This is a genomic window from Mycobacterium sp. NGS33 (assembly GCF_059812885.1).
This window is the reverse complement of sequence record NZ_JCALDN010000007.1, coordinates 56,971-113,804: the sequence shown is the minus strand read 5'-3', so window position 1 is coordinate 113,804 and position 56,834 is coordinate 56,971. Positions and strand designations below refer to the sequence as shown.

54 protein-coding genes and 2 pseudogenes (2 of these 56 only partly in view) are annotated in these 56,834 nt (G+C 67.3%); 17 read left to right on the top strand and 39 right to left on the bottom strand.

The genetic code is table 11. The features are described from left to right. The 3 genes in view from AC5Y5B_RS14755 to AC5Y5B_RS14745 are tightly spaced (at most 13 nt apart) and all read right to left on the bottom strand, a layout consistent with a single transcriptional unit that may run on beyond the window. A protein-coding gene (locus tag AC5Y5B_RS14755; protein ID WP_005086592.1) for a flavin-containing monooxygenase crosses the window boundary here: on the bottom strand, positions 1–1,473 show its 5' portion. It extends 21 nt beyond the left edge of the window; the window shows 1,473 of its 1,494 coding nt (coding positions 1–1,473); the start codon lies at positions 1,471–1,473; its stop codon lies beyond the left edge, outside the window. Continuing rightward, complete coding sequence (locus AC5Y5B_RS14750; RefSeq protein WP_005086594.1) at positions 1,470–2,393, bottom strand: hypothetical protein; 924 nt, start codon at positions 2,391–2,393, stop codon at positions 1,470–1,472. Before AC5Y5B_RS14750 ends, AC5Y5B_RS14755 begins: the two co-directional genes overlap by 4 nt. 13 nt (positions 2,394–2,406) lie before the next feature. Next, positions 2,407–3,261: an SDR family NAD(P)-dependent oxidoreductase gene (locus AC5Y5B_RS14745; protein ID WP_005086595.1), complete on the bottom strand. Its 855-nt coding sequence runs from the start codon at positions 3,259–3,261 to the stop codon at positions 2,407–2,409. Positions 3,262–3,389: 128 nt separating this feature from the next. Here AC5Y5B_RS14745 and AC5Y5B_RS14740 point away from each other — a divergent pair, with 128 nt between their 5' ends. Continuing rightward, positions 3,390–4,022 (top strand): TetR/AcrR family transcriptional regulator, encoded by a 633-nt coding sequence (locus tag AC5Y5B_RS14740; RefSeq protein ID WP_005086596.1) that lies wholly within the window; start codon positions 3,390–3,392, stop codon positions 4,020–4,022. Positions 4,023–4,204: 182 nt separating this feature from the next. Here the strand turns inward: AC5Y5B_RS14740 and AC5Y5B_RS14735 are convergent, their stop codons facing one another. Further along, positions 4,205–5,074, bottom strand: coding sequence for a metal-dependent hydrolase (locus tag AC5Y5B_RS14735; protein ID WP_011560583.1), 870 nt, complete (start codon positions 5,072–5,074; stop codon positions 4,205–4,207). A gap of 69 nt (positions 5,075–5,143) precedes the next feature. Here AC5Y5B_RS14735 and AC5Y5B_RS14730 point away from each other — a divergent pair, with 69 nt between their 5' ends. The 6 genes from AC5Y5B_RS14730 to AC5Y5B_RS14705 all read left to right on the top strand — a co-directional run bounded on the left by AC5Y5B_RS14730 (position 5,144) and on the right by AC5Y5B_RS14705 (position 13,407). Beyond that, positions 5,144–5,818: a TetR/AcrR family transcriptional regulator gene (locus tag AC5Y5B_RS14730; RefSeq protein WP_011560584.1), complete on the top strand. Its 675-nt coding sequence runs from the start codon at positions 5,144–5,146 to the stop codon at positions 5,816–5,818. Between the two features lie 346 nt (positions 5,819–6,164). Further along, on the top strand, positions 6,165–7,766 hold the full coding sequence (locus AC5Y5B_RS14725; protein WP_112632381.1) for an acyl-CoA carboxylase subunit beta: 1,602 nt from the start codon (positions 6,165–6,167) through the stop codon (positions 7,764–7,766). 5 nt (positions 7,767–7,771) lie between these two features. Further along, positions 7,772–9,805, top strand: coding sequence for an ATP-binding protein (locus AC5Y5B_RS14720; RefSeq protein WP_205869061.1), 2,034 nt, complete (start codon positions 7,772–7,774; stop codon positions 9,803–9,805). A gap of 54 nt (positions 9,806–9,859) precedes the next feature. Next, positions 9,860–11,014, top strand: a complete 1,155-nt coding sequence (locus AC5Y5B_RS14715; protein ID WP_043410090.1) for an acyl-CoA dehydrogenase family protein — start codon at positions 9,860–9,862, stop codon at positions 11,012–11,014. Positions 11,015–11,040: 26 nt separating this feature from the next. After that, positions 11,041–12,594, top strand: a complete 1,554-nt coding sequence (locus tag AC5Y5B_RS14710) for an acyl-CoA synthetase (RefSeq protein WP_112632379.1) — start codon at positions 11,041–11,043, stop codon at positions 12,592–12,594. A 219-nt stretch (positions 12,595–12,813) separates the two neighbouring features. After that, positions 12,814–13,407, top strand: coding sequence for a TetR/AcrR family transcriptional regulator (locus AC5Y5B_RS14705; RefSeq protein ID WP_011560588.1), 594 nt, complete (start codon positions 12,814–12,816; stop codon positions 13,405–13,407). On the opposite strand, the gene AC5Y5B_RS14700 is transcribed toward AC5Y5B_RS14705, so the two are convergent. The 11 genes from AC5Y5B_RS14700 to AC5Y5B_RS14650 form a co-directional block, all read right to left on the bottom strand. Further along, a complete protein-coding gene (locus AC5Y5B_RS14700; RefSeq protein WP_430918385.1) occupies positions 13,404–15,125 on the bottom strand; it encodes an acyclic terpene utilization AtuA family protein in 1,722 nt (573 codons plus the stop codon). The genes AC5Y5B_RS14705 and AC5Y5B_RS14700 overlap by 4 nt on opposite strands. Further along, the gene (locus AC5Y5B_RS14695) at positions 15,122–15,934 is read right to left on the bottom strand and encodes a TIGR03084 family metal-binding protein (RefSeq protein WP_067330705.1); all 813 of its coding nucleotides are present in this window, start codon (positions 15,932–15,934) and stop codon (positions 15,122–15,124) included. Before AC5Y5B_RS14695 ends, AC5Y5B_RS14700 begins: the two co-directional genes overlap by 4 nt. 1 nt (position 15,935) lies before the next feature. After that, the gene (locus AC5Y5B_RS14690) at positions 15,936–16,703 is read right to left on the bottom strand and encodes an enoyl-CoA hydratase/isomerase family protein (RefSeq protein WP_112632378.1); all 768 of its coding nucleotides are present in this window, start codon (positions 16,701–16,703) and stop codon (positions 15,936–15,938) included. A 43-nt stretch (positions 16,704–16,746) separates the two neighbouring features. After that, positions 16,747–17,217, bottom strand: a complete 471-nt coding sequence (locus AC5Y5B_RS14685) for a hotdog family protein (RefSeq protein ID WP_011560592.1) — start codon at positions 17,215–17,217, stop codon at positions 16,747–16,749. After that, positions 17,214–17,705, bottom strand: a complete 492-nt coding sequence (locus AC5Y5B_RS14680) for an FAS1-like dehydratase domain-containing protein (RefSeq protein ID WP_017205330.1) — start codon at positions 17,703–17,705, stop codon at positions 17,214–17,216. The genes AC5Y5B_RS14685 and AC5Y5B_RS14680 overlap by 4 nt, the downstream gene beginning before the upstream one ends. A 32-nt stretch (positions 17,706–17,737) precedes the next feature. Then, positions 17,738–18,163: a dihydroxy-acid dehydratase gene (locus AC5Y5B_RS14675; RefSeq protein ID WP_011560594.1), complete on the bottom strand. Its 426-nt coding sequence runs from the start codon at positions 18,161–18,163 to the stop codon at positions 17,738–17,740. After that, a complete protein-coding gene (locus AC5Y5B_RS14670; protein ID WP_011560595.1) occupies positions 18,160–18,618 on the bottom strand; it encodes an FAS1-like dehydratase domain-containing protein in 459 nt (152 codons plus the stop codon). Before AC5Y5B_RS14670 ends, AC5Y5B_RS14675 begins: the two co-directional genes overlap by 4 nt. Further along, positions 18,611–19,654 (bottom strand): LLM class flavin-dependent oxidoreductase, encoded by a 1,044-nt coding sequence (locus AC5Y5B_RS14665; RefSeq protein ID WP_043410103.1) that lies wholly within the window; start codon positions 19,652–19,654, stop codon positions 18,611–18,613. Before AC5Y5B_RS14665 ends, AC5Y5B_RS14670 begins: the two co-directional genes overlap by 8 nt. Then, the gene (locus AC5Y5B_RS14660; protein WP_112632377.1) at positions 19,651–20,088 is read right to left on the bottom strand and encodes a Zn-ribbon domain-containing OB-fold protein; all 438 of its coding nucleotides are present in this window, start codon (positions 20,086–20,088) and stop codon (positions 19,651–19,653) included. Before AC5Y5B_RS14660 ends, AC5Y5B_RS14665 begins: the two co-directional genes overlap by 4 nt. Then, positions 20,085–21,251, bottom strand: a complete 1,167-nt coding sequence (locus AC5Y5B_RS14655; protein ID WP_112632376.1) for a thiolase family protein — start codon at positions 21,249–21,251, stop codon at positions 20,085–20,087. Before AC5Y5B_RS14655 ends, AC5Y5B_RS14660 begins: the two co-directional genes overlap by 4 nt. Positions 21,252–21,532: 281 nt before the next feature. Beyond that, positions 21,533–22,537, bottom strand: coding sequence for a helix-turn-helix domain-containing protein (locus tag AC5Y5B_RS14650; RefSeq protein ID WP_112632375.1), 1,005 nt, complete (start codon positions 22,535–22,537; stop codon positions 21,533–21,535). Positions 22,538–22,652: 115 nt separating this feature from the next. On the opposite strand from AC5Y5B_RS14650, the gene AC5Y5B_RS14645 reads away from it, so the two are divergent. Genes AC5Y5B_RS14645 through AC5Y5B_RS14635 form a run of 3 tightly spaced genes read left to right on the top strand, consistent with a single transcriptional unit; the run spans position 22,653 to position 25,588 of the window. After that, complete coding sequence (locus AC5Y5B_RS14645) at positions 22,653–22,973, top strand: 2Fe-2S iron-sulfur cluster-binding protein (protein ID WP_005086615.1); 321 nt, start codon at positions 22,653–22,655, stop codon at positions 22,971–22,973. Between the two features lie 30 nt (positions 22,974–23,003). Continuing rightward, entirely contained in the window at positions 23,004–24,392 is a 1,389-nt protein-coding gene (locus tag AC5Y5B_RS14640; RefSeq protein ID WP_025239363.1) for a cytochrome P450, read from the top strand. Further along, a complete protein-coding gene (locus tag AC5Y5B_RS14635; protein WP_029644203.1) occupies positions 24,389–25,588 on the top strand; it encodes an NAD(P)/FAD-dependent oxidoreductase in 1,200 nt (399 codons plus the stop codon). Before AC5Y5B_RS14640 ends, AC5Y5B_RS14635 begins: the two co-directional genes overlap by 4 nt. 16 nt (positions 25,589–25,604) lie before the next feature. Here AC5Y5B_RS14635 and AC5Y5B_RS14630 read toward each other — a convergent pair whose 3' ends face one another. From AC5Y5B_RS14630 to AC5Y5B_RS14615, 4 genes are all read right to left on the bottom strand, one after another. After that, positions 25,605–26,186 carry a TetR/AcrR family transcriptional regulator gene (locus AC5Y5B_RS14630; RefSeq protein WP_500005721.1) on the bottom strand — a complete coding sequence of 194 codons (582 nt, stop codon included), beginning with the start codon at positions 26,184–26,186 and terminating at the stop codon, positions 25,605–25,607. A 90-nt stretch (positions 26,187–26,276) separates the two neighbouring features. Further along, on the bottom strand, positions 26,277–27,188 hold the full coding sequence (locus AC5Y5B_RS14625; protein ID WP_043410119.1) for an alpha/beta fold hydrolase: 912 nt from the start codon (positions 27,186–27,188) through the stop codon (positions 26,277–26,279). Next, on the bottom strand, positions 27,188–27,625 hold the full coding sequence (locus tag AC5Y5B_RS14620; RefSeq protein ID WP_043410120.1) for a PaaI family thioesterase: 438 nt from the start codon (positions 27,623–27,625) through the stop codon (positions 27,188–27,190). Before AC5Y5B_RS14620 ends, AC5Y5B_RS14625 begins: the two co-directional genes overlap by 1 nt. 45 nt (positions 27,626–27,670) lie before the next feature. Further along, the gene (locus AC5Y5B_RS14615) at positions 27,671–28,324 is read right to left on the bottom strand and encodes a TetR/AcrR family transcriptional regulator (protein ID WP_500005681.1); all 654 of its coding nucleotides are present in this window, start codon (positions 28,322–28,324) and stop codon (positions 27,671–27,673) included. Between the two features lie 78 nt (positions 28,325–28,402). Between AC5Y5B_RS14615 and AC5Y5B_RS14610 the strand changes: the two genes are divergently transcribed. The 5 genes and pseudogenes from AC5Y5B_RS14610 to AC5Y5B_RS14590 form a co-directional block, all read left to right on the top strand. After that, positions 28,403–29,896, top strand: coding sequence for an acetyl-CoA acetyltransferase (locus AC5Y5B_RS14610; protein WP_500005680.1), 1,494 nt, complete (start codon positions 28,403–28,405; stop codon positions 29,894–29,896). Next, positions 29,893–30,993: a zinc-dependent alcohol dehydrogenase gene (locus tag AC5Y5B_RS14605; protein WP_500005679.1), complete on the top strand. Its 1,101-nt coding sequence runs from the start codon at positions 29,893–29,895 to the stop codon at positions 30,991–30,993. The genes AC5Y5B_RS14610 and AC5Y5B_RS14605 overlap by 4 nt, the downstream gene beginning before the upstream one ends. 32 nt (positions 30,994–31,025) lie before the next feature. Continuing rightward, on the top strand, positions 31,026–31,604 hold the full coding sequence (locus AC5Y5B_RS14600; protein WP_500005678.1) for a carboxymuconolactone decarboxylase family protein: 579 nt from the start codon (positions 31,026–31,028) through the stop codon (positions 31,602–31,604). Positions 31,605–31,842: 238 nt separating this feature from the next. Further along, entirely contained in the window at positions 31,843–31,995 is a 153-nt protein-coding gene (locus tag AC5Y5B_RS14595; protein ID WP_165821768.1) for a hypothetical protein, read from the top strand. Positions 31,996–32,137: 142 nt separating this feature from the next. Beyond that, positions 32,138–32,824: pseudogene (locus tag AC5Y5B_RS14590) on the top strand (phosphoribosyltransferase); the annotation flags it as partial. A gap of 26 nt (positions 32,825–32,850) precedes the next feature. On the opposite strand, the gene AC5Y5B_RS14585 reads toward AC5Y5B_RS14590, so the two are convergent. The 20 genes and pseudogenes from AC5Y5B_RS14585 to AC5Y5B_RS14490 form a co-directional block, all read right to left on the bottom strand. Next, positions 32,851–33,195: an SUR7/PalI family protein gene (locus AC5Y5B_RS14585; protein ID WP_112632367.1), complete on the bottom strand. Its 345-nt coding sequence runs from the start codon at positions 33,193–33,195 to the stop codon at positions 32,851–32,853. 91 nt (positions 33,196–33,286) lie between these two features. After that, entirely contained in the window at positions 33,287–34,090 is an 804-nt protein-coding gene (wag31, locus tag AC5Y5B_RS14580) for a DivIVA-like cell division protein Wag31 (protein ID WP_112632366.1), read from the bottom strand. A gap of 286 nt (positions 34,091–34,376) precedes the next feature. After that, the gene (locus AC5Y5B_RS14575; protein WP_007770770.1) at positions 34,377–34,667 is read right to left on the bottom strand and encodes a YggT family protein; all 291 of its coding nucleotides are present in this window, start codon (positions 34,665–34,667) and stop codon (positions 34,377–34,379) included. A 167-nt stretch (positions 34,668–34,834) separates the two neighbouring features. Next, the gene (locus AC5Y5B_RS14570; RefSeq protein ID WP_066873504.1) at positions 34,835–35,482 is read right to left on the bottom strand and encodes a cell division protein SepF; all 648 of its coding nucleotides are present in this window, start codon (positions 35,480–35,482) and stop codon (positions 34,835–34,837) included. Between the two features lie 66 nt (positions 35,483–35,548). Continuing rightward, positions 35,549–36,322 carry a YggS family pyridoxal phosphate-dependent enzyme gene (locus AC5Y5B_RS14565; RefSeq protein ID WP_112632365.1) on the bottom strand — a complete coding sequence of 258 codons (774 nt, stop codon included), beginning with the start codon at positions 36,320–36,322 and terminating at the stop codon, positions 35,549–35,551. 5 nt (positions 36,323–36,327) lie between these two features. Then, positions 36,328–37,035, bottom strand: a complete 708-nt coding sequence (gene pgeF / locus AC5Y5B_RS14560; protein WP_112632364.1) for a peptidoglycan editing factor PgeF — start codon at positions 37,033–37,035, stop codon at positions 36,328–36,330. A 79-nt stretch (positions 37,036–37,114) separates the two neighbouring features. Beyond that, positions 37,115–38,272, bottom strand: coding sequence for a cell division protein FtsZ (gene ftsZ, locus AC5Y5B_RS14555; RefSeq protein WP_007770764.1), 1,158 nt, complete (start codon positions 38,270–38,272; stop codon positions 37,115–37,117). A 273-nt stretch (positions 38,273–38,545) separates the two neighbouring features. Next, positions 38,546–39,511, bottom strand: coding sequence for a cell division protein FtsQ/DivIB (locus AC5Y5B_RS14550; RefSeq protein WP_112632362.1), 966 nt, complete (start codon positions 39,509–39,511; stop codon positions 38,546–38,548). Then, a complete protein-coding gene (murC, locus tag AC5Y5B_RS14545; protein ID WP_500005675.1) occupies positions 39,508–40,974 on the bottom strand; it encodes a UDP-N-acetylmuramate--L-alanine ligase in 1,467 nt (488 codons plus the stop codon). Before murC ends, AC5Y5B_RS14550 begins: the two co-directional genes overlap by 4 nt. After that, complete coding sequence (gene murG / locus AC5Y5B_RS14540; protein ID WP_500005674.1) at positions 40,971–42,197, bottom strand: undecaprenyldiphospho-muramoylpentapeptide beta-N-acetylglucosaminyltransferase; 1,227 nt, start codon at positions 42,195–42,197, stop codon at positions 40,971–40,973. The genes murC and murG overlap by 4 nt, the downstream gene beginning before the upstream one ends. Continuing rightward, entirely contained in the window at positions 42,194–43,885 is a 1,692-nt protein-coding gene (ftsW, locus tag AC5Y5B_RS14535) for a putative lipid II flippase FtsW (RefSeq protein WP_289176414.1), read from the bottom strand. Before ftsW ends, murG begins: the two co-directional genes overlap by 4 nt. Before the next feature lie 7 nt (positions 43,886–43,892). Then, positions 43,893–45,362: a UDP-N-acetylmuramoyl-L-alanine--D-glutamate ligase gene (murD, locus tag AC5Y5B_RS14530; RefSeq protein WP_500005673.1), complete on the bottom strand. Its 1,470-nt coding sequence runs from the start codon at positions 45,360–45,362 to the stop codon at positions 43,893–43,895. Continuing rightward, positions 45,362–46,441 carry a phospho-N-acetylmuramoyl-pentapeptide-transferase gene (gene mraY / locus AC5Y5B_RS14525; RefSeq protein WP_112635750.1) on the bottom strand — a complete coding sequence of 360 codons (1,080 nt, stop codon included), beginning with the start codon at positions 46,439–46,441 and terminating at the stop codon, positions 45,362–45,364. Before mraY ends, murD begins: the two co-directional genes overlap by 1 nt. Positions 46,442–46,566: 125 nt before the next feature. After that, positions 46,567–48,105: pseudogene (locus tag AC5Y5B_RS14520) on the bottom strand (UDP-N-acetylmuramoyl-tripeptide--D-alanyl-D-alanine ligase); the annotation flags it as partial. Then, positions 48,102–49,682, bottom strand: coding sequence for a UDP-N-acetylmuramoyl-L-alanyl-D-glutamate--2,6-diaminopimelate ligase (locus AC5Y5B_RS14515; protein ID WP_112635823.1), 1,581 nt, complete (start codon positions 49,680–49,682; stop codon positions 48,102–48,104). The pseudogene AC5Y5B_RS14520 and the gene AC5Y5B_RS14515, both read right to left, overlap by 4 nt. A gap of 82 nt (positions 49,683–49,764) precedes the next feature. Then, positions 49,765–51,837, bottom strand: a complete 2,073-nt coding sequence (locus tag AC5Y5B_RS14510) for a peptidoglycan D,D-transpeptidase FtsI family protein (RefSeq protein WP_289176416.1) — start codon at positions 51,835–51,837, stop codon at positions 49,765–49,767. Then, positions 51,834–53,120, bottom strand: coding sequence for a cell division protein FtsL (gene ftsL, locus AC5Y5B_RS14505; RefSeq protein WP_289176417.1), 1,287 nt, complete (start codon positions 53,118–53,120; stop codon positions 51,834–51,836). The genes AC5Y5B_RS14510 and ftsL overlap by 4 nt, the downstream gene beginning before the upstream one ends. Beyond that, positions 53,117–54,382, bottom strand: a complete 1,266-nt coding sequence (gene rsmH, locus AC5Y5B_RS14500; RefSeq protein ID WP_112634726.1) for a 16S rRNA (cytosine(1402)-N(4))-methyltransferase RsmH — start codon at positions 54,380–54,382, stop codon at positions 53,117–53,119. Before rsmH ends, ftsL begins: the two co-directional genes overlap by 4 nt. Then, positions 54,357–54,788, bottom strand: a complete 432-nt coding sequence (gene mraZ, locus AC5Y5B_RS14495; RefSeq protein WP_112634727.1) for a division/cell wall cluster transcriptional repressor MraZ — start codon at positions 54,786–54,788, stop codon at positions 54,357–54,359. The genes rsmH and mraZ overlap by 26 nt, the downstream gene beginning before the upstream one ends. 404 nt (positions 54,789–55,192) lie before the next feature. Then, on the bottom strand, positions 55,193–55,594 hold the full coding sequence (locus tag AC5Y5B_RS14490; RefSeq protein WP_112634728.1) for an SCO2097 family morphological protein: 402 nt from the start codon (positions 55,592–55,594) through the stop codon (positions 55,193–55,195). A gap of 338 nt (positions 55,595–55,932) precedes the next feature. Between AC5Y5B_RS14490 and AC5Y5B_RS14485 the strand changes: the two genes are divergently transcribed. Further along, the gene (locus AC5Y5B_RS14485) at positions 55,933–56,541 is read left to right on the top strand and encodes a GNAT family N-acetyltransferase (RefSeq protein ID WP_112634729.1); all 609 of its coding nucleotides are present in this window, start codon (positions 55,933–55,935) and stop codon (positions 56,539–56,541) included. A 161-nt stretch (positions 56,542–56,702) separates the two neighbouring features. Continuing rightward, a protein-coding gene (gene lppM, locus AC5Y5B_RS14480; protein WP_112634730.1) for a lipoprotein LppM crosses the window boundary here: on the top strand, positions 56,703–56,834 show its start. The gene runs 519 nt beyond the window's last position; the window shows 132 of its 651 coding nt (coding positions 1–132); its start codon is at positions 56,703–56,705; its stop codon lies off the right edge, out of view.

The following is a 56,834-nucleotide window of genomic DNA, read 5'->3' as shown; positions in this document are numbered from 1 at the left end:
GACGTGTGTATCGTCGCGCCGGGTTATCACGTAATCATGAGGATCCAAGCGGGATAGTTCTCTCATAAACTGGGTCGCGAAACCTGGGTACATCGTGCCGTTGTAGCCGTCCTCGGTCAAATACCAACTGCTGCACCCCGAATTCCAAGTCGTTCGTCGAAGGCGGCGCTGAATTTCGGAGTGATAGCGGTCCTGACGATCCTCCCTCACATCCAAAGTGCCGATGTCATTTTGCTGAAGGAGCTTGATCGCCTTGACTATATAGTCAATTGCAGCCTCCATATATACGAGCGCCGAGTTGTGGCCTGGCCCCGAATTCGGTCCGAAAGTGAAGAATAAGTTCGGATACCCGGCCACGCTCACGCTCTTGAAGGCAAATGTCCCCTGAGACCATTCATCGCCGAGCTTCCGACCGCCGAGGCCGCTAATCGGGAACGGGGTGCCACGTTTGGCCACATCGAAGCCAGTGGCAAATACGATACAGTCCACTTCGTGCTCGACACCGTCGGCGGTCCGAACACCGTTGGGTGACAATGTGGCGATCGGCCAGCTGATCAGCTTGCAGTTATCCGCCTGTAGCGCAGGGTAATAATCACTGGTCATGAGCATGCGCTTGCATCCAGGCCTGAAATGGGGCGTCAACTGACGTCTCAACCAGGAGTCTTTCACCTGCCGACGGAGATGAGCCTTGGCCGCCAGCTGTATCGCGGACGTCGCGGCGGTGTTCCAGACCATACCCACTGCCATCACTTCGTGGGCCCAAAACCACGCGTCGCGGAGCGCTTGTTCGCTCACCGGCAGGTGTGTGAAGGTCGAACGCGCCCAGGCCGGATGCCTGAAGTTCACCCTGGGCAACACCCAGCCGGGCGTTCTCTGGAAGACTTTGACCGAGGCAGCCGACTTTACGAGCTCGGGAATGATCTGAACCGCGCTCGCGCCTGTCCCGATGACTGCAACCCTCTTACCGCCGAGATCGTAGCCATGGTCCCATCGAGCGCTGTGGATCTTTTTTCCACCGTACGAGTCAATACCCCGAATATCGGGAAAGCTGGCGTTGGCAAGTGGTCCACTGGCCATCACAACTGACCGGGTGTGATACCGCTTTCCATCTGCCGTGTCGGCCATCCAGATGCCGGCACTCTCATCGAATTCCAAGGCAGTCACGTCGGTATCAAACTGGATGAACCGGGCAAGATCGTACTTGGCGACCATATCGTCGATATATTCGAGGATCTCAGCGCTCCCCGAGTAGGTACGAGTCCAGCCCGGATTCGGCTCGAACGAGTAGGAGTAGAGAAGCGAGGGAATATCGCAGGCCGCACCGGGATAAGTATTGTCTCGCCAGGTGCCTCCGACGCGATCTGACCGTTCCAGGATGACCAAGTCATCCGTGCCCTCTTGAAGCAGTCTGATCGCCGCACCGATGCCTGCGAACCCGGCGCCGACGATCAACGTCGTCGTGGTGCCTGTCATTTGGCAACCGGTTCGTAGGTCAGTTCGTCCGTCCAGGATGGCGGCCGACCGAAAATCTGAACAGGGAAAACATCGATCGCATTGCCAAGGCGCTGAGACACGAAGTGCAGAGGCTGGGACCGCTTGATGGACGACGACATGTGCGCCTTCAAGATGTGATAGCCGGGCACCCTCCGCGTATGCTCACTGCGATCGCCGACATTGGCATACCGCGTCACTGCGTTGTATAACTTCTCCTCGGACAGACCCATAGCGTTGAGATTCATCAACATGCGCGTCAGGAGCGGGATATACAGCAAAGCGCCGGTGAGAATTCGCGGGTCGACAAGAGCACCCGCAGTTTGAATGGCGTGGATTCGCATCGGGCTGGCGCCCAGGTCATTCAAGACCTGGAAGCCAACCGCGAGATGCCTTGATTCGTCGCTGTTGACCTTGTTGAACACCTCCCCGCACACAGGGTCGTCAACCTCATCGAGGAGAAACTTCAGCAGCGCTCCATCGAGCGCAGTCTCCAGTGCCGGAATCGCGGCCCCGATGACGGTCAGGGGCAGGGCTTCCGCATAACGGTCCAGCCATTCGATGACCAGCCGAATATTCTTGTTCGGGACCGGTTTCTCGCCTTCCTCGAGCATGCCCCAGCGACGCATCAAGGCAAGTTCGGCATTGGCGTGACGCTGCTCCTCGGCGTGAAAGTAACGGTAAATGTCTCCGAGCGCTTCGAATGGCGCCTTTGGAGCCATCGCGGCGAAGGCACGTGCTCCAACATGCTCAATCCACACCACGTCGGACATGAATTGCTTGAGTTTGGGACGCTGTTCATCGGTGATCAGTTCCGCGCCAGGGGCGTTCCAATCGATATCGGCAAGAGCCCATTGCTTGTTTTTGATTGTCTCGAGCATGTCACTGTATGCGAAAGCCATTTTCCCTGCTCCTCTACTCGGCTGAATCGTTCCATGAGGCCATGCGCTCCACGAGGCCCAGCGTGCGAGTAAAGGGGCCGGGTAGGGCTCTCTTGAGTTGCCACAAGACTTTGGCATCGAGTTGGGGTACTACATAAATTTGTCCGCGATCGTGCGCGTTCAACGTCGTTCGAGCAACGTGCTGTGGCGAAATGCCGGTCCATTTCATCAGGTTGGCCGCGAGTCTTGCAGCCGCCTCGTCGATTTGAGGATTGTTGACGATGTTCGTCTTCACGAAGGTGGGGCAAAGCACTGTGACGTTGATGTCAGTACCGCTCAGTTCGGCCGCCAATGTCTCCGACAGAGCGAGCACCCCGGCCTTGCTCACGTTGTAAGCCGCCATCCGAGGGGCCGAGCCAAAGCTCGCTGCCGACGCCACATTGATGACTCCGCCATGCCCATTGCTGCGGAGCCGAGGCACAAAAGTCTCGCAGCCGTAGATAACGCCCCAGAGGTTGACAGAAATCGCCGCGTTCCAGTCCTCGATCGACGTCGCGCCGATGCGGTTGCCGCCCGCACCGATTCCGGCGTTGTTGATGACGAGGCTCGCAGCCTTCTCGAACCAGTCTTCGCTCACATCAGCGAGGTTGCGGACCTGCTCAAGATCGGTGACATCGCATGCGATGTCGAAGCCCTCGCCGCCAGCCTGCCTCACCAACTCTGCCGACTCTTTTGCAGTGACGGGATCTTTGTCGGCGCACACCACGCGTCCACCTCGGCGCGCAAGCTCCACGGCGAATGCGCGGCCGATACCGCTTCCTGCGCCCGTGACGACTGCATCGGCGCGGTGCGTTCTGCCTGGTGCGCCGCCGAAGGGCAGCAATCTCATCCGTCTGCCTTTCGGGTCGCGACATGGACGTCTGCTGTGGGGAAACTCTCATCTGGGGGCACCAGCCACCATTGGTGTCGCATGCCACCAGTTTGGTGGTGGAACGAGCACCTTGTCAAGATGGAGAGGTGCGGTCGAGAAACAAGCGCTGGGGTGGTCGGACCGGGGCCGAGCGTCGTGCCGAGCGACGGCAGCAATTGATCGAGGCCGCAACCGAGATTTGGAGTGAGAGCGGTTGGGCCGCGGTCACTATGCGCGGCGTATGCGCCCGCACAGGGCTGAACGATCGATACTTCTACGAGGGCTTCAAGACGCGCGATGAGCTGCTCGTTGCTGCGTGGGATGGCGTCCGCAATGACATGCTCGGCGAGGTCGCCGCGCTCTTCAACGAGCGTGCGAATCGGCCGCCGATCGAAACCATCACCGCGGCGATCACCATCGTGGTCGACCGGATCGCACGCGATCCCGGCCGGGCACGCATCCTCCTCGCTCAGCATGTCGGTAGCTCACCGCTACAAGACCGCCGCGCCGTGGCGCTACAGGAAGCAACGCAGTTGGTCGTTGAGGCAAGCCGGCCACACCTCCGACAAGATGCCGACGAGATAGCCCTTCGCATGGACACCCTGATCGCTGTCGGGGGATTCGTCGAAGTCATCACCGCCTGGCACTCCGGTTTGCTTGCGGTGACCGAGAAAGAAGTGGTCGCGCACACCAGCAGACTTGCTGAAACCCTGGCTCAACGCTATGTCATCAGCGACTGATCGAGGCTCACAACAGGGCCAGCCAGCCCCGTGGCGATCGCTGCGAACCGCATTTGCGGGTCCGACCGCCACCTTCACCGGCCACCGAGCACCGAATCCGTGAGTCACCGACGCGTCGCACCCTGTTCGGAAGGAGCGACGCAGGAACGGTGCTCCTGCGTCGCCGCACTTCCGCATCTTTGCTATCCCGACGAAGCGATAACTCGCTGTGAACCGTCTTGGTCGAACAGTTCTTTGCTCCAATGCTCCAGGACCGCGGCGCTGTCCCAATCATCAGGATGGAAACCCGGGCGATTGTAGGAACGGAAACGCCGCAGCGCATCGGCGGTGAACATCGGGGTGCGACTAAAGCGGTACAGACTGCGCACCAGGGTGACCGGGTTATATGAGGCTCTATCAGCGGCCATAGACAAGGCAGTCTGCAGAATGAGCTCGCCGAACAGAATTACTGAAGCGATCCGCATGCCCCGTACACGGGTGCGCTCGGTTGCTCCCACCAGCCGATAGACATCAAAGGCAACCGCTTTGTGCTCCGACTCCTCGAAGGCATGCCACAGCAGAATCGGTCGAACCTCTGTCTGGCCGATGAGCTTCTGGGCGTCTTCGCTGGTAAGAATGATTTCTGCCAGCGTAGCGGTGTAGTGCTCCAACGCGGAGGTCATGGACAGCCGCATTTCCGGCGAAAAGCGCCGTTCCAATCGCTTGATCAAGCGTCCGACATGACGGTCGATTCGCGCGGTCGGATAACCCATGACCTGGAGTCGCTCGTTTAGGAGACGATGCTGGTGTCGATGTGTGGCCTCTTGTCCGATGAAACCCTTGACCGCTGTCTCTAGTTGGGGATCGTCGATGGAACTCTGGAAGTTCCTGACCGAGCGGATGAAGAAATCCTCGCCTTCCGGGAACGTCGCAGAAAGCACCGAGATGAAATGGCTCATCACCAGGTCGCCATCGACAAAATGTTGCCGCTTCGTGGAGGTCGGCATCGGAAACCGAACGCGCCTGGGTTTTGGCAGCACCCGGGTCGGGGTCGGGGCTTGATCGTCCGACATTTGAGGTCCTTCCTCGAAGTTTGGATCTGACTTTATGCCTTGTCAGATAAGACTGCCAGACTGTAGGACATGAGTCCAGCACGTGTCTATGGCGGGCTGTCCGCAACTCAACGCGATGCACAGCGTCGCGTGATGTTGATTGATGCCGCGGTCTCAATCATGGGCACCCACGGAGCTACCGCGTGCACCGTGACCGCCGTGTGTGCGAAATCAGGAGTGACGAGCCGGTACTTCTACCAACAGTTTCGCGATCGAGACGCGCTCTTGCGTGCGGTATTTGCCAAGATCTCCACTACCTTCCAAGCGGTGATAACCAGCGCCATTCCGGACGACACGGTTGCTCCTCAAGAACTGGCTTACGCTCCGATCAAGGCCCTGGTTCAGGTGATCGAGAACGATCCCCGCATGGCCCGCATACTGTTTGTCGAGTCGGGCGCAGAACCCCTCCTTCGGCAGCTGCGAAGCGATCTGATGACCGATTTTGCGGAGCTGGTGCTCAGAGAGGCCCGCTTGCACCTCGATATACCCAGCGATGTGCTCCAGGTCGCAGATCTCGCCGCTACCTACGGTGTCGGGGGCCTGTTCGAGATACTCCGTCGCTGGATAGATGGACAACTGAACCTCTCGACTGAAATGCTCATCGAGCACTGTGCGGGTTTTCTCGGCATTCTCGGCCTATATACCCTCGGACAGGCGCCTGATCAGGCCGCTCCGCCGCTGGCCAAAGCCGAGGAGACCCGATAAATTCTGGCCGACCGGCGTTATGCACTACTCGGTTGGCTGAAGGGCATGGCGCGACACTGACAATCGCTGCGGGTGTTCACCCGAGATCGCGAACCGTAGACTCCACGCGCGCCGGACGAGGAACTCGATACGACCTCCCACGGGCCCTGTGTGCCGTCCCTCCCCAGTCAATTCCTTCGATCGCTCGATCTGCAGCGAAACGCACCGCTTCGATCCCTCGCCATTCGACGGAACCATGGCGCGGAACAAATCCGACGCCTGCCCCGCACCGTTGTCACCTGATGTTAATTGCGGCTAACATCAGCGCCTAGTAGATCGACGTCGATGCTCGCTTGGAGGGAAAACTTTGGTACAGGTCCTGCCCGATCGGGTCGACGACACCGCGCCCGGCTATCTCAAGAACCGCGAAGGACTGAGCGCGCAACTCGACACCATCGCGGAGCAACTGGCGCTGGTCAACGGCGGCGGCGGCGCGAAATACGTTGCGCGCCACCGTAAGCGGGGCAAGCTGCTTGTCCGCGAGCGCATCGAGCTGATGCTCGACCCCCACACGGCGTTCCTCGAACTATGCCCCTTCGCCGCCTGGGGCAGTAAGTTCCCCGTCGGCGGTAGCGTGGTGGTAGGCATCGGCGTGGTCGAGGGCATCGAGTCGATGATCATCGCCAACGACCCCACCGTCCGCGGCGGCGCATCGAACCCCTATACCTTCCGCAAGGTGTTCCGCGGCATGGCCATCGCGCGGGAGAACCGACTGCCCATCATCAACATCGTCGAGTCTGGCGGCGCCGACCTGCCCACACAGGCAGAGATCTTCGTGCCCGGCGGACAGCTGTTCCACGACTTGACACAGCACAGCGCAGCGGGGCTGCCGACACTGGCCTTGGTCTTCGGCAACTCGACCGCGGGAGGTGCGTACGTCCCGGGCATGTGCGACTACGTCGTGATGGTGCGCAACCGTTCCAAGGTGTTCCTCGGCGGTCCGCCGCTGGTCAAGATGGCCACGGGCGAGGTCTCCGATGACGAGTCGCTCGGCGGCGCCGACATGCACGCCCGCACCTCGGGGCTGGCCGATTACATGGCCGAGGACGAGCAGGATGCGATCCGCATCGGCCGTCGCATCATGGCGCGGCTCAACTGGCGGAAGAGCGGCCCCGGACCCACCACGCCGCCGCACCCGCCGGTGCACGACCCCGATCAGCTGCTCGGCATCGCGTCGGTCGATCCGAAGGTGCCCTTCGACCCCCGCGACGTCATCGCCCGAGTGGTCGACGGCTCGGCCTTCGACGAGTTCAAACCTCTCTACGGCACGTCACTCGTCACCGGCTGGGCCTCGATCCACGGCTTCCCGGTCGGCATCCTCGCCAACGCACGGGGCATCCTGTTCAGTGAGGAGGCCGAGAAGGGTTCGCAGTTCATCCAACTGGCGAATCAGATCGACACCCCCCTCATCTTCCTGCAGAACACCACCGGTTTCATGGTCGGTGCCGAGTACGAGCAGGGCGGCATCATCAAGGACGGCGCCAAGATGATCAACGCCGTGTCCAACAGCACAGTTCCGCACGTGACCATCACCATGGGTGCGTCCTACGGTGCCGGGAACTACGGCATGTGCGGGCGATCGTACTCGCCGCGTTTCCTATTCGCTTGGCCTAACTCGAAGTCGGCCGTGATGGGTCCGGCGCAACTGGCCGGAGTGCTGTCCATCGTGGCGCGCGAGTCCGCCGTCGACCGCGGGCTGCCCTTCGACGAGGAGGCCGACGCCCAGATGCGCGCCGCCGTCGAGGAACAGATCGAGCGCGAATCCGTCGCACTGGCCAACAGCGGCCGACTTTACGACGACGGGATCATCGATCCCCGCGATACGCGGACCGTTCTCGGGTTCTGCCTGTCGGTGATCCACAACGGCGAGGTCCGTGGCCAGCGTGGCTACGGCGTGTTCCGGATGTGATGGCGATGCCCAAGATCCGCAAGGTCCTGGTCGCCAACCGTGGCGAGATCGCGCGGCGGGTGTTCCGCACTTGCCGCGATCTCGGGATCGCCACCGTCGCGGTCTATTCCGACGCCGACGCCGACGCGTGGCACGTCGCCGACGCCGACGAGGCCGTGCACCTTCCCGGCTCGTCTGCCGCCGAGACCTACCTCGACATCCACCGGATCATCGCCGCTGCCTCGCTCACCGGCGCGGACGCAGTACACCCCGGCTACGGCTTCCTTTCGGAAAACGCCGGGTTCGCGCGCGCCTGTGCCGCCGCCGACCTCGTCTTCATCGGTCCGCCGCCCGGGGCGATCGACGCGATGGGCTCGAAGCTGCAGGCCAAGAAGACGATGTCCGACGCGGGGGTGCCTGTGCTGCCCGGTGGCGACACGACGGGGCTATCGGCCGAGCAGCTGGCGAAGCTGGCCGCCGACGTCGGCTACCCCGTGCTGGTCAAGGCCAGCGCCGGCGGCGGTGGCCGAGGCATGCGCATTGTCGCGTCGCCGGACGAGCTCGACGAAGCGGTCACCTCCGCTTCGCGTGAGGCCGCCGCCGCGTTCGCCGACGGCACCGTCTTCCTCGAGCGTTACGTCCAGCGCCCACGCCACGTCGAGATCCAGATCATGGCCGACACGCACGGAAACGTCGTCTCTCTGTTCGAGCGCGAGTGCTCCGTGCAGCGTCGACACCAGAAGGTGATCGAGGAGGCGCCGTCACCGGTCGTCGACGACGCGTTGCGCGCTCGGATGAGCGAGGCCGCCATCGCCGCCGCGCGCGCCGTCGGCTACGTAGGCGCCGGGACGGTCGAGTTCGTCTACGACGCCGCTCAGGATGGCAAAGCCGACTCCTTCGCCTTCCTCGAGATGAACACCCGGCTGCAGGTCGAGCACCCGGTTACCGAGCTGATCACCGGCCTCGACCTGGTGCGTGCCCAGCTGCTCGTAGCCATGGGCCGCCCGCTGCCTGAGGAGATGCACAACCCGCGAATTCGCGGTCACGCGGTCGAGGCCCGTCTGTGCGCCGAGGATCCGGCCGATGACTACCGGCCCTGTACCGGCACCCTGCGCACCTTGGATGTCCCGGCGCTTGCCGGCGTGCGGGTTGACTCGGGTTTTCGTGCCGGTTCGGTCATCAGTCATTACTACGATTCGCTGCTGGCCAAGGTCATCGCGTGGGCACCAACGCGCGACGAGGCACTTGCCAGCCTCTCGGCGGCGCTGGCCGGCGCCCGTATTCACGGCGTGACCACCAATCGCAACCTGCTTGTTCGCGTCCTGCGCCATGACGAGTTCGCCGGGCGGGGCACCGACACTGGGTTCCTTGACCGACACGACGTCGCCCAACTCGGCGCTGCCCTCCCAGACACGCAGTCCGAGCGCCTGCACGCCGTCGCGGCGACCGTGGCCGGGGTGGCCGCGCGGCGTGCCGTCGCAACTCTGCAGGCCACGTTGCCCGCCGGCTGGCGCAACAACCCTTCGCAGCCGCAGACCACAACCTGGCAGACCCAGGGTGGGCGCGAAGTGCGCGTCGGGTACACGTTAGGTTCGACAGGGACCTGCCTGCAGGTCGACGACGAGCCGTTGGCCGACGTCGAGGTTGTCGAGGGCAGTAGCGAGCGGGTGGTGCTGCGCGTCGACGGGGTGCGCCGCACTTATGATGTCGTCCTCGACGGCGATGTTGCCCACCTCGACTCGGTCGCCGGCTACTCCGCCCTGCGGCTGGCGCCACGCTTCGTCGACCCGAGCACTCTGAACCCGCCCGGGTCGCTCACCGCGCCGATGCCGGGTTCGGTGGTCCGACTGCCAGTCGCCGAGGGCGAGACGGTCTCGGCGGGCCAAACCCTTGTCGTCCTGGAGGCGATGAAGATGGAGCACACCGTCGCGAGCCCGATTGACGGGGTGCTGAGCGCCCTGCCGGTCCAGGTCGGCCATCAGGTCTCGAGCGGTGACGTCCTCGCCGTGGTCGAGGCGGTGGACGGCGGTGAAGTGGCGTCGGACGCCACCGAGCTCTAATGAACCCGGCGCGCTCCCGATCGGTGGCGCGTCGATACCGATGTGAGGAGTGTCATGGAATTGCACGAGACAGAGGAACGTCAGGACCTGCGCAAGGCGGTCGCCGAGATCGCCAAGGACTTCGGACACGAGTACTACCTGGAAAAGTCGCTGGCCGGCGCGAAGAGCACCGAGCTGTGGCAGGCCGTGGGCAAACAGGGCTTCCTCGGGGTGAACCTTTCCGAGCAGTACGGCGGCGGCGGCGGCGGCATCTACGACATGCAGATCGTCGGTGAGGAGCTCGCCGCGGCGGGCTGCCCGCTGCTGATGACCGTCGTCTCGCCGACCATCTGCGGCACGATCATCCAGGCATTCGGCAGTGAGGAACTCAAGCAGCAGTGGCTGCCGGGCATCGCCAGCGGCGAGACGATCATGGCATTCGCGATCACCGAGCCGGACGCGGGCTCGAACTCGCACAACATCTCCACGACCGCGAAACGCGACGGCGACGACTGGGTCATCAACGGCACCAAGTACTACATTTCTGGTGTCGACGAAGCCGAAGCGATCCTGGTCGTCACCCGAACGTCTACCAACGACAGTGGTCGCGGACTACTCAGCTTGCTCGTCGTGCCCACCGATGTCCGCGGGCTCACCAAGTCACTCATCCCGGTGCAGGCGGTCACTCCAGAGAAGCAGTTCACTCTATTCTTCGATGACGTCCGCGTGCCGGCCGCCAACCTTATCGGCGCGGAGAACGAGGGCCTGCGCCAGGTCTTCATGGGCCTGAACCCGGAGCGAATCATGGGGGCGGCGCTCGGCAACGGCATCGGTCGCTACGCGCTGGATAAAGCCGCCGATTACGCCCGCAACCGCCACGTGTGGGGAGCGCCGATCGGCTCGCACCAGGGCGTATCGCACCCGCTCGCCCACGCCAAGATCCAGGTTGAGCTGGCCCGGTTGATGACTCAGCGTGCCGCCGCCCTGCACGACGCCGGCGATCCGGGGTCGGGTGAGGCGTCGAACATGGCGAAATATGCCGCAGCCGAGGCGGGCATCCTGGCGCTCGACCAGGCGATTCAGACCCACGGCGGCAACGGCATGGCCACCGAGTACGGCCTCGCCACGTTGTGGGGTCCGGCCCGGCTCATGCGCACCGCGCCGATCAGCCGCGAAATGATCCTCAACTTCGTGGCGCAGCACAGCCTGAAACTGCCCGCGTCCTACTGAGTCGCCGCGGAATGAAAGGGAATCGCATGCAACTCGGCATCGGTCAGTGGGTGACCCGGCGCGCCTTCCTCAACGGCGGGCGCACCGCGTTGATCAGCAACGGCGCGCACATCACCTACGCCGACCTCGATCGGCGCACCAACCAGGTCGCCGCCGCACTCATCGCCCTCGGCGTGCGCAAGGGCGATCGGGTCGCGATGCTGCTGGTCAATTCGACCGAGTTCATCGAGGTGCTGCTGGGCTGCGCCAAAATGGGCGCACTTGCAGTTCCGCTCAACGTGCGCCTTGCCGGACCCGAGATCGGCTACATCCTGGCCGACTCAGGCGCCGATGTTCTGGTCTTCCACGAGCCGTTCGCCGCGCAGGCCAGGAGCGCCGTCACCGAGTCCGGAGTCCGCGTGCGCCATGTCGTGCGCGCCGGTGGGGTGCCGGCGCCGGGCGAGCTCGGCTACGAAGACGTCGTCTCGGGCGCCGCGCTCGAACCGCTCAACGGTGACGTCGACGGCAGCGACCCCGCGTTCATCATGTACACGTCGGGGACGACGGGCCGACCCAAGGGCGCGATCCTCACCCACGACAACCTGCTATGGAACGCGATCAACGTCCTCGGCACCGACATCGGCCTGCGGGGCGAGGACGTCACCGTCGCGGTGGCGCCGATGTTCCACATCGGCGGGCTGGGAGTACACACCCTGCCGCTGCTCTACGTCGGCGGCACCAGCGTCATCATGCCGTCCTTCGAGCCGCGAGCTACGCTGCAGGCGATGGCCGACCACCACGTCACGGTTCAGTTCATGGTGCCGGCCATGTGGACCGCTCTCACACAGGTGTCCGACTTCGACTCCTTCAACCTGTCTGCGCTGCGTTTCGCCATGGGCGGCGGGTCGCCCGTCCCTCTCACGGTCATCGACTTCATGCGCGAGCGAGGCGTGCCCTTCACCGAGGGCTTCGGCATGACCGAGACCGCTCCCCTGGTGACCGTCCTAGACGCCGAGAACATCAGCAAGCGGGCCGGGTCGATCGGCCGCGTCGCAATGCATGTCGACGCCCGCATCGTCGACGACGACGACCGCGACGTCGCGACCGACACCGTGGGCGAACTAATCGTGCGCGGCCCGAATGTGTTCACCGGCTACTGGATGAAGGCCGAGGCGAGCACCGAGGCGTTACGCGGGGGCTGGTTCCACACGGGCGACCTCGGGCGCATGGACGCCGAGGGCTTCATCACCCTCGTCGACCGCAAGAAGGACATGATCATCTCCGGCGGCGAGAACGTCTACCCGATCGAGGTCGAGCAAGTTCTCTTCCGCCACCCGGCGGTACTCGACGCCGCCGTGATCGGCGGCAAGGACTCAAAGTGGGGCGAACGCGTCGTCGCGATCGTCGTCGCCGACCCGGCAACACAGGCACCGAGCGCCGAGGAGATCGTGGCGTGGTGCCGGGAGCGGCTGGCGCACTTCAAGTGTCCGCGTGACGTGCACTTCGTCGCCGAACTGCCGCGCAACGCCACCGGCAAGCTGCTCAAGACCGAGCTGCGCGCGCAGTTCACGGGCATCGAGGGCGGAGTCGTTTTGCGCTGAGTCGTGCCGCTGCACATCGCGGGTTCGAAGCAGGGCCCCTAAATCATGAACTGAGAAGAGGATGCGACAGCATCGGCGGGGGCTAGCGGTTTCGTTCACCTCCCTTGATTTGGTGCGGCGGGTGCCGACGCAGGCAACCCCAGCGCCGGTAGGATCCCAGCCCGGCCCAGCGGATCGGACGGCGAACAACGTAACCACAAATCGACAGGAGGCCTGAAAGTGGCCGGTTTGCGCCGCAAACTGCTCCTCGAGGCCGCCGCCGACCTGTTCGCGCGGCAAGGCTTTCACGCCGTGGGCATCGACGACATCGGTGCCGCAGCAGGGGTGAGCGGGCCGGCCGTCTACCGGCACTTTCAGAACAAGGACGCGATCCTGCGCGAGTTATGCGACGCCGCCATGACTGAGCTGCTGGCCGGCGCCCGGCGCGCCACCAACGCCGGCACACCGACGGAGGTCCTGCACGCCCTTGTCGACCTACACGCGGCCTTCGGCGCGCGACGACGCGGCCTGTTGGCCGTCTACGCCCGCGAGCACCGCTCGCTGTCGCCGCTGGCGACCCGTGCCCTGCGACGCCGACAGCACAGGTACGAGTCCTTCTGGGTCGACGCGCTCGTACGAGCACGGGGCGATCTGGACCGTGAGCGCGCACAGGGCCTGGTCGCCGCCGTGCTGTCATTGCTCAACGCGTCCGCGTACATGCCGGCGTCGCTGGACGACGCGACGATTGAGGCGATGCTGGCCGCCGCGGCCGTTGCGGCGCTGTTCAGCCGCGCGGTTACACAGCAGGTAGACGGCGCCCCGCACCGGATTTAGTGTGTGTCGAGCAGCGACTGGGGAATGTCCACCATGCGGGACCGCACGTATTCCCCGAGCCCCTTGGCCTGCGCGTCCGGCCGGGTCGACGAGGCCACCCCGTCACCGAGCAAGCCGTGCACCACCACGTTGAGCGCGCGCAGGTTCGGCAGTTCGAAGCGCTCGATGGGCAGGTGCGCCGTCTCCGGCCCGAGCAGTGTGCGCAGCCGCTCGACGCTGAAGTAGTCGCACGCCCACGCGTACCCAGGGTCATCCTGTGCCCACACGCCGAGGTTAGCGTTGCCGCCCTTGTCTCCGGACCGCGCGCCGAGTACCGACCCGAGCGGCGCGCGACGTGTCGGCCCGGACGGCACCGGCAGCTTCGCGGGCGGGGCGATCCCAGCCGGCGGGACCGCACCGGTCGGCGGGTCAGGGATCTCGTGCCGTGTGCCGTCGGCGTCGACGAGTACGTGCGTGAGGGCCGAGCGCGCTATGTAGGCCGGCCGGTAGACGCCGAAGGCGGTCTCCGAGGACGGTGGCGTGGTGGTGTGGAAGCCGGCGAAACCAGCCAGGGCGATCTCCATGACCCCCCGGAGAATGCTCGGCCCACCTTGCGCGGGTCGGCGTCCTTCACCGTCACACGCAGGTGCGCGCAGGCTTGCTCGTTCGTCGGTGCATCGGAGACGTCGAAACGCAACAGCCTCACGTCGACTTCGTCGAAGGCGTCGCGTCCGCCGAGAACGTCGAAGAGCTGCTGTTCGGCGCAGGCCGCCTTGGCCTCGATGTCGAGGCCGGTGAGCACCAGTCATCGTGTTACGGAAGCCGCCCACCTCATTCAACGCCACCTTCAACGTGTCCGGCGGCGGACTGCCTTTCGTACCGCTGATCGCGACGCGGTGCTCATCCTGTTGAGCCAGCCGGATGGTGTCGAAGTGGGCGACGACGTCGGGGCCGAGGTAGGCAGGTTCAGCGATCTCGTAGAGCAGCTGGGCGGTGACCGTGCCGACTGAGACCAATCCCCCCGTGCCGGGATGCTTCGTGATCACCGAAGAGCCGTCCTCGGCGACCTCGGCGATCGGAAACCCCGGGTAGCGGCGGTCGGTGATCTCGTCGAGGAACGCGTAGTTGCCGCCTGTCGCCTGAGGGCCGCACTCGATCACGTGCCCGGCGACGACCGCGCCCGCGAGCCGATCCCAGTCCTCGGGCGCCCAGCTGTGCCACCAGGCAGCTGGACCGACCACCAGGGATGCGTCGGTGACCCGGCCGGTCACGACGACGTCGGCGCCCGAACGCAGCGCCTCGGTGATGCCCCAGGCGCCGAGGTAGGCGTTGGCCGATACCGGTTTGATGTCGCCGACGGGCGGCGTGATTGCGTGGAGGTCGCCACGTAGGTCGTCGCCCTCGACGTGCGCGACGCGCGCGGTGAGGCCGAGACGTGCGGACAGCTCGCGCAACGCGGCGGCCAAGCCGGCGGGATTCAGCCCGCCCGCGTTCGCGACGACCTTGATGCCACGATCGAGACAGGTGCCCAGCACCTGTTCCATTTGGGTGAGGAAAGTCCGCGCGTACCCGCCGGACGGGTCTTTGGCCTGGGCCTTGGCCAGGATGAGCATGGTCAGCTCGGCCAGATAGTCACCGCACAGGACGTCGATCGGTCCGCCCTCGACCATCTCGCGGGCTGCGGCGATGCGGTCGCCGTAAAAGCCGGAGCAGTTGCCGATGCGAACCGGGACGCTCACCGCTGACCCCCTGCGAACTGGCCCGCCACGCGCCCGCCGCCAGGGGGCCCCGCGAAGGCCTGGGCGATCGCGAGCCACTGGTCGGCCAGCGGTCCGTCGGCGACCAAAGCGGTGTCGTCGCGGTGGCGGCGTTGGGTCACCAACAGGCAAAAGTCCAGCGCCGGCCCGCTCACGCGGTTGGCGGCGTCGGCTGGCCCCCACGTCCAGACGCTGCCGTCCGGAGCGGTCAGCTCGACGCGTACCGGGTCCGCGGGGAGGTCCCGACCGTTGGCCAGGTAGCTGAAAGCGCGCGCACCCACCCCGATGTGGGCCACGTGCCGCAGCCGTGCCGTGGCCTCGCGGGTCGCGCCGAGCGCGTCGACGATGTCCTGGCCGTGCGCCCAGGTCTCCATGAGTCGCGCTGTCAGCGACGAGACCGCGCTCATCGGCGGCCCGAACCACGGCAGGCGGGTCGCCGGGGCAATGTCCGCGAACGCCGCAACGAGGGCTGCACGCGACGTGTCGAACCACGCGAGCAGGTCGGCAGCCGGCATTTGACGGCAGCGCTCAGCGATGACGTCGGGTGAGATGCTTCCGTCGGCCATCATCGGCAGGTAGTCGCTGCTGAAACCGTCGGGGTCGGTGGCCGAGCGCACCGCCACGTCGTCGAAGAACGCCAGATGGCTGATCTGGTCGCGGATCGCCCAGCCCACGGCCGGAGTCGGCGCGTCCCAGCCGCGCGGACCTTCGGGCAGCGGTGCGATGAGTTCGCGCAACGCGGCCGTTTCGGCTTCGATGTCGGCGATTACCGACTGCATGGTCACCGCCATGTCAGCGTCCCTTCCACTGTGGTGCGCGCTTCTCGCGGAACGCCGTCGGGCCTTCCTGCGCGTCGTCGCTCAGATAGACCGGCTCCCATATCTCGTCGGCCAGGTCGTAGGCGGCGGCGAGGTGGTGCTGTGCCGAGAGGTACACGGTGCGCTTGGACGCAAGCACCGATAGCGGTGCGTTCGCGGCGATGCTGAGCGCCAACTGCTGGGTACGCTCGCGCAACTGATCGGCCGGCACCACCTCATTGACTAAGCCGACCTGGTGGGCGCGCTCGGCGGTGATCGGGTCGCCGGTCAGCAGGATCTGCATGGCAACGCGTGGGGGCACCAGCCACGATAGCGGTGCCGCCCACGGCGACCCGCGGCCGACTTTGACCTCGCTGACGGCGAAGGTCGCGTGTTCGGCAGCCACGACCAGGTCGCACTGCTGCGCGAGCAGGAAGCCCCCGGCGAACGCGACACCGTTGACGGCCGCGATCGTCGGCTTCGCGACATCGATGTTGCGGCCGAACTGCGGAGCGAAGTCCTTCGGGGGCACCTTGAGCGCGTTCTGCGCCATCTCCTTCAAGTCCCCGCCGGCGCAGAACGCCTTATCGCCCACGCCGGTGAGGACGAGCACCTTCGCCGCGTCGTCGTCATTGAAGCGGCGTACCGCGTCGAAAAGCCCCGTGCGCACAGCGTTGTTCAGCGCGTTGCGCGCCTCGGGCCGGTTGATCGTCAGCCAGGCCACGCTGTCGACGACCTCGTAGCGAACCGGTTGCTCGGCCACCGAGCCTCCGTCCCTCACCGTCGCCTCGCATGTGAGTGGCAGCTCACCCCGGCACCTCGACAAACGGGTCGGCCAGCTCAACGGTGGCTTCACTCGGCACGCACGGACCATCTTCGCTCGAGACGAGCAACTCGAGGTCGACGAGGCGCCGTCCGCCATCGTCGCGTTTGGCCACGACCTTGCCGCTCAGGGTTGCGGTCTGGCCCGGATAGATCGACCGGATCATTGAGATTCTGCGGCGCCGGATGAGCGCGTCGGGTCCGGCCCATTCGTTGAGGCCGCGGTCGATGAAGCCATGGAAGAAGAGGGTTGACAGGTAGATCGTGCGCTGGCCCTGGCTGCGCGCGTAGTCGGGGTCGTGGTGACCGGGGAACCAGTCCCATGTCGAAGCCGCGTTCATGCAGATGCGCTTGTAGCTGATCTCGATCGAGACGGGCGTCAGGGTGTCGCCGACGGCGATGTCCTCGAACCGCACGGGGACGCGGACCATGCTGCGCTCGGTGGAGTCGTTCATGATGCGCCTTCACTATCGGCGGTGTCGTATCGGAAGAGCACGTTGGTGTTGCGGCCGATGACCTCACCGTGCTGGTCGGAGAAGGTGCTCACCGTGGTGATGAACACACCGGTGCCCACCCGCGTCGTCTTGGGCTCGGAGATCGAGGCGATCTCCTCCACGATCGACACGTGATCGCCTACCCGGGGCCGGCGTTCGAACTCCGTCGTCGTCGAGGCGTTGATGATGTGGTGGCCCGGCAACGGGACGCTGAGCGCGAACATCATGTCGGCACGCGCTAGGTACCCGGGCACCCACTGCGGCGCGAAGCCGAGGCTCATCAGCAGCCCGGGCGGGCAGTCCTCACCCTCCCAGTAACGGGGGTTCGCGTCCTCGACGAGCGAGCAGTAGTACAACACCATCGAGCGGTCGATCGGGAACCACGCATGCCGCGGTTCGGAGCGATGACCGACCCACGCCCGGCCTTCGTCGAAGGTCCCGAACGTCATCCCGAGGCCGGTGACGTCGCTCGTTGGCGCGCTCACCGGGTCACCTGCACGACGGCGCTCCCCTTTATCGCGGGTTCGCCGGTCTGGCGCGTGACCACGAGTTCGAGGTCTGCCACCTGCTGCCCTCCGGCCTCGCGCACGCCGGTGACCCTGCCGCCGAAGCTGAGCAGGTCACCGGGCCATACCTGACCGGTGAACCGGATGCGGAACGAGCGGATGTTGGCCAGCCCCACCCAGGCGGTCAGCCGCTGCGCGAGCACACCGCCGTGCAGCAGTCCCATGCCGAACACACCGGGCATGCCGGCCGCGCGGGCGAACTCTTCGTCGTGGTGGATCGGGTTGAAGTCGCCGCCGGAGCCGGCGTAGCGAACGATGTGCGAGCGCGTCAGCGGGCCGAACTGTGAGGTCGGCATCTCGTCGCCGATGGCCAACGCCACCGGCGCGGGGGATGTCGTCATTGGGTGGAGCCTCCGGTTTCGATCAAGACGTCGGTCTGGCGCACGACGAGTTCGTCGCGCTGGTTGGTGAAGTCGGTCTCGATCGTCACGATTGTCATGATGCCGCCGCGCTTCCCCTCGCGGCTGGTCACGTTCGACACCCGACGAGTCTCGGTGAGCTCGTCGCCGACGAACACCGGCGCGAAATACTCCCAGCCGCACTCACCGTGCAGTACGCGTCGCAGGTCGAGCCCGAGGGCGCCGAACATGTCGTCGTCGGCGCGCCAGTGAGCCGAGGAGACGACGAAGGTCGGAGGAGCGGGGATCGCGCCGAAGCCGGCGGCGCGGGCGGCCGCGACGTCCTGGTAGATCGGGTCGCGGTCGCCGAGCGAAAGTGCGAACTCGCGCACTTTGGACCGGTCGACGGGAAACGTGGTCCTCCCGAGTTGCGTCCCGATGAGCGATGCGTCAGCCACTCTGGTCACCTTTCCCGCCGGCGAAGGCCGGCGCACAATCGCGAATGAGGCTGCCGAGGTTCTCGGCGATGCGCTCGGGCGCGAGACCAATCGAGGGTGAGTAGAGAACGATGTGGTCCAGCACGCCCTCGTAGCGGCGCAGCCCTTCTCGGACCTCGGCGGCGGTGCCGGCCACCGCCATCGCGTCGATCATGTCGTCGGTGACCGCGGCGAACATGGCCGGCAGGTCACGCCGTGCGAACGCGTCGCGGATGGCCGCTCCCTGCCTGGCGAAACCGCTGACGTCGAGCACGTGCTCGTAGGTCTTCACCGAGGAGTAGAACGCGATCTGCTGCGCGGCCTCACGACGTGCGATCTGTGGGTCGTCGTGCACCGCGCAGATGACCATCGAGACGATCTCAATGTCGGCGGGATCGCGTCCGGCCCGCTCCGCACCGCGCACGACGGCTGGGCGGGCGACCTCCTCGACGTAGGTCGTGGTGAACAGCGGATGACCAGCCAACCCGTCGGCTACGCGCCCTGCCACCTCGCACATCCGCGGACGCACGCCCGCGGTGATGATCGGGATCGCTCGCTTCGGCGGCGCGACGTCGCCGGTTGGGACGAGATTCATCCGGTAGAAGCGCCCCTCATGGCGCACGGGGCCCTCGTGCAGGTTCCAGATCCGACGCACGAGCGGGACCAGCTCCTCCATGCGCAGAGCGGGAGCGGAGGTGTCCTCCACGCCGTGCCAGTCGCTCATCATGCGGCGTGTGCCGTTGCCGAGCCCGAGTACGACGCGCCCGCCTGAAAGCTCGTCGAGGTCACGCGCCTCGGTGGCGAGCACGAGCGGGCTGCGCCCGACGCCATACAGGATCGACGACCCGATGCGGCAGCGCTTTGTGCGCGCGGCCATCGCGGCCATCGAGATCGAGCCGGAGCGCGAGTAGAACTCCGAGGCCCAGGCGGCGTCGAAGCCGGCGAGGTCGGTAGCCTCGGCGGTCTCGACAAGGGTGGCCAAGTCCGCGCCGAGCACCGAGACCCCGTACGTGGTCACGACGCCGCCAGCCTGAATCGGACCAGCCCAAGGTCCTCGTTCACCCGCTCGAACACTGCGCGCACTCTCGTCCCGATCGCAACTTCATCTGGGGCCACGCCCTCGAGACTGGCCAACAACTGCGGCCCCTCGTCCAGACGAACGAGCACGACGACGTACGGCTCGCTGCGCGGGAACGAGTCCCACGGGGGGCGGTACACCGGCGCGAAACTGACGATCTCACCAGTACCCGCCGCGGTCTCCCAGGCCAACTCACCGTCATGGCAGACGGGACACACCAGCCGCGGGTAGAGGAAAGGGTGGTCGTTCGCGCACCGCTGGAAGACGAGTACACCGCGGGCCGCTGCTGCGAAGTAGGGACGGTTGACATCGGTCAGCGGCGGCAGCGCCTCAGGATCGTGTAGACCGTCGAGAGAACTCGAAGCTGCGGTCATGACGCTCCCTCCATCACCATGCTGACGTGACTGCACAGCATCGAGCCGTAGCTGTGCACGAACGCGGTATCCGCCCCGGGCACCTGACGGCCCTCGGCGCGACCGGACAACTGCCAGTAACCCTCAAGGATCTGCGAAATGCCAGAGGAGGTCCCGGTGTGCCCGAACCGGATTAGGCCGCCGTCGGTGTTCACCGGCAGGTCGCCGCCCGGATCGGCGCAGCCGTCACGGTAGAAATCGCCTGCCCCGCCGGGCTTCACGAAACCCGCCTCCTCAAGGATCATCGCCGGGTTGGAGGCGAAGGCGTCGTAGAGCAAGGCGATGTCGATGTCGGCCGGCGCCCGTCCGGAGCGCTCGAAGGCCATCGGACCAGAACGGGCGGCCCCGGTACGACCCGGCCGGGCCAGCGAGGTCAGAAAACCGTGGGTGTGACCCTCTCCGAAGCCGAGCAGGTGGACCGGCCGGTGCTTGCCCGCGCGAGCCCGGCGGGCCGAGCCCAGCACGAGCGCGCCACCGCCCTCGCAGGGAATCGAGCAGTGGTAGAAGTGGAACGGCCCGGCGATCGGGCGGGACGCCAGCACGTCCTCCACAGTCAGGCGTTGTGAGCGGTGCGCGATCGCCGCGGGATTCAGCGCGGCCCACCGGTCCTGCGACGCGGTGACCTCGGCGATGTCCGCCTTGCCCTGTCCCGTCTCGTGCATCCAGGCCTGCGCGATCAAACCGTACAGCGCCGGCACGGACGGTCCGTAGGGCATCTCGAACGCGTGGTCACACACCAGCGCCATCAGTTCGCGCCCGCCATCGCGGATCGGTGGAAACTTGCCCGCCGACACGACCAGCACCGTCTCGGCCTCGCCCCGGGCGATGACGTTACTCGCCATGCGCGTCATGGCCAGATGGGTCCCGCCGCCAAGCTGACAGGTCATCTGAAGTTTCAGGTTGTGCAGCCCGAGATAGTCCATGAGGTCCTCGGACAGGAAGATCGAACCCTCGTTCGTCATCGGCCCGGCGCACACGAGACCGTCGACCTCGTCTGGGACCACCCCTGCGTCGGCGAGAGCCGCGACCGCGGCGCGCACATGCAATTCAGTGGAGGTGTACGGAACGTTTCTTCCTGGAGCGAGTTCGGCGGCACCGATGATGGCCGGCTGGTCGTGTGGCATCCGGACTCCTTCCGACCACGCGTTCAACGCCGGTCCCGACGTGAACGACGGTTAGCATAGCGTGACTAGGGGGTCCGCGTCACCCCCCGCCCGCACCCGCCGCCAGCGCGGTATGGATTCTCTGGATGTCGTTGCGCCTCTTCCCAAGAGGGTGCTGCGATGACCGAAACCCGCGCCGATCGTGTCGTTTCTCGACGATGTCCAGGTGACAGATGAGGCCGATCGCGAAGCCCGCTGGTTCCGGTGGACGCCGGCACGCGCCCGGGCGGAACCTTGCGCGCTCAGTCGCGCGTTTTTCTGAAGTGGCGCGGTGACCGACCGGTCCACCGTTTGAAGGCATGTGTGAAGTTCGTGAGGTCCGCGTACCCGAGTTCTGCCGCGATCTCGCTTACAGACACCGATCTGTCGAGAAGTCGCAGAATTGCTCGCTCCTGCAAGAACGACTGACGTAATTCTCGAAAGGTGGTCCCCTCTTCGCTGAGGCGCCGCTTCAACGTGCTCGGGGATATCGAGAGCTCGCCCGCCGTCCGGCTGATGTTCGTTTTTCCGGGATCTTTCTCGAGCAGGTCCCTTACTTTTTCGGAGACCGACGTGTCACGTCGTTGATCGAGAGTTCGCTGCAAATCGGTGACGGCAATCCGGTACGCCACAGGATCGGAGAATCGACAGACCTCCTCGAGCGAAGCCGCGGGAACGTGGACGAACGAGCTGGGGGCGTCGAAGAAGATCCGACCCGCCAACACTTCGTCATGAAGAACCCACGACTCCGGTGCTGAATGACTCAGATGCAGTTCAATATTCGGTACGGCACCCGCGAGCATGTCGAGCAGACGCAACAGCGCCAGCCCACCGTAGGTGACGGCCAGGCAGTTCAGGCCCGCGTCACCGGTGCGACCGGTGAGCCCGATCGTGAGGCCGCGTTCCGTCGAATGGAACGTCGGGCTGAGGGCTGTGGTGATCACCGGCAGATAAGCAAGCAACTCGACAACCTCGGCTACCGAGCCCGCGCTGACCAAGGGAACACTGAGTGCCCCAAAGGACGTCAGTTTGGCGTGTTCAGCGAACGCGAAACCCAGACGGGTTCCCTGATCACAATCGAAATCGGAATATATCTCCTTGAACCACCGTAAGGGGACCTGCGCGTCGCGGCCCACCAACATCGACTCGGTGACGTGCTCGCGAACCATGATGCTGCGCAGCGCAATGCTGGCGTCATGCCCCAGCGCCTCACTGTCCAGCATCTGCAGGAAAGCCAGCGCTGGCATACCCGAGTCGTCGAGTTTCACGTGCCTCCCTGCGCGTGAGCTAAAAACACAACTCTTTGACTCCTGCGAGCCTAGCGACGCTGGTCACGCGCGACAACACTAAAAAGATGAAGTTCCAGATTGAGGAGAGTTAGTCATGGCAGTCGTCACCTTCGTCTCTCATGACGGCGAGAAGTACGAAGCCCCCTTGGCCGAAGGGCAGTCCTTGATGCAGATTGCGGTCAACAACGCGGTGCCCGGCATCGACGGCGATTGTGGAGGGGAAGCCGCATGCGGAACGTGCCACGTGATCGTCGCTCCCGAGTGGTCGGACACGGTGGGACTCTGCGGCGCCAACGAAGAGGAGATGCTCGCGATGAACCCCGAGCGTCAGCGGACGTCGAGGCTGTCCTGCCAGATGGCCGCCTCCGAGGCATGGGATGGCTTGACGGTCGAGCTACCTGAGTTCCAGCTCTGAAACAACGCCATGGATTTGGAGGAAACAATAATGAGTATTCCCGCGGCAGTGGCCGCCAAAGCCCAGTCTGCCGTGCCTCTGGAGCTGCAAATCCGCGGCGCACACCTCTACGACAAGACACGCCGGTGGGTAACCGGAACCAATGGTAAGAAGATCTTCACCGAGACGCCCATTCCTCCGGTCGAGGACATCGATATCGCCGACATCGATCTCAGCAACCCGTTCCTCTACCGCCAAGGCCGCTGGAAGTCCTACTTCGAACGCGTGCGCAACGAGGCGCCGGTGCACTACCAGGCTCACAGTCCGTTCGGCCCATTCTGGTCGGTGACCCGCCACGCGGACATCATCGCCGTCGACAAGAACCACGAGGCTTTCTCCGCAGAGCCGTTCATCATCATCGGGAGACCGCCTCGCTTTATGGACATCGCCATGTTCATCGCGATGGATCCGCCACAACACGACTTGCAGCGCGCTTCCGTCCAAGGGGTTGTCGCGCCGAAGAACCTGCGCGAGATGGAGGGGCTGATCCGCTCGCGTGTCCAGGAAGTGCTGGACGATCTACCGGTGGATCAGCCGTTCAATTGGGTGCACCACGTCTCCATCGAACTGACAGCGCGCATGCTCGCGACCCTGCTGGACTTCCCGTACGAACAGCGGCACAAGCTCGTGGAATGGTCGGACCTCGCCACCTCCATGGAGCAAGCCAATGGTGGTCCTTCCGACAACGACAGAGTGTTTCGTGGCATGGTCGACATGGCGAAGGGGCTCAGCGCTCTCTGGCATGACAAGGCGGCCCGTACCGCCAACGGGGAGCGACCGGGCTTCGATCTGATCACGATGCTGCAGGCCAACGAGGACACTAAGGATCTCATCGACCGCCCGATGGAATTCCTCGGCAATTTGGTACTGCTGATCGTCGGGGGAAACGACACGACTCGCAACTCGATGAGCGGAGGGGTTCTCGCCTTGAACCAGTTCCCCGATCAGTTCGAGAAGTTGAAGGCGAACCCTGACCTGATTCCCAACATGGTATCCGAGATCATTCGCTGGCAGACCCCGTTGGCGTACATGCGCCGAGTCGCGAAAAAAGACATCATGTTGAACGGGCAATTCATCCGCAAGGGCGACAAGGTCGTGATGTGGTACGCCTCTGGTAACCGCGATGAGCGTGTCTTCGAGCGGGCCGATGAGTTGATCATCGATAGGAGCAACGCCCGCAATCACATCTCGTTCGGGTTCGGCGTGCACAGGTGCATGGGAAACCGACTTGCTGAGTTGCAGCTTCGAATCCTGTGGGAGGAATTGCTCCCTCGCTTTGAGAACATCGAGGTGGTCGGCGAACCCGAGTATGTGCAATCGAATTTCGTCAGGGGTATCAGCAAGCTGATGGTTCGCCTCACTCCCAGGCCAAGTGCGTGACTCCCGAACGAGCGGTGATCGTCGGCGCGAGCCACGCCGGCGCGCAGTTGGCAGCTAATCTTCGAAGGGAGGGGTGGTCTGGGGAGGTCGTGCTCATCGGCGACGAGGGGGGACTGCCCTACCACCGGCCTCCGTTGTCGAAGGGATACCTGGCCGGCAAGAACGGCCTCGACGACCTCCTGATTCGCGGCGCTGATTTCTACGAAAAGCAGCACATTCGACTCTTGAATGCGACCGTGGAGGCGATCCACCGGAGTGCCAAGCGTGTGTCTCTGAGCACCGGCGACACGCTGACGTACACCAAGCTCGCGTTGTGCACCGGTGCAAGGGCCAGACGACTCCCCACACCAGGGGTGGATCTTCCCGGAATTCACTACCTGCGTACCGCTGCAGACGTCGAGTTGATCCGTGCCGCCGCTACACCGGGTCGGAGGGTTGTGATCGTGGGCGGCGGTTACATCGGGTTGGAAACGGCGGCCTCGCTGTGTTCGCTCGGCATGAACGTCACCGTCCTCGAGGCAACCGAGCGTGTACTCGAACGGGTCACCGCGCCGGAGGTTTCCGCGTTTTACACCCGAATCCACAACGGCGAGGGAGTGGAGATCCGAACACACGCTCTCGTCGAAGCCTTCTTCGGTAACGGTGGGGTGCAGGAGGTGGTGCTGGCTGACGGCGAACCGATCCCCGCCGACTTGGTCATCGTCGGCGTCGGTGTGGTGCCGAACACCGAGCTCGCCTCGGCCGCAGGATTATCCGTCGACAACGGCATCGTGATCGACGACCAGGCCCGCACCAGCGACCCCGACATCGTGGCCGCCGGCGACTGCACCAGCCACACCATGGCTCGATACGGCTCGCGTATTCGTTTGGAATCCGTATCGAGCGCCGGCGAGCAGGCCAAGATCGCTGCGGCGACAATCTGCGGAAAACACAGCGCAATCGCTGCGCTTCCGTGGTTCTGGTCCGACCAGTACGATCTCAAACTCCAGATTGCAGGTCTCAACGCCGGGTACGACGAAGTGTTGCTCAGTGGTGACCCGTCGCGTGAGCGTGACTTCAGCTGCTTCTACTTCCGCGAGGGCGAACTCATCGCCGCCGACTGCGTCAATCGTCCTCGCGATTTCATGTCCAGTAAGCGGGCCATCAGCCAGCAGCTCCGAGTTGACCGCTCAGAGCTCCTCGCCGGCTCGATCTGACACGAGAGCTTGCTGGTTACAAACTGTGGACAACTCCCAGGTACCTGAGTGCTACGCGGGAGATCCGCTCACCGGTGGTGGCGATGTCCGCGGCTGGGAGTACAACATGACTCACTGTCAGTCGCACCAGAACATCTGCGACCTCCTCAACGTCTTCGGGATCGAGATCGTCGAAGTGGTCGTTAAACCACGTGATCAGAGCCGCGGAGCAGAGCTGAAGCAGGGAAGCCGACGTCGGCAGAAGAGGTAGGACTCCAGTAGACGACGAGCCACCGCGATCATTCCCCGAAGGGTTGGACGTCAGAACTGCCTTGAGGAGCGGGCTGTCTTCTGCTTCACAGAGGGTGAATTGCACCGCTGCGGTGATGCCGCCCCGCACGTCGCCCACGTGTTCGGCAAGGACGGCAAGAATGCCGTCCATAAAGCGCTGGCCCTCCGACACCACAAGCGCGTCGCCGAGCCCCTGTTTGTCGCCGAACTCTTTGTACAACGTCGGGCGGGAGACGCCGACCGATTCGGCAACCTCGCTCATCCGGACCTGATCCCAGCCCTTCTCGATGGCGAGTTCTCGTGTCGCCCTCAAAACCTTTTCGCGCACATGCCGGCGGAAAGACACCCGCGCTGGTTCAGTTGGCATAGGAGCAGGATAGGCGCCAGCCCTACATGGGCAGTCAACCGACAGCAGGGTTCATATGGTCCTGTCGAGGAATTCGACGACCGCCGTCGAGAATGCGTCGTTGTTGTCGCCGGCAATCATGTGTCCCGCGCCCGATACGTCAACGGTTTGCGCGTGCGGAACGACGGTCAGGAAATGCTTTACTGTCTCTTCGGAGACCATGTCAGATAGTAGGCCCCGGACCAGCAGCGTTGGCGCGGACACCTGCCGGGCACCATCAAGAAGGAACGCGCTCATCATGTCGAAGTCTTTAGCGCCTTCGTCTGGATCACCCTGCAGGAACTGGAAATTCGACGTCACGAAAGCTGGATCCCATCGCCAGGCCCAGCGACCGTCTTCGCGACGGGCGAGGACTTTTCGGAGGCCGTCGAGGTTTTCGGGGCGAGGGCGGTGCGGGTTGTAGGCGGCGATCACGTCAGCGGCCGACTCTAGGCTGTCGAAACCTTCGGGGTGCGCCGACATGAACGCTACGACTCTTCGGGCGCCTTCCATCTCCATTCGCGGAGTGACGTCAACCAGCACGACGGCCTGCCATAGGTCCGGCGGGGCGAGCAAGTGTGTTCCGAGAATGGTCAAGCCGCCCAGAGAGGCGCCGATCGCGGCGACGGGGCGGCCGGAATCGGCGTATGAGCGCACGGCCAATAGGTCGGATCCAAGCCGGTCCCCGTCATAGCGTCCGTCGGGGTCCCAGTCGCTGTCCCCGTGTCCCCTGGTGTCGTACGCGGCCACCGTGTAGCCCCGCTGGTGCAGGCGTTGGGCGGTGACGTCCCAGGCGTGTCGGCTTTGACCTCCGCCGTGAAGGAGCAACACGACCGCCCGCGGCGCATCACAGCGGTAGAGGTCGACCGCCAGCGTCAGCCCGTCCGCCGTGGGCACGCGCTCGACCACAGGAGCCGACGAATCGCCTGTTCTCTTTGCCGACATCAGGAGTTCGTCTTCGGTGCGACGACGGTGACGGTTCCCTGGGCCGCACACACCGCTCTGCCGTCGTTGCTGATGTCGATACGCGCCACCCCGCTGGTTCTGCCCAGCGCGATGATCTCGGCTGTGGCTACACAGGTGCCGCTGGAGACCGGACGAAGCAGATTCAGTTTGAACTCCGTTGTCGCGACCCAGGATCCCAGTGGAATCACGGGATAAAACACCACTCCGAGGCAGTGGTCGACCATGGCCGATAAGCAGCCCCCATGCAGGTTCCCGAAAGGCGTCTTCAGGTCGTCGCGTGCGTCCATCTCCGCGACGAGCCGTCCCGCAGTGAATTCGGTGTGACGGAAGCCGAGGTAACCGGCCAACCCGCCCGTGGTTTCTGCTGCGCTCTTTAGTTGCTCAGCGACCTGTTCGTTGAACGTGGTGAATTGCACAGGCCCTCCTACCTCATCTGCCGTCGAGACATTACGCCATAGATGTCACATCGGTCGAGCGTGGTCACCCGCCAGGATCGCGGGAAGGAGAAACCTCGACAGAAACGCCCGGAGTCCGTCACGACTGCGCTCCCGCGGCCCTCGAACAGTCAGCAGGCTCAATATCGTGCGGACAACCCACTCGGCGGCGTCGTCGACGGAGACGCCCGGTTCCACGCAACTCCAGTGTCGGGTGAAGATGGGACGCAGAAATTCGGTGACGATTTCGAAGAGGGACGTCGAGGTCCCCGCCGCGAGACCCACGCCGGCGAGTTCCTCGTCGCTGCCGAACAACAATCCGATGATCTCTTCGCGGCGCGCGGCCTCAACCGTGTATTCCACGAAATCGACGAGCGCGGAGCCCAGGTCGGCGTGCGCCGCGATCCGCGGGCTGATGCGGTCGAGATAGCGCTCGGCGGCGCGAATGATGACACCCGACATCACCGCCTCCCGACTGGGGAAGTAGCGATACACCGTTGCCCTGGACACACCCGCTGTTCTGCCGATGTCCTCCATGGTCGTGCCCACCACACCGCAACTCTCGAGGCACCGCTCGGCAGCATCGAGCAACCGGTCGCGAGCGGACCCACGATCTGTCGGCGCGGCGGCACCCCATCTCAACAACCTCGTCGCCACACAGCCAGTATGCCGCGAGCGCACACCATTGTGACTTGCCCACGCACATGACACCATCGCAGTTATGTCTCAAGTCAGCCCCGTGGCCCTGAGCGGGTGCCGATGCCGGTAGAAGCGCGTACCCTGGTTGTCGTCGGCGTGGGCGAAGTGACCCACCGCGGGGACGACTTCGTGGACCCGATCGACTTGGCGGTGCAGGCCGCACGCCGCGCGGTCAGAGACGCAGGTCGCGCGGTCGAGCGGCGCATCGACACCGTCGCGACTCCCGGCATCCTGGTCATCCCGCGCGACAATCCCGCCAGCAGGATCGCCGAAGCGATGCGCATCGGTCCCGCCCGCCGCATCAGCTGTCCCGTCGGCGGAAACACCCCGCAGTATCTCGTCGAAGTGTTGGGTGGCGAAATAGGCGAAGGCCGTGCCGATGTCGTCCTGGTCGTCGGGGCGGAGAGCGGGCATTCCGCACGCAAGCTTCGGGGCAGGGCACTTCTCGACTCGCCGCCCCCACCCCGCTCCGGCGATGAATCCCTGGGCGACGCCCGCCCCGGGCTGAGTCAAGCCGAATTGTCGGTGGGTCTGAGTTGGCCGCACGAGGTGTATCCCATCTTCGAGTCCGCAATCGCCGCGCGGCACGGCCGCGACTTCGATGCTCAACGGGAGTGGCTGGGCACGCTGATGGCACCGTTCACAGCCGAGGCGGCACGCCATCCGGAACAGGCCTGGTTCCCACGCGCACGAAGTGCCACCGAACTCAGCGAAGTCACCGCGGAAAACCGCATGGTCTGCTTGCCCTATCCCAAGTTGCTCAACAGCATCATGTCCGTCGACATGGCTGCCGCCTTCATTCTCATGGCGGCCGAGGTGGCCGACGAATTGGGCGTCGCGCGCGATCGCTGGGTCTTTCCCTGGTCAGCAGCGACCTGCAACGACGTGTACTTCCCCGTGGAACGGCCGGACCTCAGCCGCTCATCGGGTATCGAGGTAGCAGCACGGAAGGCTCTCAATGCGGGCCGGTTGACCATCGACGACATCCGGTGGTTCGACCTCTACTCCTGCTTCCCGTCGGCAATTCAGATGGCCGCCGAGGCTCTCGACGTGGACCCCCTCGACGACAGAGGCCTCACAGTAACCGGAGGCCTGCCGTATCACGGCGGTCCCGGAAACAATTACGTCAGCCACTCGATCGTTGAGATGGTCCGACGGTGTAGACGCGACCCCACCGATGCCGGACTCGTCACCGGCCTCGGGTGGTATTCGACGAAGCATTCGGTCGGTCTGTGGTCGGCCACCCCGCCACCAACCGGGTGGCGCCTGCTCGACACGGCGGTCGAGCAAGCTCAGATCGATTCATCGAGGTTGGGTGTCGCAGGCGTCGACGAGGCGACCGGTTGCGCGACAGTGGACGGATACACCGTCGTCTACGACCGAGACGGCCAACCTCGATGGACTCCGATCATCGCGCACCTGTCCGACGGGCGAAGAGTCGTCGCACGCAGCGACGATCCGCAGATCGCCGAGGCGATGGGCGGGGAAATGTACGTCGGTAAAACGGTGTGCCTCCGAAACACCGGGTCGTTCACCGGATTCGAGCTTCCATGATCGCCGAGGCGATGGTGCTGACCGGACCACGGGATCTGCAGCGACGCCGGATGACCATCCCCGACGTCGGCAACCGGGGTGCGATCCTGCGAGTTGAAGCATGCGGTCTGTGCGGAACAGATCACGAACAATTCACCGGACACCTGCCTGCCGGCTTCTCATTCGTTCCAGGGCACGAAATCGTCGGCATCGTCGAACACGTCGGCGCTGCGGCCAGCCAACGCTGGGGTGTACAAGCCGGCCAGCGCGTGGCCGTTGAGGTGTTCCGGTCCTGCCGAGACTGCCCCGAGTACCGCCGCGGCGAATACCGGCGGTGCGCGGTGAACGGCATCGCCACCATGTTCGGGTTCGTCGACGTGGAGATCGGCGCGGGGCTATGGGGCGGATACGCCACCCATGTGGAGCTTCCGTGGGACGCGATGCTCCTCCCGATTGCCGAAGACATGGACCCCATTCTCGCCACGTTGTTCAACCCTCTCGGGGCCGGTATCCAATGGGGGGCGACTCTTCCCGACACCAAAGCGGGAAACGTCGTAGCGATCCTGGGACCCGGCATCCGCGGGATCTGCGCGGCGGTGGCGGCCAAAGAGGCGGGAGCCGCGTTCGTCGCGATGACCGGCGTCGGCCCACGCGACGATCAACGACTGGCCATAGCCAGATCATTCGGTGTCGACCTGCCCATCGATGTATCGCAGGACGATGCAGTGACCGCACTCCAGCGTGAAACAGGCGGACGGCTTGCCGACGTGGTCGTCGACGTCACCGCCAAAGCACCCTCCGCGTTCGCCGATGCCGTCGACCTTGCCAGACCGGGCGGCACAGTTGTGGTGGCCGGCACCCGCGGAGGAGGCGGCGCGCCCCGGTTTGAACCAGACTTGTTGGTATATAAAGAATTACACGTCGTAGGCGCACTCGGCGTGGAGTATCCCGCCTACCGGGCAGCCCTCGAGGTCCTCGCTGAAGGCCGCTGGCCGTTCGACCGCATCACCAGAGAATCAACCGGATTCGCTGGGCTCGCGCGGCTGCTCACTTCGCTTGCAGACGAAGATGCTCGAACCAGTGCGGCGCTGCACAACGTCTTCTTGCCCACGCCCTAACGGCATGCGAGGTTCAAGAGAGAGGACCGCCCGTGACCATGGCGGAACGCGTACCGATGCTCGACCGCGAGCAGGCCCAGCTGCGAGCTGCCGAATGCGGGTTGCCCGAAGAGTTGGCAGACCTGTCGGTATTCCGCGTGGCACTTCATCAGCCGCGTGTGGCAGTTGCGCTGTATGGGCTGCTGGACGCGTTACTCTTCCGCGGTTCCCTTGACGCGCGGCTACGCGAGCTGGTCATCATGCGCATCGGCTGGATCACCGGCTCCGAATACGAATGGACTCAACATTGGCGAATCGCCACACTGCTCGGCGTGCCTGAGCCTGATCTCCTGGCGGTGCGCGACTGGCAGAATTCCGAAAGCCTCGGGCCAGTCGAACGTGCGGTCCTCGCAGCGACCGATGATGTGGTACGCGACGGGGTCATCTCCGAGGAAAACTGGGCTGGGTGCCAGAAGGCATTCAATAGCGATCACGCGGTTTTGGTCGAACTTGTCGGAGCAATCGCCAATTGGCGGCTCTTTTCGATCCTGCTTCGATCTCTGAATATTCCGCTTGAGTCCGGTACCGACGGCTGGCCGCCCGATGGGCGAGCTCCTCAGCGTCGCGATTGAGCGAAAAACGTGGACCGGTGCTTGACCGAAGCGGTCAGCGCCCCAATCTCCAGACCACGACCCGTGTCGTAGACGGACAAGTCCCCCCTCGGACACCCGACTGCGGCGAGAGAAATGCGCTTGCGTGCATTTCCGAGCCGATGGAGGGTGTTGAGCGGCGAAGCCACGATCACACCCGACTGAGAGCGGCGAAGCCGCGATCACACCCTCATAACTCACTGCCGCAGATGCCGCTTCGGTGGCGGGGACGCCCCTGGCGATCGTCGCCGACAGCCATCCGATGGCCCACCCGCCGCACACCAGCAGAAACGTGTGCCGGGAGGTGGCGTCGCCCGCCGTGGCAACCACCGCCAAAATGACCGCCCAGACGATCGCGCAGGCGATGCTGTAGGCCGTGTAGGTGCCGTAGCGCCGTCTCATCTCGCAGATCCTTTCGGTGGTGCCTGCCCCGGCCGCCCACCCGAACTCTGCCACCGCGCGCGGGCCACCGCACGTAGCCTGGAGACAGGCCCAGCAGCCGGGAGTGTGAACGCATGAACCGATCGAGTGGCTTTATCCGGCGGACATCCCCGAAGACGTTCGTCGACCGGCGCGAGGCCGGACGCGCGCTGGGGCAGGAGCTGGCGGCCTACCGCGGCCGGAGTGATGTGCTGGTCTTCGGGTTGGCCCGCGGCGGCGTGCCGGTGGCGTGGGAGATCGCCGCGGCCCTCGGGGCTCCGCTCGACGTCTTCCTGGTCCGCAAGCTCGGGGTGCCGCAGTGGTCAGAGCTGGCGATGGGCGCCTTGGCCAGCGGTGGCGGCGTGGTGATGAACGACGACGTGGTGCGCGGCCTGCACATCACCGACGAGCAGGTGCGCGAGGTGATCGACAGCGAGGCGGCCGAACTGCTGCGGCGCGAACACGCCTACCGGGGTGGTCGCCCGATGGCCGACCTGCGCGGCAGGATCGTCGTCCTGGTCGACGACGGAATCGCAACGGGCGCAAGCATGCTCGCCGCCGTGCGCGCCATCCGGGCCGCAGGCCCGAAGTCGATCGTGGTCGCCGTCCCGGTGGGACCGGCGTCGACCTGCGGCGAACTCGCGCGGGAGGCCGACGACGTGGTGTGCTTGACGATGCCGCCCGGCTTCGAAGCGGTCGGCCAGGTCTACGACGACTTCCACCAGATCAGCGACGACGAGGTGCGCGAGCTGCTGGGCACGCCGACCGGCGGAGCGCGGTAACGCGCAACCGCGGCCGGGACAGGAAGTTACTTGGCGGGCTCGTCGCCGTGGCCGTCGGACGGGACCCTGGACTCTTCGGTCTGCGCGGCCTGCGCGGGCTCCCCCGTCGCCGCCGGTTCGCCCTCGCCCGGGGCCTCCTCGGGGTAGTCGACGTAGCCTTCGTCGTCGACCGGGGCCTCGTCGGCGTCCTGGGCTTCGCCGCCGCCCAACTCACCCCGCTGGCGTTCCCGCAGCGCGTCGAGGATCAACAACACCACGCCCACCACGCTGGCGGCGATGCAGACCCAGGCCACCAGCTCGTTGCTCGTGACGACCGCGAACACCAACGCGACGAGCCCGATCAGGGCCAGGACCAGCGCAATGATGAGCATCAGTCATCCTCCAAGCGACGAGCGGGACCGCGGTTTCATGACCTAGTGTGCCAACCCCGAAGCTCGGCGAGCGACCGGCACGCCCGAACGGCTAGTTGTTGCCCCGGTTGAACTGGTCGAAGCTGCCCGCGTCCGCGCTGGAGTCCACGGGTGCCGCGGATCCGCGCTGCCCGAGTTCCTCCAGCTGCGATTCCAGGTAGGTCTTGAGCCGGGTGCGGTATTCGCGCTCGAAGGTGCGCAGCTGCTCGAGGCGGCCTTCCAGGACGGTGCGCTGCTGGTTGATGGTGCCCATGATCTCGGAGTGCTTGCGCTCGGCGTCGGCCTGCAGGGCGTCGGCCTTCTCCTGAGCCTGCCGCAACTGGGTTTCCGAACGGGTCTGCGCGTCGGCGAGCATCGCGTCGGCGCGCTGCCGGGCCTCGGCGACGGTGGTCTCGGCGGTGCTGCGGGCCTCGCTGAGGATCTGGTCGGCATTGGCGCGGGCGTCGGCCAGCATCTTTTCCGACTCGGTCTTGGCGGTGGTGGTCAGGCGGTCGGCGGTGTCCTGCGCCAGCGTCAGCACCCGAGCGGCCTTCATGGCCTGTTCCTCGTTGTTGACCGCGGCGGCCGGGGCCGCGGCCGGCGCCGGCTTGGCCGGTTCCGGTTCGGGCTCGCGCACGGGAATCGCCTGGGTGGGGGCGGCGGCCGCGGCCGGGGTGGCCGAGCCACCGCCGGAGGCCAGCTCGTGGTCCAGCTCTTCGATGCGCTGGCGCAGATCGCTGTTCTCTTCGATGAGCCGCGTCAGCTCGGCTTCCACCAGATCGAGGAAGGCATCCACCTCGTCTTCGTTGTAGCCCCGCTTGCCGATCGGTGGCTTACTGAACGCCACATTGTGGACGTCGGCTGGTGTAAGCGGCATTGTTTCGTCCCCTCAAGTTCCCTGTCGAACGTTCTGGAAAGTGTAGAACGCAGTGGTAGCCGTAGTGCAACTGCCGTCCATCCTGTCACACCAGGCGCGACCGTTGCTGATTAGCCCAATAAATAAGAGCCAATTTCAAACATTGAGGGCAATAAAATCCGAAACCTTAGAAATTTTAAATGGCGGGTACCACACCGACGCTAAAACGTGTCCGAACCGTCTCCGGGGCGGAATGGATTGACCCCGACGGGCCGGAGGCGCGGCCTCGACCGAGGCGTCCCGTGGCCTAGGCGGCGGCGCCGAACGCCAGCTGCATGCCGATGAACGCGACGAGCAACAGCACCATGATCGACAGGTCGAAGCGGACCGCCCCGATGGTGAGTTGCGGGATCAGCCGGCGCAGCAACTTCACCGGCGGATCGGTGATCGACAGGATGATCTCGAGCACCACGACGGTGATGCCGGTGGGATGCCAGTCCCGGCTGAACGAGCGGATGAACTCGACGACGACCCGGGCGATGAGCAGCAGCCAGAAGATGAACAGCGCAAACCCGAGGATCTGAAAGAACAACACCAACTGAAGTGCCCCGACCTTACCGATGAGAAGCTAAGCGATGCCAAGCGCCGTGGATCAGCGCGGCGCCTGCCAGCGTACCGACTCCGAGTAAGAGTCCTTAGCTCACGTCGCCCCTGCGGTCCCTCGAGAAACCGAACGACCGCTGCGGATCGGGGCGGCGGATGCGCCTATTGGTAAGCGTAGAAACCGGTTTCGGCGATCCGGCGGCGCTCCTCCGGGGACACGTCCACGTCGGCGGGCGACAGCAGGAACACCTTGGTCGCGACCTTGTCGAACGAGCCGCGCAGGGCGAAGGCCAGGCCGGCCGCGAAGTCGACGAGCCGCTTGGCGTCGGCGTTGTCCATCGACACCAGGTCCATGATCACCGGGGTGCCGTCGCGGAAACGCTCGCCGATGGTGCGGGCCTCGCTGTAGTCCTTGGGCCGCAGCGTGGTGATCTTCGACAGCGGGTGGCCCTCTTCGAACATCATCGCCATCCGGCGCGGGTCCATCGCCAGCGCGCCGCGGGTGGAGTTGCGCAACCACGACCCGAAGCGCGGGCCGCCGCCCCGCTCGGCGCGGTCGAACTCGCGGGGGTGGACGGCGCCGTAGCGCGGTTCGTCTCCGTAGCCGCCGCGATAGCCGGCGGGCGGCGGGTAGTCGGCGGGCTCGCGGCGCGGATCGTCGTAGTCGTCTTGCTCGTAACGACCGTATCCGTCGTCAAATCGCGGGCGCGGGAAACCACGGGAGGGGGCGTGGTCGTCGTAATACTCGTCCTCGTAGTCGTCCATTGGGGCCATACCGAAATAGGCCTTGACTTTGTGCAGTGTGCTCATTGCGTTGACCCTTCTAGCCCCTGGGAGTACTGGTGTTAGTGATAAAGCTGTTACTGCAGTGACTACTTACGGTGACGGTAACCGCCGCGGGCCCATTAGCGCGGTACCGACACGCACACATGTCGAACCGTGTTTGACGGCGATTTCGAAGTCGTTCGACATGCCGGCGGACAGCCCGACGGCGTTGCGGTGGGACTCGAGAACCCGCCGATGCTCGGATCGGAGCCGGTCAAACGCCTCTTCGGGGTCCGAGTCCAGCGGCGGAATCCCCATCAGCCCGACCAGGTCCAGGTTCTTGGAATCCTCGACCCGGTCGCACACCTGATCGACGGCTCCCGGCCGGGAAATGTCGATGCCGCCGCGCGACTCGTCGCCGTCGAGGCTGACCTGGACGTAGATCCGCATCGGGTCGGTGCGACGGCCGTCGGAAAGCGCCGCGGCCACCCCCTTGTCGAGCGCGGTCACCAGGTGCGTGCTGTCGACCGAGTGCGCGGTGTGCGCCCAGCGCGCCACAGACCGGGCCTTGTTCCGCTGGATGTGACCCACCATGTGCCAACGCGGATTTCCCACGCCCGCCCGCGCGGGCGCCGCGAGCAGCCGGGTGACTTCGGCCACTTTCGCCGTCGCTTCCTGGTCCCGCGATTCGCCGACGGCGCGACAACCCAATCGCGACAAAGTCACCACATCGGTTGCTGGGAAGTATTTGGTAATGGGCAGAACTTCGATATCGCCGACATTGCGGCCCGCCGCTTCGGCCGCCGCGGCAAGGCGTGAGCGCACCGACGCCAATGCGTGAGTCAATTCCGATTCGCGGTCGCTTCCAGTGTCCGGGGCCGCCATCGCAGTCACTCCATCCAGACCAGTGAGGCCAGCCGCCCGGTCGGCGCGTCCCGGCGGTGACTGAACAACGCCGGGTCGTCCACCGTGCATCGCGGATCGATGTCGATGGCCGTTACGCCCAAATCCCTTAGCTGGCAAGCGATTCCGGCACGCAGATCCAGTCCGGGCGTGCCCGCCGCGGTGGTGGTGCGGCTACCCGGCAACGCCGCCTCGACCTCGTCGGCCATCGCCGCAGGCACTTCGTAGTTGCGGCCGCTGACCGCCGGGCCCAGCAGGGCCGATATGTCTTCGGGCCGCGCGCCGAGCCCCAGCATCGTCTCCACCGTGCGGGCCACCACCCCGCGCTGGGCGCCGACCCGGCCGGCGTGCACCGCCGCGGCCACACCGGCCCGCGCGTCGGCCATCAACACCGGCACGCAATCGGCGGTCACCACCGCCAGCGCCAGTCGTGCGGTGCGGGTCACCAACGCGTCGGTGTTGTCGACCGCGGTGTCGCGGGCCCCGTCGACCACCTCGACCCGGTCACCGTGGACCTGGTTCATCCACACAACGCGACTGCCGCGCAGGCCGATGGCGGCGGCCAGCCGGGCCCGGTTGTCGGCCACCGCCGCGGGGTCGTCCCCGACGTGGTCACCCAGGTTGAAGGTGTCGAAGGGCGGCTTCGAGACCCCACCGGCGCGGGTGGTGGTCACCCGCCGAATGCGAACGCTCACGTGACCAGTATCCGAAATTCCGTGTCGGCCAGGCGGCCCCGACCGTCGCGGCCGGGGGTCCAGGGTCACCGGCATGTTCTCAGCGGCGCATGAAGGGCGGCACGTCGACGTCGTCGTCATCGCCGCCGATATTCAGGGTCGAGCCGTTGGTGTGGACCGGCACGCTGACCGCGTCGACCGGTTCGAACAGCGTCGAGGTGAGCTTGCCCGCCTTCGCCGACTCGATCCGGTGCGCGCCGCCCTTTTCTTCCTTGTCGGCGCTGCCCCCGATGACGGGTTTGCGGCCGGCGCCGGCGGCGTCGAAGCCCGCGGCGATGACGGTGACGCGCACCTCGTCGCCCAGCGAGTCGTCGATCACGGTGCCGAAGATGATGTTGGCGTCCTGGTGGGCGGCGTCCTGCACCAGCGAGGCCGCCTCGTTGATCTCGAACAGACCGAGGTCGCTGCCACCGGCGATCGACATCAGCACGCCATGTGCGCCCTCCATCGAGGCTTCCAGCAGCGGCGAGTTGATGGCGATCTCGGCGGCCTTGAGCGAGCGGCCCTCGCCGCGCGCGGATCCGATACCCATCAGGGCCGTGCCCGCCCCGGACATGATGCCCTTGACGTCGGCGAAGTCCACGTTGATCAGGCCCGGCGTGGTGATCAGGTCGGTGATGCCCTGCACACCGTTGAGCAGCACCTCGTCGGCGCTGCGGAAGGCGTCCATCAGTGACACCGCGGCGTCGCCCATCTGCAGCAGCCGGTCGTTGGGGATCACGATCAGGGTGTCGCAGCTCTCGCGCAGCGCCGAGATGCCGCTCTCGGCCTGGTTGCCGCGCCGCTTGCCCTCGAACGAGAACGGCCGGGTGACCACGCCGACGGTCAACGCGCCCAGCTTGCGCGCGATGCTGGCGACGACGGGCGCGCCGCCGGTCCCGGTGCCACCGCCCTCGCCGGCGGTGACGAACACCATGTCGGCGCCGCGCAGCAGCTCCTCGATCTCGTCCTTGGCGTCCTCGGCGGCCTTGCGGCCGACCTCGGGGTCCGCCCCGGCTCCGAGGCCGCGCGTGGACTCGCGCCCGACGTCGAGTTTGACGTCGGCATCGCTCATCAACAGCGCCTGTGCGTCGGTGTTGATCGCGATGAACTCCACGCCTTTGAGGCCTTGTTCGATCATCCGGTTGACGGCGTTGACGCCGCCGCCACCGATACCCACGACCTTGATCACGGCCAGGTAGTTATGCGGGGGGGTCATCATTCGTCTTCCTCCCTGATGGGCTTGGCTCAGCTCTCCCGGCGGTGGGCTCCTCCGGACGTTCGCGTCCCTTCCCGGCAAACCCTCAACCTCAACCATAGAGTTAGAGTTATGTCAAGTAGTAACGCGCAACCAGAACGGTATGGGTACGGCGCGCCCTAACCCCGCAGGCGCGCCGACACGCGCTCCGCAAATTTTGGGCAATTTTGCAGCGCCGGGGCGGCGTGAGCGCTGCTCGACGGCGCATCGTGCCGCGCGACGTGACGAAGATCGCTACTTGACCGTCGGCAGGTCCGGGCTGGAGACGTCGTAGGTCTTGCCGGGCTGGGTCAACAGCGCGGCCAGCTTCTCGGCCTTCTCGTCGGTGCGGTCGGTGGTCCCCCAGATCACCACCCGGCCGTCGCCGAGCGTCAGCGTGATCGAGGCCACCGAGGGCGCCGCGATCCGGCCGACCTGGCCCTCGACCTCGGGCCGCAGCGCGGTCAGCACCTGCAGGGCGGCCTTGGTCGCCGGATCGTTCGGTCCCGGGTCGGCGACATCGAGGTACGGCAGCGCCGGGGGCGGCGGCCCCGTCGCGAAGTCCACGCCGTCGCGGTCGAAGAGATGGGGGCCGTCGGGAAAGTCCTTGACCGCCACCGGAACTCGCTCCACGATGGTGATCCGCAGCGCCGACGGATACTGGCGTTGCACCCGCGCGCTGGCCACCCGCCGGATCGCCGCCACCCGGTCGGCCACCTGGCTGGTGTTGATCTGCAACAGCGGGGTCCCTGGCCGCACTTTCGCCGCGTCCAGGACCTCCTCCCGGGTGACCACCCCGGTGCCCACGACGACGATGTTGCGCGCCGACATCGCCGGCGTGAAGTAGAGGATCAGGGCCAGCCCGATGCCCACGATGACCAGCAGGACGGTGGCCAGCAGCATCTTCAGGCCCCGAACGACGCCACGCGCCGGTTGTTTAGGGGGGTAGGGCTCGCTGCCCAGTCCGCTGGCCCGGCGCTTCGCCTCGCGGCGCGCCTCTTCGATGGCGGTGGCGCGGGCCTGTGCGGCGCGGCGTTCGGCCCGTTCCCGACGGGCGCGCCGGCGTGGTCCCTCGACCTCGGCCTGATCGGCCCCCTGATCGGGCTGGGGGCCGGCCGCGTCGGTGACGAGCGGCTCGGTGACCGCGTCGTCGCCGTCGGGCTGGGCTTCGGCCCGCTCGCCCGCCACGTCGGTCGGGACGGGGTCGTCGGGCTCGGTCATCGCAACGCCCCGGGCGCCCCGCGGTTGGCCCGCACCCGCAGCGCCGTCACGATCTCGGGCCCGAGCAGGGTCACGTCGCCGGCGCCCATGGTGACGATGACGTCACCGGGCGCGGCCACGGCGGCCACTTGTTCGGCGGCCGCGGAGAAGTGCGGCAGATAGCTCACCGGCACGGTGACGTGCTCGGCGACGCTGGCCCCGCTGACGCCGGCCAGGGGTTGTTCGCGAGCGCCATAGACGTCGAGAACGAAAACTTGGTCCGCGGCGTCCAGAGCTCGCCCGAACTCCTCGGCGAAAGCCTTTGTGCGCGAATACAAATGGGGCTGGAACACCGCGATGCTGCGGCCGTCACCGCTCTGCTCGAGCAGGGTGCGGACCGCCGCCAGCGTGGCGACGATCTCCGTGGGGTGGTGGGCGTAGTCGTCGAACACCCGGACCGACGCCGCGCTGCCCACCAGTTCGAACCGGCGGCGCACGCCCTCGAAGCCGGCCAGGCCGTCCAGCACGGCGTCGGCAGGCGCGCCGATCTCGAGCGCCGCCAGCAGCGCGCCCATCGCGTTGAGCGCCATGTGGCGGCCGGGCACCGACAACCGCATCACCCGCGGGTGCTGCTCCGGGTCCAGTTCGGGGGCCAGCCGGATCTGCGCGACGGCCTCGGTGCCCTGCTGTTGCCACGACAACAACGTGGCGGCGAGTTCGTCGCCGGAGCGCGGGGACCCGTACCGCAGCACCCGGATGCCCAGCTCGGCAGTGCGCCTGGCCAACGCCTCGGCCCCCGGGTCGTCGACGCACACCACCAGCGCCCCGCCCGGGGCCAGCCGCTCGACGAAGGCGTCGAACACGGCGACATAGGCGTCGGCGCTGCCGTAGAAGTCCAGGTGATCGGTCTCGATGTTGGTGACCACGGCGACGTTGGGGGTGTACTCGAGTAGCGAGCCGTCGCTTTCGTCGGCCTCGGCGACGAAGCAGTCGCCGCTGCCGTGGTGGGCGTTGGTGCCGGCCTCCCCCATCTCGCCGCCGACCGCGAAGGACGGGTCGCGTCCGCAGTGCTGCAGCGCCACGATCAGCATCGATGTCGTCGTCGTCTTGCCGTGGGTGCCGGTGACCATCAGCGTGGTGCGGCCGTCCATCAGCTTGGCCAGCACGGCCGGCCGCAGGATCACCGGGATGCCGCGCCGGCGGGCCTCGACGAGCTCGGGGTTGGTCTTCGGGATGGCGGCGTGGGTGGTGATGACCGCGGTGGCGCCGCCGGGCAACAGGTCCAGGGCGGAGGCGTCGTGGCCGATGTTGATCTGCGCGCCCCGGGCGCGCAGCGCGTGGATGCCGCGCGACTCCTTGGCGTCCGAGCCGGACACCAGGCCGCCGCGGTCGAGCAGGATGCGGGCGATGCCGGACATGCCGGCCCCCCCGATGCCGACCATGTGCACCCGCTGCAGCTCGGGGGGCAGCTGCGGGGCGTTCACCGGCTTCCCCCGGCCGGCCGGTCGCTCGGGCGGCCGAGCTGCGCCTTCCTGGCGATGTCCAGCGCCGCCTGGGCCACCCGGCGCGCCGCATCGGGATGCCCCACCAGCGCGGCGGCGGCGGTCATGGCCGCCAGCCGGGGCGGGTCGCCCATGAGCCCCGCCACCTCGCGGGCCACCAGCTCCGGCGTCAGGTCGGCGTCGGCGACGATCATGCCGCCGCCGGCGTTGACCACCGGCAGCGCGTTGAGCCGCTGCTCGCCGTTACCGATCGGCAGCGGCACGTAGATGGCCGGCAGGCCCACTGCCGACACCTCGGCGACCGTCATGGCCCCGGACCGGCAGATCACCAGGTCGGCGGCCGAATAGGCCAGATCCATCCGGTCGAGGTAGGGCACCGCAACGTAGGGCGGGTCGCCCGGCGCAGGGTCGCGCAACTCCAGCGTGTTCTTGGGGCCGTGCGCATGCAGGACGGCCACGCCGGCGGCGGCGAGCTCGGCGGCCGCGCCGGACACGGCCCGGTTCAGCGAGGCCGCGCCCTGCGAGCCGCCGAACACCAGCAGCACCCGCGCGTCGTCGGCGAAGCCGAAATACCTGCGCGCCTCGGCGCGCAACGCCGCGCGGTCCAGCGAGGTGATGGCCTCGCGCACCGGCACCCCGACCACCTCGGCGCGGGGCAGACCGCAATCGGCCACCGCGGAAAGCACCCGCACGGCGCTGCGGGCGCCCACCCGGTTGGCCAGTCCGGCGCTGGCGTTGGCCTCGTGGATCACCACCGGGACCCGGGGTTTGCGCGGCGAGACGCCGCGGGCGGCGAGGTAGGCCGGCAGCGCCACGTACCCGCCGAAGCCGATCACCACATCGGCGTCGACCGCCCGGAGCACGGCGCGGGTCTCGCGGACGGCCCGCCACACCCGCGAGGGCAGCCGGGCCAGGTCGCCGCTGGGTTTGCGCGGCAGCGGCACCGGCGTGATCAGCTCGAGGTCATAACCGCGCTCGGGCACCAGCCTGGTCTCCAGCCCGCGGGCGGTGCCCAGCGCGGTGATCCTGACCTGCGGATCCAGGGCGCTCAGCGCGTCGGCGACGGCCATCGCGGGTTCGACGTGACCGGCCGTTCCCCCGCCGGCCAGCACGACCGACAGGGGCCTAAAAGAGGGCAACGCGGCACCGGCGGGCAAGGGGTCTGCCCCCCGCCCGCCGGTCGGCTTGTTGACCGTGTCGTTCACCCGTAACGCTGACCTTCCAGTGCGCGTGCGCGTCGTGGCTGACGCTGGCCGGCCGCCTGGCTGACGCGGCGCTGGCCAGATCCATGATGCCTCGCCCGTGATCGAGCGCTGCCCCCAGTCTGGCGGGCGGGCCGGCCGGCCGTTCGCGGCAGCGCCGGCCGCTGCGGGGCGTCGGCTTTGCGGGAGGCCTTGCGGGCGGGCTTGCGCCCGGACGCCCCGCCGCCTTTGCGGGGCGCGTCGCCCGATTGCGAGCCGGCTTTCGGGCGCGCGCGCTTGCGGTCGCGAAACGCCTCCAAGCGCGTCGGCGAGTAGGGCTCGGGCAGCGGCAGCCGCAGGATCCGGTTCACCTTGTCGTCGCGGCCGGCCCGCAGGGCGGCCACCGCCTCCGGTTCGTGGCGCGCGGCGTTGGCCATGATGCCGATCATGAAAAGCGTTGCCGCGGTTGATGTTCCGCCGGCGGAAATGAGTGGCAGCTGGATGCCGGTGACCGGCAGGATGCCGATGACGTAGCCGATGTTGATGAACGCCTGGCCCAGCACCCACATGGTCGTGGTGGCGGTCAGCAGCCGCAGGAACGGGTCGGCCGAGCGGCGCGCGATCCGCATCCCGGTGTAGGCGAACAGCCCGAACAGCACCAACAGCGCGAAGGCGCCGATGAAGCCGAGCTCCTCGCCGATGATCGCGAAGATGAAGTCGTTGTGGGCGTTGGGCAGGTAGTTCCACTTGGCCACGCCCTGGCCCAGGCCGTCGCCGAAGATCCCGCCGTGCGCGAGCGCGAACTTCGCCTGGCGCGCCTGGTAGCCGGTGTCCTGCGGGTCGTTCTCCGGGTTGATCCAGGACCGCACCCGGTCCGACCGGTATCCGGCCGACATGGCCAGGATCGCGCCGGCCACGAAGACGGCCAGCAACGAGGTGACGAACACGCGCAACGGCAGGCCGGCGTACCACAGCAGGGCCAGCAGGATGATGCCCAGCGACACCGTCTGCCCGAGGTCGGGCTGGGCGACGATCAGCGCCAGCGCGATCACCGCCGCCGGCACCAGGGGAATCAGCAATTCGCGCAGGCTCGCCCGCTCCAGGCGGCGGGCGGCCAGCATGTGGGCGCCCCAGATGGCGAAGGCGATCTTGGCCAGCTCGGACGGCTGCATCGAGAAGCCGGCGACCACGAACCACTTGCGAGATCCGTTGGCCAGGTTGCCGATACCGGGAACCAGCACCAACACCAGCAGGATGACCGTGACGACGTAGCCGGTGAATGCGACCCGCCGGATGAACCGCACCGACATCCGCAGGGAGGCGTAGCAGGCGATGAGCCCGATCACGGTCCACAGCACCTGCTTGCCGAAGATCACCCAGGCCGATCCGTCGGCATCGTAGGACCGCACGCCCGAGGCCGAGAGCACCATGATCAGCCCGAGCGTCGTCAGGAGCCCGGCGACCGCGATGATCAGGTGAAACGACGTCATGGGCCGGCCCAGCCAGGCGCCGAACCGGCCGTGCGCACCGCCGTCCTTGGCCGGCTTGTCCTTCTTCTGCGGCTTGGCGGGCTTCGTGCCGACCTTCTGGTCGGCATCGGCCTGCGCGGCATCGGCTGCCGCGTCGACGTCCTCGGCCGGCCCGGGCTCGGCCGTGGCCGTCTCGGTGCTGTCTTTACCCCGGCGCAGCCGCCGGGTCAGCGCGTTACCCACGCCCGCCCTACCGGAGCGCCGCGCGCACGGCGGCCGCGAAGGCGTCGCCCCGGTCGGCGTAACCCGCGAATTGGTCGAACGATGCGCCCGCCGGAGCCAGCAGGACGGTGTCACCGGGCTTCGCTACGGTACGAGCCGCGGCCACCGCCGCGTTCATGACCGCCGTGCCCACATTGCCGCCGGATTGTTTCACTTCTGTCACATCTGCCCCAAAAACCACAGCAGTCGCATCCATACCAGCATCCTCGCCTGTCACAACCTGCAGGACGGGTACATCCGGCGCGTGTCGCGATAACGCCTCTGCAACCTCGTGCCGATCGCGGCCGATGAGCACGGCCGCGACCAGCCGCGACGCCATCCTGGCGACCTCGGCGTCCACCGACGCGCCCTTGAGCAGACCGCCGGCGATCCACACGACCCGGGGGTAGGCCAGCACGGACGCCTCGGCGGCGTGGGGGTTGGTGGCCTTGGAGTCGTCGACGTAGGTGATTCCGTCGGCAACGGCCACGACCTCGGCCCGGTGCCGGCCCACCCGGAACGAGGTGATCGCGGTCGCGATCGCCTCGGCCGGCACGTCGACGCTGCGCGCCAGCGCCGCGGCGGCCAGGGCGTCGAGCACCCCGACCGGCCCAGGCAAAGGGATGGCGTCGGCCGGCAGCAGCGCGAGGTCGTCGGCGAAGGCGCGGTCCACCAGGTGGCCGTCGCGCACGCCCAGCTCCCCCGCGGCCGGCTCGCCCAGCCGGAAGCCGACGCGCATCGGCGCCGCGGCGGTGTCCAGCAGCGCCGCCGCCCGGCTGTCGTCCAGCCCCACCACCGCGACCCGACCGTCGAGTACCCGCGCCTTCGCCGCGGCGTAGGCGGCCATGCTGCCGTGCCAGTCGAGGTGGTCCTCGGCGATGTTGAGCACCGCGCCGGCCTCGGGCTTCAGCGAAGGCGCCCAATGCAATTGGAAGCTGGACAGCTCGACGGCCAGCAGCTCGGCGGGTTCGTCGGTGTCGTCGGCCAAGACGTCGAGCACCGGGTCGCCGATGTTGCCGCACAGCAGGGCGCGCCGGCCGCCCGCGGTCAGCATGGCGTGCAGCATCGACGTGGTCGTCGTCTTGCCGTTGGTGCCGGTCACCACCAGCCAGCGCCGCGGCGGCCCGTACCGGCCCGCGGCGTCGAGCCGCCAGGCCAGCTCCACGTCGCCCCAGATCGGCACCCCGGCCGTCGCGGCCGCCATCAGCAGCGGCGTCGTCGGCGCAAAGCCGGGACTGGTGACCACCAGCGCGAACCGGGAGATCTGCTCGGCGGCGGTCGCGGTGGACGCGGTCGCCACCCCGGCATCGGCGTGTCCGCGCAGCGTGGCCGGATCGTCGTCGCACAGCGTGGGCACCGCGCCGAACCTCCGCAGCGCCGCCAGCGCGGCCCTGCCCGTCACCCCGCCGCCGGCCACCAGCACCGGCGCGCCGGGCGCCAGGGGGTCAAGGCCGCTCATCAGGCACCTGTCGCGCCCAGCCACTCACCGTAGAACAGGGCCACGCCCAGGCCGCAGGCGATCGCGGTGAGCAGCCAGAAGCGGATGATGACCGTGGTCTCGGCCCAGCCGGCCAGTTCGAAATGGTGGTGAAAGGGCGCCATCCGGAACACCCGGCGCCCGGTGGTCCGAAACGTCAAGATCTGCAACACCACCGAGCTGACCTCGGCGACGAACAGCGAACCCAGCACGACGGCGAGGATCTCGGTGCGGCTGGTGATCGAGAGGCCCGCGATGATGCCGCCCAAGGCCAGCGATCCGGTGTCGCCCATGAAGATCTTGGCGGGCGCGGCGTTCCACCACAGAAACCCGATGCAGGCGCCCGCGGTGGCGGCCGCGACGAACGCCAGGTCCAGCGGGTCGCGCACGTTGTAGCAGCCCAGACCCGGCGAGCTGACGCAGGCGCTGTGCGCCTGCCAGAACGTGATCAGGACGTAGGCGGCGGACACCATCGCCATGCTGCCGGCGGCCAGCCCGTCCAGGCCGTCGGTGAAGTTGACCGCGTTGGACCAGGCGCTGACGACGACGACGCAGAACAGCACGAACAGCCCGGGCGCCAGGGTGACGGTCGCGATCTCACGCACGTAGGACAGGTCGGCGCTGGCCGGGGTCAGCCCGTTGGCGTTGTGGAACCGCAACACCAGCACGCCGAACAGCACCGCGGCGGCGACCTGCCCGATCGTCTTGGCCGTCTTGTTCAGGCCGAGGTTGCGAGACCTGCGGATCTTGATCAGGTCGTCGAGGAATCCCACGATGCCGAGCGCGGTGGCCAGACCCAGCACCAGCAGACCCGACACGCTGACGCCTTCGCCGTCGAAGGCCATCCCGGCCAGGTGGGTGCCCAGATACCCCGCCCAGATGCCGGCCAGGATCGCCACGCCGCCCATGGACGGCGTGCCCCGTTTGGCGTGGTGCGTCGGCGGGCCGTCCTCGCGGGTGTGGTGGCCGAATCCCTGCCGGGTGAACAACTGGATCAGCGCCGGGGTCAACAGGATCGACACGGTCAGCGCGACGGCGACCGCGATGAGGATCTGCCTCATGCGCGCGTCCCAGGGTCGTCTGAGCCGGCTGGGCTTTCTGATGGTGACGACCCGCTTCGCCCGGCTTCGCCGCCCTCGCGATCGTCAGCGCTCGATGGTGACGACCCGCTTCGCCCGGCTTCGCCGCCCTCGCGATCGTCACGGGCCAGCGCGTCGGCCAGCGCGCCCAGGCCGGCCGAATTCGACGCCTTGACCAGCACGACGTCACCGGGTCGCACCTCGGCTCGCAGCAACGCCAGGGCGGCGTCGCTGTCGGCGACGTTCACGGCCCCCTTATCGGCGGCGCCCCAGGAACCCTCCATGACCGCTCCGTGGTGCATGGCGCTCATCGACCTCCCACTTCCCACGACAACGAGTCGAGACACATCTAAGCGCACGGCCAACCGCCCGATGCGATCGTGCTCGAGGATGGCGTCCTCACCGAGCTCGGCCATCTCGCCGAGCACCGCCCAGCTCCTGCGCTTTTCAGAGGGGCTGCTGCCACCCTCGCCCCCGTGGGCGATCCAGGCCAGCGCCTGCAGCCCGGCCCGCATCGAATCGGGGTTGGCGTTGTAGGCATCGTCGATCACGGTAACCCCGTCGGCGCGGGTGGTGACCTGCATCCGGTGCCGCGACACCGGGCCCGCGGCGGCGAGGGCGGCCGCGACCTGGTCCAGGTCGGCGCCGCATTCCAGGGCGACCGCGGCCGCGCACAGCGCGTTGCCGACCTGGTGATCGCCGTAGACGCCGAGGCCTACCTGCACCTGCCGCACCCCGGTGGCGTCGCGCCGGTGCAGCGTGAACCGCGGCCTGGCCAGCTCGTCGAGCGACACCGGCCCGGCCCACAGGTCGCTGGGGCCCGCGTCGGTGTGCTCGGCGCGACCGACCCGGACCACCCGGGCCGCGGTCACGTCCGCCATGGCCCCCACGGCCGGATCGTCGGCGTTGAGGATCACCACCCCGGACGCTGGGACAGATTGCGGCAGTTCGGATTTCGTTTGGGCGATGGCTTCGCGCGAGCCGAACTCGCCCAGGTGAGCGGTGCCCACGTTGAGCACCACGCCGATGGACGGCGTGGCGATGTCGGCCAGCGCGGCAATGTTGCCGGGATGCCGGGCCGACATCTCGAGCACCAGGTAGTCGGTGTCGGCCGTCGCGCGCAGCACCGTCCAGGGGTGGCCCAGCTCGTTGTTGAACGACCCGGGCGGGGCGACCACCTCCCCCAGCGGCGCCAGCACGGCGGCCACCAGGTCCTTGGTCGAGGTCTTTCCCGACGATCCGGTGATGCCGACGATCCGCAGCCCCCCGGCCACCAGCTCGGCGGCCACCGCCTTGGCCAGCCTGGCCAGCGCGGCCAGCACCGCGGCGCCCGAGCCGTCCGGGTCGTGCTCGAGCACGCCGGCGCGCGATGCCGAGGCTCCCTCGGGGGCAACGACGATGGCGGGAACCCCGACCGGCCGCGCGGCCAGCACCGCCACCGCCCCGGCCGCGACCGCCGAGGCCGCGTGGTCGTGCCCGTCCGAACGCGCGCCCGGCAGCGCCAGGAACAGGCCGCCGGGACCCACGGCGCGCGAGTCGAATTCGACGGTACCGGTGACGTGCCGGCGCGCGGCGTCCTGCGGCGAGATGTCGGACAACGTGCCGCCCACGATGTCGGCGATCTGCGCGACGGTCAGGTCGATCATGCGCGATCCTCCAACGCCCGCGCCAACTCGATGCGGTCGTCGAAGGGGCGGACCACGTCCCCGGTGCGCTGCCCGGTTTCGTGGCCCTTGCCGGCGATCAGCACCACGTCGCCGGCACGCGCCCACGCGACGGCGTGCCGGATCGCGTCGGCCCGGTCGGGGATCTCGACAACCTCTGCCGCGCAACCACTTTCGGTTGCACCGGCCAGGATTTCGCGCCGGATGGCCGCGGGGTCCTCGCTGCGAGGGTTGTCGTCGGTGACGACGACCAGGTCGGCGAGTTCGGCGGCGACGGCGCCCATCGGCGCCCGCTTGCCCGGGTCGCGCTCGCCGCCCGCGCCGAACACCACCGCCACCCGGCGACCCGGACGCGCCAGCGTGGTGAGCACCGCACGCAGGGCGCCCGGCTTGTGGGCGTAGTCGACGAGAGCCAGGAAATCCTGCCCGGCATCGATCTGTTCCATGCGTCCCGGTACGCGGGTCTGCCGCAGTCCCGGCGCCGCCTCCTCGGGCGACACCCCCACGGTATCCAGAAGTGCCAGTGCGACAAGGCAATTGGCGACGTTGTAGCGCCCGGGTAGCGGGACCCCGACGTCGTGCTTGACGCCGGCCGGGTCGATGACGGTGAACTGTTGTCCCCCGGCGCCCATCGGGGCCACGTCGACGGCGCGCCACTGCGCGGGCCGGCCCTCGGCGCTGACGGTGACCGGATCCGTTGCGCGCCCCGCCATCTCGCGCCCGGCGTCGTCGTCGATGCATATCACGGCCTTTGTCGCATGCAGCGGCGAATTCGGGTCGAACAGCAGCGCTTTGGCTTCGAAATAGTCGGCCATGGTGGGGTGAAAGTCGAGGTGGTCGCGGGACAGGTTGGTGAATCCCCCTACCGCGAAACGGGTTCCGTCGACCCGGCCCAAGGTGAGCGCGTGGCTGGAGACCTCCATGACGACGGTGTCGACGCCCTGTTCGGCCATCGCCGCCAGCATCGCCTGCAGCGCGGGGGCTTCCGGGGTGGTCAGCGCGCTGGGGATGTCGGCGCCGTCGACGCGGATGCCGATGGTGCCGATCAGCCCGCACCGACGGCCGGCGGCCCGTAGACCGGATTCGACCATGTAGGTGGTGGTGGTCTTGCCGGAGGTGCCCGTGATGCCGATGACGGCCAGCCGATCGGACGGGTTTCCGTACACGGTGGCGGCCAGGCCGCCGAGCACGCCGCGGGGGTCGGGATGCACCAGCGTCGGCACGGGCGGGGCGCCGGCCGCGCTCATCTCGGCGACCCCGGCGGTATCGGTGAGCACCGCGACCGCGCCGCGGTCGATGGCCTCGGCGGCATAGCGGGCCCCGTGCGTCGTCCGACCGGGCAGCGCGGCGAACAGGTCGCCGGGCAGCACGTCCTGGGCCCGCAGCGTCACGCCGGTGATGGTCACGTCGGGCACGACGGCGCCGCCGGCCAGGACGGCCCCCACCTGCTCGGCGAGCGCGGGCAGGCGCACACCCGCGGCGGCGCTCGGGCGTAACCCCGTGGGCACCGGCACAGCCACACCTCCCTCCGACGCCGCGTGATCCTCATGATCGGCCATGACACCCTACCTAGCCGCAACCGGCCATGAGGCGATCAGCGCGTCGACGGAAGGCCTGGCTTGACGGAAGGTCAGGCCCGGGTCAGGTGGCCTGCAGCGTCAGCGGGGGCCCGGGGTCCGGCGACAGCGGCACGTTCTCGCGCTGCATGAGCCAGCCGGCGATGTTGTGGAACAGCGGGGCCGCCGAGTGGCCCGGCGTCCCGTCGGCGTTGCGCTCCGGGTTGTCCATCATGATGCCGACGACGTACCGGGGGTTATCGACGGTGGCCATTCCGGCGAACGTGATCCAGTAGACGTTGTCGAAGTAGCAGCCGCAGGCGGGGTTGATCTGCTGTGCGGTACCGGTCTTGCCGGCCATCTGGTAGCCCGTCACCGCGCCGGCGGAACCGGTGCCCTGCTGGTAGCCCATCGGGTCCTTTTGCACCACGGCGCGCAGCATGTTGCGCACGGTCTGCGCCGTCTGCGGCGAGACCACCCGCACGCCGTCCGGACGCGGCTCCTCGGTGCGCGTGCCGTCGGGTGCGATGGTGGCCTTGATGATCCGCGGCGGTATCCGCAGCCCGTCGTTGGCAATCGCCTGGTACATGCCGGTCATCTGCAGCAGGGTCATCGAAAGACCTTGGCCGATGGGCAGGTTCGAGAAGGTGCTGCCCGACCACTGGTCGATCGGTGGCACCAGCCCGGCGCTCTCGCCCGGGAGGCCTACGTTGGTGCGTTGACCCAGACCGAATTTGCGGACCATGTCGTAGAAGCGCTCCGGGCCGACGCGCTGCGCGAGCATCAAAGTGCCGACGTTGGAGGACTTTCCGAACACGCCGGTGGTGGTGTAGGGCATCACGCCGTGATCCCACGCGTCGTGGATGGACACCCCGCCCATCTGGATCGTGCCCGGGACCTGCAGCACCTCATCGGGATTGGACAGGCCGTATTCGATGACCGACGACGCGGTGATCACCTTGTTCACCGAGCCGGGCTCGAACGGCGAGGACACCGCGAGGTTGCCCAGCTGCTTGTCGCCCTGTCGCCCGATGTCCTGGGAGGGGTCGAACGTGTTGTCGTTGGCCATGGCCAGCACTTCGCCGGTCTTGGCGTCCAGCACGACGGCCGAAACATTGTGCGCGCCAGAGACGTTCTTGGCCTGCTGAACCTGCTGCTGCACGTAGAACTGGATGTCGTCGTCGAGGGTCAGCTGGACCATCGAGCCGTTGACCGCCCGATGCCGGTTGCGGTAACTGCCGGGAATGACCACGCCGTCGGATCCGCGGTCGTATGTGACCGCGCCGTCGGTGCCCGACAGCACCGAATCCATGGCCTCTTCCAGCCCCAGCAGTCCGTGACCGTCCCAGTCGATGCCGCCGACGATGTTGGCCGCCAGCGACCCGCCCGGATACTGGCGCAGATCCTGGCGTTCGGAACCGACCTCGGGGTACTTGTCCGAGATCGCGGTGGCGACGGCGGGATCGACGGCGCGCGCCAGATAGACGAAGTTCTCGTCGGTCTGCAGCTTCTTCAGGACGGTCGCCGAGTCCGGCTTGTTGCCCAGGCGGCTGGAGACCTCCTTGGCGATGTCGCGCAACCGCTGCTGCGGGTCGGGCGCCGTTGAGTTCTTGGCTTTGGCTTCCTCGAGTTGCTTGCGAATGCGTTTCGGCTGAAACGTCAGCGCGCGCGACTCGATGGTGAAGGCGAGCTGGTCTTTGCGACGGTCGATGATGCTGCCGCGCACGGCTTTTTCCACATCGGTGACCTTGAGCTGGCCGGCGGCCTGGGCCCGCAGCGACGGGGCGTTGGTCACCTGCAAGACGAACAGCTGGGCCGCGGCCACCAGCATCAGCACCAGGATGACCACGTTGCCGGCCCGATGCCGGAAGACGAATGACCCACCGCGGCTGGTCAATTGGACGATCTGGCGGGTGCGACGCTCCCGCGCAGAGTGCCCCGCTCCCGCCTCCGGACGCTGCGCGGCCCCGGTGCCCTTGGCCTGCTTGGCTTTCCGGAATCGCTTCGGCTCCCGAACGTCGCGGCCGAGGTCGGCCTGCTGCGCCTTCAGGCGACGCTTGGGTTGCCGTACGGCCTTGCCCGCCAAGTCCTTGCGGGGACCGCGGGTCGGGCGCGCCGACTGCGATCGGCGGGCCCGCGGGGATTCTCCGCGGCTCACCTGGGAACACCTGGCGCCGCGCCGGCCGCGGGCCCGGGCAGGCCGTTGGCCGGGGCGGCGGGGACCGCCGGTTGAGCCGGCGCCGCCGGGCGGCCCAACTGCACCGGAACGGGAATCTCGGCGGGCAACGGTGCGGGCAGCTGGCCAGGGGCCGGAATCGGCAACCCGCCCAGGGGAATCGACACCTCGGGGGGTGCCGGAGCGGTCGCCGGCCCGGCAGGCATGGGCAAACCGGGGGTCGGCATCGCCGGCAGCACGCCGGGTGCGAGTCCGGTGGCCGGACCGCCGGGCGTGGCGGGCAGCGCACCGAGGGTCGGGGCAGCGGGCATGCCGGGCAATGCACCCGTCGCCGGTCCGCCTGGCATGCCGGGCAGCGTACCCGTGAGCGGCACACCGGGCGCGGCAGGCGCGCCGGGCACCGGGGGCGCCACCGGCGGCAGGTGCTGACCGCCCACCGTCGACGCGCCGTCGGGGGCGCGCAGCAGCGCTTCGGGCCCGGACCGCGACGGGACGGGGCCGCCGGGGGCCGGTTCCATCCGGACCGAGACCTCCGGAGGAGCGGCGGGCGGCTTCGGGGGCTGGGGCGCCTCGTCGGGCAGCTTGGCGTTCAGCGGCGGCGGCGGAACACCGTCGGCCGGCTTGGGCGTGCCGACCACGACCCAGTTCCCGGACGGATCCTGCACCAGGTGCGCGGTGTCCCTGCTCGGGATCATGCCTAGCTTGCGGGCCGCCTCCGCGAGCGCCGGGGCGGCTTCGGCCTCGCGCACGTCGCGCTCCAGCGCCTCCTTTTGCTGCTGCAGCAACCGGGTTCGCTCGCGGGCGTGGCTCAACTTGTACGAGCGCTCGGCGGAGTCGGTGGACAGCCACAGCGTCAGGCCCAGCCCGATGCCCAGCGCACCGATGATCAGCACGACGAACGGAACCTTGCTGGCCAGCGTCCGCGGCCGCAGGTCGATCGACGCCAGCCTGGTGGCCAGCCGTTCGGTCAGGCGAGGGCGAACGACCTTGGGCGCCTTGGCTTTGCGCGCCTTGGCCCGCGCCTTGGCCTGGCTGGTGCTCTTGGGCCGCGCGGGCCGCTGGACCGGCCGGGCGATCGGGCTGGTCTGCGGTCCGGACTTGGGCGCGCGGACCTCGCGGGCCGGTGCAGTTGTCCGGCCGCTTCGGGTGCGCCGCGTCGATCCGGATTCGGCCGCGGGACGACGGCTCCGTCGGGCAGCGCCGTCGCGGCCGCCGCGACGATCACTGCCGCCGCGCCGCTTCGACGCCTCGCGCTCTGCTCTCATGCGTCGCCTCTCCCGCTAGCCTGCTGTGACTGCATTCGTTGCAGCGCCCGCAATCGCACTGCGGCACTGCGTGGATTGCGCTCAATCTCGGCGGCGTCGGCCCGGTCGGCGCCGTGTGTCAGGGATCCGAATCGCGGCTCGTGGCCGGGAAGTTCGACCGGCAGGTCCACCGGGGTGCGGGACGCGACCGCCTGGGCGAAGAGCCGCTTGACGATCCGGTCCTCCAGCGATTGGTAGGCCATCACCACGATCCGCCCGCCGACGTCCAGGGCGTCCAGGGCGGCCGGAAGCGCGCGGCGCAGTGTGTCCAGCTCGTCGTTGACCGCCACCCGCAGCGCCTGAAACGTGCGCTTGGCCGGGTGCCCGCCGGTGCGCCGGGCCGCGGCCGGAATCGCTTCGTAGAGCAGGGCTACCAGGTCCGAGGTCGAGGTGAACGGCTGCCGGGCACGGCGGCGCACGATGTGTGCGGCGATACGACGTGCGAACCGCTCCTCGCCGTAGCGGTGCAAGATTCGTGCCAGCTCGGCCTCGTCGTAGGTGTTGACGATGTCGGCCGCGGTGAGCGGCGACGAGGGGTCCATCCGCATGTCCAGCGGGGCATCCTGGGCGTAGGCAAAGCCCCGCTCCGCGCGGTCCAGCTGCATGGACGACACCCCGAGGTCGAACAGCATTCCGTCTATCGATTCGGTTGCCGCATAACCGGATTCGTCCAGCGCGGCGGCGATGCCGTCGTAGCGGGTGTGCACCAGCGTGACCCGGTCGGCGAAACGCGCCAGGCGCGCCCGGGCGATGTCCAGCGCGCTGGGATCGCGGTCCAGCCCGATCAGCCGCAGGCCCGGCAGGTCGGTGACGAACCGCTCCGCATGCCCGCCCGCGCCGAGCGTGGCATCGACCAGGGTCGCCCCCGCCCCGTCGGGGCTGCGACGGGTCAGCGCGGGCGTGAGCAGTTCGACGCAGCGTTCCAGCAGGACGGGGACGTGCCCGTGATCGTCGGACCTCGAATTGTCAACCACCGCAACGCCTCCACGGATCTGGCGGCACCCGTCGGCCGCCCGGGCCACCGCCAAGCGGGTCCCCGCGCCGCTTCGGGTCTGCGCCGCCCGGACCGGCCTTACCGAGCGCTCGGGAAGAGGGGCGGCCCCTGCATCGAGGTCTCTGACCGAAATCGCGAACCTGGCGTTGGGGAAGTACGCCAGGGTCGGTTCGGGCAGAGGCCACGTTGCACGGGCATGCGCCTCAGATGATGTCGCCGAGTGCTTCATCGCTGGCCGCGGAGAAGTTCTCTTCGTGGGTCTGTTGGTAGTCCTGCCAGGCCTGCGCGTCCCAGATCTCGAGGTTGTCGATCGCGCCGATGACCACGCAGTCCTTCGTGAGGTTCGCGTAGCGCCGGTGATCGGCCGACAACGTGATCCGGCCCTGCGCGTCCGGGTGCTGCTCGTCGGTGCCCGCGGCGAGGTTGCGCAGAAACGCGCGGGCGTCGGGGTTGCTCCGCGAGGCCTTGCTCGCCCGGCGGGCCAGTTGCTCGAATTCCGCCCGGGGGTAGACGGCGAGGCTGTGGTCCTGACTCTTGGTGACCATCAACCCCCCTGCCAGCGCGTCGCGGAACTTAGCGGGCAGCGTCAGCCGCCCCTTGTCGTCGAGTTTGGGCGTGTAGGTGCCGAGAAACACCAGCTCACCTCCCCTATGGGGTCACCCAAACACTGCAGCCACCATACCCCACAATCCCCCACTACGCCCCATTCTTTGAGTGTCGTCGCGGCGTTTTCGCGGTTATCCGTCGTCAGAGGGCCGCCAAAGACGCGCGAAGGGTGTGTCGGGACCCCTCCCAGGCGTCTCGGACGCACCGTGGCACGGCGGGCCTACCAGGCGAAATACGGACAGTGGGGCTTCGTGGGGGACTTTAGTGGGGCGTGGTGGGGCCTAGATGCCTGGACGCGCTGCGGTTAGGGCTCGATTGAGCTGCAAAACGGCATCGACGGTTGCGCGGATGTCCGGCGCGCGGCCGGCGGCGCGCGGCCCAGGAAAAATGAAACGAGGCAGCCGATGGCTACCCCGAATGCGTCCGGCTGCGGTTAGTCGTCGAACCGACGGCGGAAGCGGTCCTCCATGCGGCTGGTGAACGAACCCCCGCCCTTGTTCCGGCGCTGACGCAACGAAGTGGCGGCCGGGCCGGAATGGTCGGGCCTGCCCGACAACCGAGGTCCGGTGATCGCGAAGATCACTCCGCCGAACATGACGATGAACCCGAAGACGCTGAGGATCGGGAAGTTTCCGATCATCGTCGCCTTGAACGCCACCCCGGAGACCAGCATCGCCAGACCGATGACGAACAGCGCCACGCCCTGCAGCCGCCGGCGGGCGGTCGGTGCGCGAAAGCCACCGCCGCGGACGCTCGACGCGAACTTGGGGTCCTCGGCGTAGAGAGCGCTCTCGATCTGATCGAGCATCCGCTGCTCATGATCGGAGAGTGGCATTCGTCCCTCCTTGCCGACTGTTTGGCACGTGACTATCGGTACCACGCGGATGCCCGTTGCGGGGGCAACTAATTGAATGATACGAGGTCAATCTGCCCCATACCACTGGTTCGGCGCCGATTCTATCCCCGCCGCCCACGGACGCCCCCGCAGACCGCAACTGCCGTGCGCTACAACCGGCTTCCTTCAACCGTGGCGGTTCGCCGGTCCGGCGTCACGACCACTCGTCGGGCCGTCACACGCGGGTCCGATAATGGGCGATAGCGGCCAAGTCCACCGCGACACATACCGCCGGCGCACCGCAGTACCCCGAGCACCGATGAGGAGGAGACCGCGAGTTGGCCATATTCCTCATCGATCTGCTGCCCCATGACATGGAGCGCCGCCTCGGTGACGCCCTGGCGGTGTACGTCGATGCGATGCGCTACCCGCGCGGCACCGAAAAGCAGCGCGCCGCGATGTGGCTGGAACACATCCGCCGGCGCGGCTGGCAGGGCGCCGGCGTCGTCGAAACCGAAGAGGCCGAAGACGCAGGCGCGCAACCGCCCTCGGCCGAGGTGCTGGCCAGTGCCCCGTTGCTCGGCGTGGCCTATGGCTATCCGGGTGCGCCAGGGCAATGGTGGCAGCAACAGGTGGTGTTGGGCATGCAGCGCGGCGGCTCACCGCCCCAGGAGATCTCCCGGCTGATGAACAGTTACTTCGAGTTGACCGAGCTGCACATCCATCCCCGCGCCCAGGGTCGCGGTCTGGGCGAGGCGCTGGCCCGGCGGCTGCTCGCGGGTCGCGCCGAGCAGAATGTGCTGCTGTCCACGCCGGAAACTACCGGTGAACCCAACCGCGCCTGGCGGTTGTATCGGCGCCTGGGCTTCACCGACGTCATCCGCGGCTACCACTTCGCCGGGGATCCGCGAGCGTTTGCGATCCTGGGCCGCGAGCTACCGCTCTAGCCCCGACCGGCCACGACCCGCCACGGGCCGGAACACGCCACCTTATTCAAGTGGCACATCCGATCTGGCACGATGACCTGGTGCGAGCCAGCTCTCCCCCGTCCCGCAGCCGAGGATCCCGAGCGTTTCGAGCTCGACGCCGGCGACTGACCGCGCTGGCGATGTTGCTGCTGCTGGTGCCGCTGGCCACCGGATGCCTGCGGGTCCGCGCCTCGCTCACCATCTCCCCCGACGACCTGGTGTCCGGCGAGATCGTCGCCGCCGCGAAACCCAAGACGTCCAAAGACACCGGC

What these genes read in the sequence shown, in the direction of transcription:
- AC5Y5B_RS14750 (WP_005086594.1), bottom strand. Translation starts at nt 2,393, where the DNA reads ATGGCTTTCGCATACAGTGACATGCTCGAGACAATCAAAAACAAGCAA.
- AC5Y5B_RS14745 (WP_005086595.1), bottom strand. Translation starts at nt 3,261, where the DNA reads ATGAGATTGCTGCCCTTCGGCGGCGCACCAGGCAGAACGCACCGCGCC.
- AC5Y5B_RS14735 (WP_011560583.1), bottom strand. Translation starts at nt 5,074, where the DNA reads ATGTCGGACGATCAAGCCCCGACCCCGACCCGGGTGCTGCCAAAACCC.
- AC5Y5B_RS14730 (WP_011560584.1), top strand. Translation starts at nt 5,144, where the DNA reads ATGAGTCCAGCACGTGTCTATGGCGGGCTGTCCGCAACTCAACGCGAT.
- AC5Y5B_RS14720 (WP_205869061.1), top strand. Translation starts at nt 7,772, where the DNA reads ATGCCCAAGATCCGCAAGGTCCTGGTCGCCAACCGTGGCGAGATCGCG.
- AC5Y5B_RS14715 (WP_043410090.1), top strand. Translation starts at nt 9,860, where the DNA reads ATGGAATTGCACGAGACAGAGGAACGTCAGGACCTGCGCAAGGCGGTC.
- AC5Y5B_RS14710 (WP_112632379.1), top strand. Translation starts at nt 11,041, where the DNA reads ATGCAACTCGGCATCGGTCAGTGGGTGACCCGGCGCGCCTTCCTCAAC.
- AC5Y5B_RS14695 (WP_067330705.1), bottom strand. Translation starts at nt 15,934, where the DNA reads ATGGCGGTGACCATGCAGTCGGTAATCGCCGACATCGAAGCCGAAACG.
- AC5Y5B_RS14685 (WP_011560592.1), bottom strand. Translation starts at nt 17,217, where the DNA reads ATGAACGACTCCACCGAGCGCAGCATGGTCCGCGTCCCCGTGCGGTTC.
- AC5Y5B_RS14680 (WP_017205330.1), bottom strand. Translation starts at nt 17,705, where the DNA reads ATGACGTTCGGGACCTTCGACGAAGGCCGGGCGTGGGTCGGTCATCGC.
- AC5Y5B_RS14675 (WP_011560594.1), bottom strand. Translation starts at nt 18,163, where the DNA reads ATGACGACATCCCCCGCGCCGGTGGCGTTGGCCATCGGCGACGAGATG.
- AC5Y5B_RS14660 (WP_112632377.1), bottom strand. Translation starts at nt 20,088, where the DNA reads ATGACCGCAGCTTCGAGTTCTCTCGACGGTCTACACGATCCTGAGGCG.
- AC5Y5B_RS14655 (WP_112632376.1), bottom strand. Translation starts at nt 21,251, where the DNA reads ATGCCACACGACCAGCCGGCCATCATCGGTGCCGCCGAACTCGCTCCA.
- AC5Y5B_RS14645 (WP_005086615.1), top strand. Translation starts at nt 22,653, where the DNA reads ATGGCAGTCGTCACCTTCGTCTCTCATGACGGCGAGAAGTACGAAGCC.
- AC5Y5B_RS14640 (WP_025239363.1), top strand. Translation starts at nt 23,004, where the DNA reads ATGAGTATTCCCGCGGCAGTGGCCGCCAAAGCCCAGTCTGCCGTGCCT.
- AC5Y5B_RS14625 (WP_043410119.1), bottom strand. Translation starts at nt 27,188, where the DNA reads ATGTCGGCAAAGAGAACAGGCGATTCGTCGGCTCCTGTGGTCGAGCGC.
- AC5Y5B_RS14610 (WP_500005680.1), top strand. Translation starts at nt 28,403, where the DNA reads ATGCCGGTAGAAGCGCGTACCCTGGTTGTCGTCGGCGTGGGCGAAGTG.
- AC5Y5B_RS14605 (WP_500005679.1), top strand. Translation starts at nt 29,893, where the DNA reads ATGATCGCCGAGGCGATGGTGCTGACCGGACCACGGGATCTGCAGCGA.
- AC5Y5B_RS14585 (WP_112632367.1), bottom strand. Translation starts at nt 33,195, where the DNA reads ATGCTCATCATTGCGCTGGTCCTGGCCCTGATCGGGCTCGTCGCGTTG.
- wag31 (WP_112632366.1), bottom strand. Translation starts at nt 34,090, where the DNA reads ATGCCGCTTACACCAGCCGACGTCCACAATGTGGCGTTCAGTAAGCCA.
- AC5Y5B_RS14570 (WP_066873504.1), bottom strand. Translation starts at nt 35,482, where the DNA reads ATGAGCACACTGCACAAAGTCAAGGCCTATTTCGGTATGGCCCCAATG.
- AC5Y5B_RS14565 (WP_112632365.1), bottom strand. Translation starts at nt 36,322, where the DNA reads ATGGCGGCCCCGGACACTGGAAGCGACCGCGAATCGGAATTGACTCAC.
- ftsZ (WP_007770764.1), bottom strand. Translation starts at nt 38,272, where the DNA reads ATGACCCCCCCGCATAACTACCTGGCCGTGATCAAGGTCGTGGGTATC.
- AC5Y5B_RS14550 (WP_112632362.1), bottom strand. Translation starts at nt 39,511, where the DNA reads ATGACCGAGCCCGACGACCCCGTCCCGACCGACGTGGCGGGCGAGCGG.
- murD (WP_500005673.1), bottom strand. Translation starts at nt 45,362, where the DNA reads ATGAGCGGCCTTGACCCCCTGGCGCCCGGCGCGCCGGTGCTGGTGGCC.
- mraY (WP_112635750.1), bottom strand. Translation starts at nt 46,441, where the DNA reads ATGAGGCAGATCCTCATCGCGGTCGCCGTCGCGCTGACCGTGTCGATC.
- AC5Y5B_RS14515 (WP_112635823.1), bottom strand. Translation starts at nt 49,682, where the DNA reads ATGGCCGATCATGAGGATCACGCGGCGTCGGAGGGAGGTGTGGCTGTG.
- ftsL (WP_289176417.1), bottom strand. Translation starts at nt 53,120, where the DNA reads ATGAGAGCAGAGCGCGAGGCGTCGAAGCGGCGCGGCGGCAGTGATCGT.
- rsmH (WP_112634726.1), bottom strand. Translation starts at nt 54,382, where the DNA reads ATGAAGCACTCGGCGACATCATCTGAGGCGCATGCCCGTGCAACGTGG.
- AC5Y5B_RS14490 (WP_112634728.1), bottom strand. Translation starts at nt 55,594, where the DNA reads ATGCCACTCTCCGATCATGAGCAGCGGATGCTCGATCAGATCGAGAGC.